This window comes from Aureimonas sp. ME7 (genome assembly GCF_903970965.1).
Taxonomy (GTDB): domain Bacteria; phylum Pseudomonadota; class Alphaproteobacteria; order Rhizobiales; family Rhizobiaceae; genus Aureimonas.
On record NZ_CAJCKW010000010.1, the window covers coordinates 1 to 57,671 of the forward strand.

Below are 57,671 nucleotides of genomic sequence, written 5' to 3' on the forward strand. Positions count from 1 at the left end.
CCCAAGCATGCTCAACGCATCACTCGAAAAACCTCGTCCGACACTCCAAGAGGCGCAAAACCGAGCCGAACCAGCCAACCCCGGAAGAAATCCCCCAGAACCAACCGTCAGCTCAACTTCCCGGCTGACGCTTCAGAACCTCAAGGCCCCGTCCCGTCCGCCCCGGCGCCACCGCCGTCGTCGATGAGCGGTGTATAGGGGGAACCACCGGGGAAGGTCAACAGGGTTTTTGAGAAAAAGTCGAAAAACTTGTCGGGCGCTTACCCTTGGGCCTCTAATGCGCTCAGCACCGCGTTCACGCAGCACCCCTTCCCTCTTCCCAGCCTTGCGTCGTCCCCTCAACGTAATCGGCATACGTCCCTGCCTCGATGGCAGCTCGAGCTCCAGCCATCAGGGTCTGGTAGTATGCGAGGTTGTTCCAAGTCAGCAGCATCGCACCAAGGGCCTCGTTCGATCGAACGAGATGATGCAGGTAGGCGCGTGAAAAGTCTCGCGATGCCGGACAGGACGAGGTGTCGTCGAGCGGGGACGCGTCTTCCGCATGACGCGCATTCTTCAAATTGATGCGCCCGTGCCGCGTGAAAGCCAGTCCATGACGTCCGGCTCGCGTCGGCATCACGCAGTCGAACATATCGATACCGCGCGCGATCGACTTCAGAATATCGTCCGGAGTGCCGACACCCATGAGATATCTCGGCTTCTCCGTGGGAAGGACCGGAACCGTTTCATCCAGGATCCGCAACATCACGTCCTGCGGTTCGCCGACCGCGAGGCCTCCAACGGCATATCCCTTCAGGTCCATGTCTCGGAGGCGCTCCGCCGAACGGACGCGCAACGCAGCATCGTCGCCGCCTTGGACGATACCGAACATGGCCTTGCCTGACTGGGTGCCGAACGCCACTGCGCAGCGTTCCGCCCAACGCAGCGACAGTTCCATAGCCCGCTCGATCTCCGGTCGCTCCGCCGGTAGGCGGATGCATTCGTCGAGCTGCATCTGGATATCGCTATCCAACAACCCCTGAATCTCGATCGAGCGTTCGGGACTCATCTCGTGGATGGATCCATCGATATGGGAGCGGAACGTGACGCCCTGTTCCGACATCTTTCGCAGACCCGACAGCGACATCACCTGAAACCCGCCGGAGTCGGTCAGGATGGGATATGGCCAACGTGCGAACTCGTGCAGGCCGCCCAACCGAGCCACGCGCTCGGCTCCCGGCCGCAGCATCAGGTGATAGGTGTTGCCGAGAATGATGTCGGACCCAAGGTCGCGCACCTGGTCGAGATACATCGCCTTGACCGTTCCCGCCGTGCCGACCGGCATGAAAGCGGGAGTACGGATGGCTCCGCGTCCGGTCATGACGGTTCCGCGGCGGGCCAAACCGTCCCGCGCGAGAATCTCGAAGCCGAACTCAGTCAAGAGACCCTCTCCAAAAGGCTGGAATCCCCGTAGGAATAGAACCGGTAGTTGCCGGCGATCGCGTGATCGTAGGCGGCTCGCATGCGATCGAGCCCACAGAAGGCGGAGACCAGCATGAAAAGCGTCGAACGCGGCAGATGGAAATTCGTCATCAGTGCATCGACCGCTCGGAACTCGAAGCCCGGGGTGATGAAGATGTCCGTCGGACCGGAGAAGGGTTCGATACGTCCGGTCGTCCAGGCGGCCGACTCGAGCAGTCTCAACGATGTCGTGCCGATCGCCACCACCCGTCGTCCGTCGTCGCGCGCGGCTTGCAATCGATTCGCGACCGCCTCGGAGATCATGCCGATCTCGCTATGCATCCGATGTTCGGCCGTGTCGTCCGCCTTGACCGGTAGAAAGGTGCCAGCGCCGACATGGAGGGTCAGGAACTCGCGCTCGATGCCTCGTCCATCTAACGCTTCGAAGAGTTGCGGCGTGAAGTGCAAGCCGGCGGTCGGAGCCGCTACGGCGCCCTCCGCCTGCGCGAAGATCGTCTGGTAGTCGCGGCTGTCGTCTTCGTCGATCTTGCGTTTGGACGCGATATAGGGCGGCAGAGGCACCTGCCCTACCTCAGCAATTCGCCGATCCAGTTCCGCGCCGGTAACCTCGAATTGGAGATCGACCTCGCTGCCGTCTTTGGCGACGACGATCGCGGCAAGCACGCTTCCATCTGCACTAGCGGCGGAGGAAGCGCGAAACTCCAACTTGTCCCCCTCCCTGATGCGGCGGCCCGGGCGCACGAAAGCCTTCCACTGGTCTTCCGCAGTGCGCATATGGAGGGTCGCCTGCACGGCGACGTCGGTCGTTGCGCCGTCCGACCCTGAGCGAAAGCGATGCCCGAACAACTGCGCGGGAATGACCTTCGTATCGTTGAAAACGAGGACATCTCCATCTCGCAGAAGCGAGCTCAGGTCGCCGACGTGCCGATCTCGCAGTTCGCCCGATGCGAGGACATGCAAGAGCTTGGCCGATTCACGCGGAAGAGCGGGCCGCAACGCGACCCGCTCTTCCGGAAGTTCGAAATCGAAGAGATCGACTTTCACGTCGACGCCGCTCAGAGATCGGCGGCAACGCGCATCGTCGTGATCGAATCGGGGTCGCGAACGGGCTCGCCGCGCTTGATCTTGTCGACCACGTCCATCCCTTCTGTCACCTCGCCCCAAACCGAATACTGCCGATCGAGCCAAGGGGCGCGTTCGAAGCAGATGAAGAATTGCGAGTTGGCACTGTTCGGGTTCGCCGTGCGGGCAGCCGAAACCGTTCCGCGCTTGTGCGGCTCGGCACTGAACTCCGCCTTCAGGTCCGGCTTGTCCGACCCGCCCGTGCCGGTGCCCGTCGGATCGCCGGTTTGCGCCATGAAGCCTTCGATCACGCGGTGGAAGACCACGCCGTCATAGAACTTGTCACGCGCGAGCTCCTTCACCCGTTCGACGTGACCGGGCGCGAGATCCGGGCGAAGCTTGATGACGACTTGGCCTTTCGTCGTTTCGAGCACCAGCGTGTTCTCGGGATCGTCGTAGGCCATCGTGTCTCTCCAAGTTGGAATACGGCGCGTGTTGCTTCGCGCCGCGTTTGTTTGACGGGTGCATGGCTGAAGGCCATGCGAGTTGCAAGGCGAATGTTACTGGCCCGAGCCGCCGACCTCGACCTTCAGCATCTTGTCGGGGTTTTCGACCGTACCATTGTTGGCTTCACTGCCCTTCTTGATCTTGTCGACCACATCCATGCCCTTGGTGACCTCGCCCACCACCGTGTACTGGCCGTTCAGGAAGTCTCCGTCCGCAAGCATGATGAAGAACTGCGAGTTCGCGGAGTTTGGATCCTGCGCGCGTGCCATTCCCACGACGCCCCGCTTGAACGGCGTATCGGTAAACTCGGCCGCAAGATCGGGCTTCTTGGACCCGCCCATGCCGGTTCCGGTGGGATCGCCGGTCTGCGCCATGAAGCCATCGATGACACGGTGGAAAACGACGCCGTTGTAGAAGCCTTCCTTCGCGAGCGCCTCAATCTGCGCCACATGCTTCGGAGCCAGATCGGGACGAAGCGCGATGTCGATCTCGCCCTTGTTGGTTTCGATCACGAGGGTGTTCTTGGCGTCGGCCGACTGGGCGAAGGCCGATGGGCTGGCTGCGAGTGTCGCTACGCCCAAGGCCAGACCAACTGCAGCAAGATACTTCATACAACGTTCTCCAATGGGCTCTCAGATAGGGGAAAGCTTGCGTTTGAAAGCGGCGGCGACAGGTTCGGGAACGAACTTCGAAACGTCTCCGCCCATCCGTGCGATCTGACGAACCAATGTGGCGGTAATGGGCCTCGTCGTGAGAGACGCCGGTATGAAGACGGTCGAGAGATGAGGGGCAAGACCCGCATTCATCGCCGACATCTGCATCTCGTAATCCAGGTCCGTACCGTCGCGAATGCCCCTGAACAAGGTTTGGGCACCGTGTCGATCCGCTTCTTGGACCACGAGATCGGAGAAGAAGGAGACCTCGATCGCCGCTTCCTTCGACTTTCTCCCGTCGAGCACAGTCTCGATGAGAAGAGACCGCTCGTGGGCTGAGAAAAGGGTCGTCTTGCCGGGATGGATGCCCACGGAAACGACCAGCTTATCGACAAGCTCTGACGCGCGCTCGATGACATGGAGATGGCCGAGCGTCAGCGGGTCGAAACTGCCGGCATAGAGACCGATCCTCACGGCTTCCGTGTTCCTTTACCATGAACGAGCCCGCCTCTCGGGCGACGCCCCCGCATTACCGTTTCGAAACGACGTATGCGCCAACTTGCCACGGCGAGTTTGACGTATCGCCACCATCCAAGGCGTTCACGGCGGGAACGATTCGTCAACCTTTGGCATTATGGCTGCAGGTAATGGAGACATACGATGTTGGTTTTCGCGCTCTCGCTGACGATGGTCGCATCTCTCGTAACGGCGACTGTGGTCGCCATGCATAACGAAGCCAGCAAACAGCGTGCCGTAGCCACCGTTCGCAAGCCCCGCTTCTTCGGCTGACCTCTAGGCGGCAGCTTCAAAAGCTGCCGCAAATGCCGAAAGATGACCTCTAGGCTGCAGGGTTCTCAGGGCTAAGACCATCGTCCGAGGCCTCTGCTTCGGCCGAACCCTGATCGGGAATGCGCTCCACCGAAACGATCTTCTCGTTCTCAGCGGTATTGAAGATCGTAACACCCTTCGTGGCGCGACCCGCAACGCGGATACCCTCCACCGGAACGCGGATCATCTGTCCGCGATCTGAAATCATCAGAACCTGATCGTCGGCTTCGACGGGAAAGCCGGCCACTAGGCGTCCGATATCCTGCAGTCGCGAGATGTCGGTCGCTCGTATGCCCTTCCCCCCCCGCCCACTCGTGCGGAAATCGTAGGAAGACGACCGTTTCCCGTAGCCGAATTCGCTCAACGTCAGAACGAACTCCTCGGCAGCGCTCAGGAATGCGTAGCGCTCCTGGCTGAGCGAGACTTCCTCCACAGCCTCTTCGTCCGTGCCCGTATCTGCGGAACCGCCTTCGCCTTCTACGGCCCGGCGCATCCGAAGATAGGCGGCTCGCTCTGCCGCAGTCGCATCGACATGGCGTAGGATCGACATCGAGATCAGCCGGTCACCCTCGCCCAAAGCCATACCGCGGACCCCGACGGAATTGCGGCCGGCGAAAACACGCACATCGGGAACGGGGAATCGAATGCATTGGCCGCTGGCGGCGGTCAGAAGCACGTCGTCGTCTTCACCGCAAACCGCGACAGCCAGGATCTCGTCGCCGAAATCGTCGAGCTTCATGGCGATCTTGCCGTTGCGATTGACCTGCGTGAAGTCCGATAGCTTGTTGCGGCGAACGGTGCCCTTTGTCGTCGCGAACATGACGTTCAACCGCTCGGCCGTGCCCTCGTCGTTCGGCAAGGGCAGAATCGAGGTGATCCGCTCGCCCTTATCGAGCGGTAGCATGTTGACCAGAGCCTTGCCGCGCGACTGTGGCGTGGCCAACGGCAGTCGCCAGACCTTCTCCTTGTAGACGATGCCGCGCGAAGAGAAGAACAGCACCGGCGTGTGGGTATTGGCCACGAACAGGCGCGTCACCGAGTCGTCATCGTCCTTCAAGGACATGCCGGACCGGCCCTTCCCGCCCCGTCGCTGGGCGCGGTAGGTCGCAAGCGGTACGCGCTTGATGTACCCGCCGTGGCTGACGGTGACGACCATGTCCTCACGGGGAATCAGGTCCTCGTCATCGAGATCGGCTGCGCCTTCCAGAAGCTCGGTCCGCCGAGGCGTCGCGAACTCTTCGCGGGCAGCCGCAAGCTCTTCCTTGATAATCTCGCGAACGCGAACGCGAGACGACAGAATTTCGAGGTAGTCGCGGATCTCGGCGCCGATCGCGTTCAACTCGTCCGCGATCTCGTCGCGGCCGAGCGCCGTCAGGCGCTGAAGTCGAAGATCGAGAATGGCACGCGCCTGCGTTTCGGAAAGCCGATAGGTTCCCTGTTCGCTGATGCGGTGGCGCGGATCGTCGATGAGGCGGATCAGCGGGGCGACGTCCTTCGCCTCCCACTCCCTTGCCATCAACTGCTCGCGCGCCGTCGCCGGATCGGGCGCGTGGCGGATCAGGCGGATGATCTCGTCGATATTGGCCACCGCGATCGCAAGCCCGACCAGGACGTGCGCCCGCTCCCGCGCCTTGCGCAGGAGGTACTTGGTCCGACGCTGAACGACCTCCTCGCGAAACGCGACGAAGGCCGTCAGCATGTCGAGTAGGTTCATCTGCTCCGGCTTGCCGCCGTTCAGGGCCACCATGTTGGCGCCGAAGGTCGTCTGGAGCGGGGTGAACCGATAAAGCTGGTTGAGGACGACGTCTGACGAAGCGTCGCGCTTGAGCTCGACCACGACCCGGTAGCCCTCGCGATCGCTTTCGTCGCGAATATCGGAGATGCCTTCGATGCGCTTCTCGCGCACGAGATCGGCCATCTTCTCGATCATCGTCGCCTTGTTCACCTGATACGGAATCTCGGTGATGACGATGGCTTCGCGATCGCCGCGCATGTCCTCGACATGCACCTTGCCCCGCATGAGGATCGACCCGCGCCCCGTGGAGTAGGCGCTCTGAATCCCGGCCCTGCCAAGCACGATCGCCCCGGTCGGAAAATCGGGCCCGGGGATGATTTCCATGAGGTCGGGGAGCTCAATCGCCGGATTGTCGATGAGAGCGACGCAGCCGTCGATCAGTTCTCCGAGATTGTGGGGCGGAATGTTCGTCGCCATGCCGACGGCGATGCCGCCCGAGCCATTGAGCAGCAGGTTCGGCACGCGTGCCGGCAGCACCACGGGCTCGAGCTCGCGCCCGTCGTAGTTCTCCTGAAAATCGACCGTTTCCTTGTCGATATCCGTCAGGATCGCTTCCGACACCTTCTCGAGCCGGCATTCGGTGTAGCGCATCGCCGCTGGCGGATCGCCGTCGATCGATCCGAAATTGCCCTGTCCGTCGATCAGCGGTGCCCGGAGCGAGAAGTCTTGCGCCATACGCACCAGCGCGTCGTAGATCGAGGCGTCGCCATGCGGATGGTACTTGCCCATCACCTCGCCGACGACGCCGGCCGACTTACGGAAGGACTTGTTCCAGACGAGCCCCATCTCGCTCATCGCGAAAAGGACGCGCCGATGCACCGGCTTCAACCCGTCCCTGACATCCGGCAACGCGCGGCTGACGATCACGCTCATCGCGTAATCGAGATAGGAGCGCTGCATCTCCTCGATGATGGAAACCGGTTCGATGCCCGTGGGGCGCTCGGGCGGCAGATCGGAGGTGATGTCGGACAAGGGAATTTCCTACGAGAAACGCGAACGTCTTATACGACAGCGCGAACCCGACTGGCAAATTTCGGACGTCGGAATTTCTTATATACGCCAGCGGCTTACGGTTTTTCTCCGAATCAGGTTCGCAATCGGCGTGAAGCTGCGCGGCTTGAGGCGATATCGGGCCTTCCCAATCGCGTGGTGGCGCCTCGCGTCATATCGGTTATGGAGGCTCAGGGTGACGAAGGGCCATGCGGGATGATCGAAATACTGCTGAACGGATTCGCGACGCTTTTCGTCATCATCGATCCGATCGGTCTCGCGCCGATCTTCCTCGGGCTGACGCCCGGAATGACGATGGCGCACCGTCGCCGCATCGCCCGGAACGGATGCCTGATCGCGTTCGGCATTCTCGCGGTTTTCAGCCTGACCGGGCTTCGCGTGATCGAGACGCTCGGCATATCGCTCGGGGCGTTCCGGATCGCCGGCGGCCTGTTCCTGTTCTGGATCGCGTTCGAATTGGTGTTCGAGAAGCGCAAGACCCGGAAGGAAAAGGACGCGCAAACCGCCATGAGCGAGCACGATGTCGGAGAGATCGCAGCCGTCCCGCTGGCAATCCCCCTCATGGCGGGGCCCGGCGCAATCTCCGCCGTGATCCTCCTATCGGGCGATCTCCCAGGCGTCGCCGGGCAGCTCAGCCTTCTTGCCGTCATTGCCGTCACGATCGGCGCGACATTCGCGATCCTGGCGCTGGCCGATCGCTTCGAGCGTCTCATCGGCCAGACCGGAAGGGCGGTCATCACGCGGCTGCTCGGCGTTCTCCTCGCCGCGCTGGCCGTCCAATTCGTCAGCGACGGGGTGAAGGCGGTTTTCCTTCTCCCCGCACCCTGACGATCCGCTCGTCAGAACGGAATTTCGTCGTCCATGTCGTCCGACGGACGCCCGCCACCGCCACCGCCGTAGTTTCCGCCGCCCGACCCGCCTCGGTCGCCGCCGCCACGACTATAACCGCCGCCGCCGCCCGAACGGCCGCCGGAACGCTCGCCACCGCCGCCGCCACTGCCTTCGAAGGAACCGCCGCCCTCACCCCGGCCGTCGAGCATCTGCAGCTCACCGCGGAACCGCTGCAGCACGATTTCCGTGGTGTAGCGCTTCTGGCCGGACTGATCGTCCCAGGAGCGGGTCTGCAACTGTCCCTCGACGTAGACCTTGGAGCCCTTCTTCAGGAACTGCTCGGCGACCTTCACGAGGCCTTCGTTGAAGATGACGACGCTATGCCATTCGGTGCGCTCCTTGCGCTCGCCCGAAGCCTTGTCGCGCCACGTTTCCGACGTCGCGATCCGAAGGTTGACCACGGCGTCACCTGAGTTGAGGCGTCGGATCTCGGGGTCGGCGCCGAGATTGCCCACCAGGATCACCTTGTTGACGCTGCCTGCCATCTCTGACCTCTCGTGATTCCATAATGCGAACTTAGCGGACCGTGGACGTCCGGACGTGCTACCTGAGGGCAATATCGTCAAGAATTCGGAAACACCCAAGGCACCGATTGCGAGCCATCCGACGAATGGCTAGAACAAATGCGGAACGATGTCGATACATGCCCCGTATCGTCGCCGCCCGCTTTGAAACTTCGACCGCCGCGCCGATATGGGTGGCAAGGTCAGCAAGAGCGAACGCCCGAACCCATGAAGAACGTCATCTCCATTCGCGGTGCGCGAGAGCACAACCTGAAGAACGTCGATCTCGACCTTCCCCGGGACAAGCTGATCGTGATGACGGGGCTGTCCGGTTCGGGCAAGTCGTCGCTCGCCTTCGATACGATCTACGCGGAAGGGCAAAGGCGCTACGTCGAAAGCCTTTCGGCCTATGCGCGCCAGTTCCTGGAGATGATGCAGAAGCCGGACGTCGACCAGATCGACGGGCTATCACCGGCCATCTCGATCGAACAGAAGACGACATCGAAGAACCCGCGCTCGACCGTCGGCACTGTCACCGAGATCTACGACTACCTGCGCCTGCTCTTCGCACGCGTCGGCGTTCCCTATTCTCCGGCGACGGGCCTGCCGATCGAGAGCCAGACGGTCAGCCAGATGGTGGACCGGATCATGGCGTTGGAGGAAGGCAGCCGCCTTTATCTCCTCGCGCCGATGATCCGTGGCCGGAAGGGCGAGTACAAGAAGGAACTGGCGGAACTCCAGAAGAAGGGCTTCCAGCGCGTTCGCATCGACGGGGAGTTCTATGACATCGCCGACGCACCGGCGCTCGACAAGAAGTTCAAGCACGATATCGACGTGGTGGTGGACCGCGTCGTGGTTCGCGGCGATATCCAGTCCCGCCTTGCCGATTCTCTCGAAACCGCCTTGCGCCTGGCCGAGGGCCTTGCCGTCGCCGAATTCGCTGATGGGACGGACGAGAATGGAAAGCCTCGGCAACTCCTCTTCTCCGAGAAGTTCGCCTGCCCCGTATCGGGCTTCACCATCCCGGAGATCGAGCCGCGACTGTTTTCGTTCAACAACCCGTTCGGCGCCTGCCCGCGCTGCGACGGCCTGGGCGCACAGCAGCAGATCGATCCGAAGCTCATCGTTCCCGACGAGAACCGGACGCTGAAGAACGGCGCGATCGCGCCATGGGCGAAGTCCACGTCTCCTTATTACGGGCAGACCCTCGAGGCGCTGGGCCGCGAATACGGCTTCAAGCAGACCGATCGATGGTCCGCCCTGCCGGAAAGTGCGCGTCAGGCGATCCTGAATGGCACCGGCAAGACCAAAATCGAGTTCAAGTACAACGACGGGCTCCGGTCCTACTCGACGACGAAGACGTTCGAAGGGATCGTGCCCAACCTCGAACGGCGATGGAAAGAAACCGATTCCGCCTGGTCGCGCGAGGAGATCGAGCGCTACATGTCGGCGATTCCCTGCCCCGCCTGCGCCGGCTATCGCCTGAAGCCCGAGGCTCTCGCGGTGAAGGTCAACAACCGACATGTCGGCGAGGTCACCGAGCTTTCGATCCGTCAGGCGGGAGAATGGTTCGAGACGCTTCCCGAACATCTGACGCAGAAGCAGAACGACATCGCGGTCCGAATTTTGAAGGAAATTCGCGAACGGCTCCGGTTCCTCAACGACGTCGGTTTGGAATATCTTACCCTGTCGCGATCCTCGGGAACGCTGTCCGGCGGTGAGAGCCAGCGCATTCGTCTGGCGTCGCAGATCGGCTCCGGGCTGACGGGGGTTCTCTACGTTCTGGACGAGCCGTCGATCGGCCTGCATCAGCGCGACAACGAGCGTCTGCTGGCGACGCTCAAGCACCTGCGCGATATCGGCAACACGGTGATCGTCGTCGAGCACGACGAGGACGCCATCATGATGGCGGATCATGTCGTCGATATCGGCCCGGCGGCCGGCATCCATGGCGGCCAGGTCATTTCGTCCGGCACACCGCAGGAGGTGATGGCCGATCCGAACTCGCTGACGGGCGCCTACCTGTCGGGGACGCGCGGCGTGCCCGTACCGGCAGTTCGCCGCAAGGCGCAAAAAGGTAAGGCGATCAAGGTCGTCAACGCGCGCGGCAACAACCTGAAGAACGTTTCTGCCGAAGTGCCGATGGGATTGTTCACCTGCGTGACCGGCGTATCGGGCGGCGGCAAGTCCACGTTCCTGATCGAGACGCTCTTCAAGGCCGCCGCACGGCGCATCGGCAACGCGCGCGACGTGCCGGCAGACCATGATCGCGTCGACGGTCTGGAGCTTCTCGACAAGGTCATCGACATTGACCAGTCGCCGATCGGCCGTACCCCGCGTTCGAACCCGGCGACCTATACCGGCGCGTTCACACCGATCCGCGACTGGTTCGCCGGGCTACCCGAGGCGAAAGCGCGGGGTTATCAGCCGGGCCGCTTCTCCTTCAACGTCAAGGGCGGTCGCTGCGAAGCCTGTCAGGGCGACGGCGTCCTGAAGATCGAGATGCACTTCCTGCCGGACGTGTATGTCACCTGCGATGTATGCCACGGGAAGCGATACAACCGCGAAACGCTGGAGGTGACGTTCAAGGAGAAGTCGATCGCCGACGTCCTCGACATGACCGTCGAGGAGGGTGTCGAGTTCTTCGCCGCCGTTCCCGCCGTTCGTGACAAGCTGATAACGCTGAAGGAGGTCGGGCTCGGCTATATCAAGGTCGGTCAGCAGGCCACGACGCTCTCGGGCGGCGAGGCGCAGCGCGTCAAGCTCGCCAAGGAACTAGCCCGCAAGGCGACCGGGCGCACGCTCTACATCCTCGACGAGCCGACGACCGGCCTTCATTTCCACGACGTGGCGAAGCTTCTCGAAGTGCTCCACGAACTCGTCGACCAAGGCAACACGGTGGTCGTCATCGAGCACAATCTCGAGGTGATCAAGACGGCGGACTGGGTGATCGACATCGGTCCGGAAGGCGGCGACGGTGGCGGACAGATCGTGGCCGTCGGAACGCCGGAAGCGATCGTCGAGGCTCCGCGGTCCCATACCGGGCGGTTCCTCAAGGAGCTTCTCGTACGTCGTCCGATCACCAAAGCCGAGGCGGCGGAGTAGCTTCAACGCGGGTGTCTATTGCGAATCCTTTCCGCCAGGGCCGCGTGCACCTGCGGAAGCATATTCGGCAGATCCTCCGATATCAGGCCGGGACCGAAGAACTCGGCTGCCCGGCCGTGCATCCATACGCCGATGCAGGCGGCCTCGAACGAGGGAACACCCTGAGCGATCTGCGCGGCGATGATACCTGCCAACACGTCGCCGGTTCCGGCCGTCGCCAGCCAAGGAGTGCCGGTCGCATTGACCGCGACTCGCCCGTCCGGTGCGGCGATCACCGAGTCCGCGCCCTTGAACACCACGACGGCCGAAGATCGCTCGGCCGCAGCGCGAGCCTTCGCGATCTTCGAAGAGCTTTCATCCTGGGCGATATCGGCGAACAGTCGCCGGAACTCACCCCCATGCGGCGTGAGGACGATCTGGGATGGGTGACTCCGGCATATCTCGAAGAGCTCGTCAGGCGCTCCTGCAAACGCCGTGATCGCGTCGGCGTCGATCACCACGCGTCGATCGCTACGGACGAGGTGGGTCACGTAAGACCTCGCGCTCTCCATGTTCGAGAAGCCCGGACCGATGACGAAGGCGTTCAAGCGCTCGTCCGCGGTCATCGCTTCCACATCCGCCATACGATCGCACCCCATCAGCATGATCGCCGTGGTCTGTGCGGCGAGCACATTCAGGTCGTCGGTTCTCCCAGCGATCGTCACCAGGCCTGCGCCCGCACGAAGCGCTCCCATCGCCGACAATCTTGCGGCCCCACTTTTCGCCGCCGGTCCTGAAAAGATGACGGCGTGGCCGCGATCGTACTTATGGCCTGACATTCCCGGCTGACGGAGTTCGTCGATCCAGAATTCCAGCTCGTTCGCGTAGGCGACGGGCGTAATGTCCTGAAAGGCTCCTGACGGCATGCCAAGTTCGGCGACGATCAGGTTCCCGCAGAGCGATCGTCCCGGCATCAGGAGATGCCCCGGCTTGCGACGGTCGAAGGTGACGGTCACGTCGGCGCGAACGGCCACGCCCCGAACCGCTCCCGACACGCTGTCGATCCCGCTCGGCAGATCGATCGATACGACGATGGCACTGGACTGGTTCGTGCGCCGAACCATTTCGCCGATCGGTCCTTCAAGGGGTCGGGACAAGCCGACCCCGAATAGACCATCGACGATGCCGTCGTAGCCTTCCGGCGCGAAGTCCTCGCAAGGGCGAACGGCAACCTCGATGCCCCCGTATTCCCGCATTCCCTTCGCCGCCTCTGGTCCATAGAGCGCAACGGCGTATTCATCGGCCAGGAGCCGAGCGGCGGCTTTCGCGTCTGCTCCGTTCAGTCCAGGTCCGATGAGGAATGCTATTCTCGATCCGTTGGGTACGCTCGACCGCACGGCGTCAGCCACTTGGCCACCTGCCTGCTCCACGAGCTCACTCAATAGTCCGCCCGCCTCGATGTAGCGACGATCGACTGTTCGAACGGCATCTGCATCGATCAGAGCCGTTTTCTGGTGTGAAGGATGCACCTTGCGCCTTCTTCGATCTGTTGCACATAAATAGCGCAGAAATTGCACAAAAATTCATCATACGACGCGGGTCGAATGCTGGCCACGGGGTTCCGCATCCGATACATAGATGTCCCGAAGCGGCCGGCTGGGAAGCTTGGAGCGGCGTTGATGCCGGTCCAGGCGGCCATGACGAGAATGCCGAGGTGCTTGGACCATGCGCATGAAGATGGGGGACGCACGTCGGTGAAGAAGGTCGAAGCGATCATCAAGCCTTTCAAGCTCGACGAGGTGAAGGAGGCTCTTCAGGAAGCCGGCCTTCAGGGCATCACCGTCATCGAGGCGAAAGGGTTCGGGCGCCAGAAGGGCCATACCGAGCTGTATCGCGGCGCCGAATACGTCGTCGACTTTCTCCCCAAGGTGAAGATCGAGATCGTGCTTTCCGACGAGGCTGTCGAGGCAGCGGTCGAGGCCATCCGCAAGGCTGCGCAGACCGGCCGGATTGGCGATGGAAAGATCTTCGTTTCCCCTGTCGAGGAAGCGGTGCGCATCCGCACCGGCGAAAGCGGCGTCGACGCCATCTGATATCGGCCTCGATCGAGGCCGTTCCACGAGTTCAGTCGTCCAAACAGGAAGGACACCCATGACTTCGGGCAACGATATTCTGAAGCAGATCAAGGACAACGACGTCAAGTTCGTCGACCTGCGCTTCACGGACCCCAAGGGCAAGCTTCAGCACGTCACGATGGACCAGACCATCGTCGATGAAGACATGTTCTCCGAAGGCACGATGTTCGACGGTTCGTCGATCGCCGGCTGGAAGGCCATCAACGAGTCGGACATGACGCTCATGCCCGACCCGGAGACGGCCCACATGGACCCGTTCTTCGCGCAGTCGACCATGGTCATCTACTGCGACATCCTCGATCCGGTTTCGGGCGAGGCCTATAACCGCGATCCGCGCGGCACCGCCAAGAAGGCCGAAGCCTATCTCAACCAGTCCGGTATCGGCGACACCGCCTATTTCGGGCCCGAGGCCGAGTTCTTCATCTTCGACGACGTCCGCTACAAGGCCGATCCGTACAACACGGGCTTCAAGCTCGACTCGACGGAACTGCCGTCCAACGACGATAGCGAGTACGAGACCGGTAACCTCGGCCATCGTCCCCGCGTCAAGGGCGGCTACTTCCCGGTTCCGCCGATCGACAGCTGCCAGGACATGCGCTCTGAGATGCTGACGGTGATGGCCGAGATGGGCGTTTCCGTCGAGAAGCATCACCACGAGGTGGCCGCGGCTCAGCACGAACTCGGCATCAAGTTCGACACGCTGGTCCGCAACGCCGACAAGATGCAGATCTACAAGTACGTGATCCATCAGGTCGCCAACGCCTACGGCAAGACGGCGACCTTCATGCCGAAGCCGATCTTCGGCGACAACGGCTCGGGCATGCACGTCCACCAGTCGATCTGGAAGGGCGGCAAGCCGACCTTCGCCGGCAACGAGTACGCGGGTCTGTCCGAGAACGCGCTGTTCTACATCGGCGGCATCATCAAGCATGCCAAGTCGCTGAACGCCTTCACCAACCCGTCCACCAACGCCTTCAAGCGCCTGGTTCCGGGCTACGAGGCGCCCGTGCTGCTCGCTTACTCGGCGCGCAACCGTTCGGCGTCCTGCCGCATTCCGTTCGGCCAGTCGCCAAAGGCCAAGCGCGTCGAGGTCCGCTTCCCGGATCCGACGGCGAACCCCTACCTCGCCTTCTCGGCCATGCTGATGGCCGGCCTCGACGGCATCAAGAACAAGATCCATCCGGGCGCCGCCATGGACAAGGATCTCTACGACCTGCCGCCGGAAGAGCTGAAGGAAATCCCGACGGTCTGCCGCTCGCTGCGCGAAGCGATGGAAAGCCTGGATGCCGACCGCGACTACCTGAAGGCCGGCGGCGTGTTCGACGACGATCAGATCGATGCCTTCATCGACCTGAAGATGGCCGAAGTGCTGCGTTTCGAAATGACCCCGCATCCGGTCGAATTCGACATGTACTACTCGGTCTGATCGACCGACGGCTGGAATAATCGGAGGCCTCCGCTTGCGGGGGCCTTCTTCGTTTCAACGCTTCACTTCGGCGATCCAGTTGAGCGCGTCTCGCCAATCGATCATTCGCACCGGCGTCCCGTGGTTTCCGTCGTCGAACCCGACGAAGCGAATGGGGTAGTTCGAATGCGTCTTGCGGACGCTTTCGAAAAAAGCCTTCTGACGTCCGAACGCATAGACTGGGTCGCGCGTCCCGTGAGCGAGAAGCAGAGGAACGGCGCGTTCGCTCCGGGCACGCCAGCCTTCGAACCGAGATATGTCGCTATCGGCGCCGAGCAATATCATCCCGTCGAGCAACGGCGCATGCACGTCTTTGCTTAAGTTCCAGCAGACCTGCCCGCCCATAGAAGCGCAAACGATCACCAAGCGTGCGGCCGGTTGCTTCGCTTTGAGGTCCGCTGCGAACTCGGCGATCCTGCGTGACTCGCTTTCGTCGAGGCGTCCACCATCCACGGTCAGATACTCCCCGCCCCCTCTCAGCAGTAGGTTCTTCAGCCGATTGAAGTTCCCGCCGAAGGACCAGTCGTTCATCCCGAGGCGGCGATCGCCGTTGCGGCCATGAACGAAAATCACGATGGTGGATGGCGACTGCGCAGAGCCGACACGGCTGTATCGCAACGGACCGGACGACGATGCGAAGACGCCGTCCTCGGTCGATAGCGACGGGGCAAGGTCTACGTAGTTTCGGCGAACCCTTCGTTCGGGGATCTCGTCTCGCTGGTCGATATCTCTGGCTTCGCTATAGGGCACGTCCAAAAGCCGACCGCCATCAAGGCTGGCCGTAGGCTGAGGATAGGCAAACAAGTCGTCCTTGAAGGGTGCGAACTCCGCTGCATTCACACAGACGCTTGCCATGCAGAACGCCGCAACCGCCGACCACAACCCACCTGTGCGCAACATGCTCAGCCCCATCGCCTCCTCCGTTTCCCCAGGACACTACACCGCCCACCGTCGCCGAAACCGTTGCGCCGGAGCGCCAGTTTGCCGATAACCGCCATAGCTTGGCGCGAGGCAATTGCGGCAGCCAACGAGAACGCTTGCAGAACATTTATCGAGGGGCTACCTCCGGCGCATGGACAGAACGCTCGTTGAACGCGGCACCGGTCGCAGGCAGGTGTCGGCATGAAGCAGGACCTTTTCGTCGGCGGCGCGCCTCGCGCCACCGCGCGTCGCCCGGTGGAAACACCTGCTCCCGAAGCGCCTGTCGCCACGTCGGCCGAGTACACTGCCGCCGATATCGAGGTCCTCGAGGGGCTCGAGCCCGTTCGCCGTCGCCCCGGCATGTATATCGGCGGCACGGACGAAAAGGCTCTCCATCATCTATTTGCCGAAGTGATCGACAACTCGATGGACGAGGCTGTGGCAGGCCACGCCAATTTCATCGAGGTCTCGCTCGACAAGGAAGGCTTCCTCTCCGTTACGGACAACGGTCGCGGCATCCCGATCGACGCCCATCCGAAGTACCGGGACAAGTCCGCGCTCGAGGTCATCATGACCACGCTGCATGCCGGCGGAAAGTTCGATTCCAAAGTCTACGAGACGTCCGGCGGTCTTCACGGCGTCGGCGTGTCGGTGGTGAATGCGCTATCGAGCGAACTCGAGGTCGAGGTCGCCCGCAATCGCAAACTCTATCGTCAGACCTATTCGCGCGGCATCGCGACGTCCGACCTGCAGGAAGTCGGCGAAGTCCAGAACCGCCGGGGAACACGCATCCGATTCAAGCCGGATACGACGATCTTCGGCGCCGGCGCCACGTTCGTCGCGGCGCGGCTCTTCGCGATGGCACGTTCGAAGGCCTATCTCTTCGGCGGCGTCGAGATTCGCTGGAACTGCGATCCCGAACTGCTGCCGGTCGACGGCAAGGTTCCGGCTCGCGCCAGTTTCCACTTCCCCGGTGGCCTGAAGGACTATCTCGACACGTCGCTGGGGGGCCAGCAGCGCATTACCAGCCAGATCTTCTCCGGCCGTACGGAAAAGGTATCCGGCCACGGCGCGGTGGAATGGGCCGTGTCCTGGACGCCCGAGGACGGTGTCGTGCGGTCCTACGTGAACACGATCCCGACGCCGGAGGGCGGCACCCACGAAACCGGGCTCCGTTCCGTTCTTCTGCGCGGACTGAAGGCGTTCGGCGAGATGACCGGCAACCGGAAGGCTGCCGGCATCACCGCCGACGACGTGATGGTCACGGCCTCCGCCATGCTGTCGATCTTCGTGCGCGAGCCGGAGTTCGTCGGGCAGACGAAGGACCGCCTCGCCACCGTCGAAGCTCAACGTCTCGTCGAGGCGGCGATCCGCGATTCGTTCGATATCTGGCTGGCATCCTCGCCGCAGGATGCGGCCAGGCTGATCGACTGGGTCGTCGAACGCGCCGACGAGCGTCTTCGCCGGAAGCAGGAAAAGGAAGTCAGTCGCAAGACGGCCACCCGCAAGCTCCGCCTTCCCGGCAAGCTGGCCGACTGCTCGCAGACGGGTGCCGCGGGTGCCGAACTCTTCATCGTGGAGGGCGATTCGGCCGGCGGGTCCGCCAAACAGGCGCGCGACCGCGCACGCCAGGCCATCCTGCCGCTTCGAGGTAAGATCCTGAACGTCGCATCGGCGGGTCGAGAGAAGCTCGGCGCCAACCAGCAGCTCGCCGACCTCACTCTGGCTCTCGGCTGCGGCACGCGCGGCAAGTACCGCGACGACGATCTGCGCTACGAACGCGTGATCATCATGACCGACGCGGACGTGGACGGCGCGCATATCGCCTCGCTTCTGATCACCTTCTTCTTTCAGGAGATGCCCGAGCTCATCCGGGGTCATCACCTGTTTCTGGCGGTTCCGCCCCTTTACAAGCTGACGCAGGGTGGCAAAACGATCTACGCCCGCGATGACGCCGACCGAGAACGCATCGTCGCCCGCGAATTCAAGGGTAAGGGAAAGGTCGAAGTGAGCCGCTTCAAGGGGCTGGGAGAGATGCTCCCGGCGCAGCTCAAGGAAACGACGATGGACCCGCGCAAGCGCACCCTTCTTCGCGTCGAGATTGACGCCTCGCCCGAAGCTGGTACTGCGGGAGCTGTCGATGCCCTGATGGGCAACAAGCCCGAAGCTCGCTTCCGGTTCATCCAGGATCGCGCAGCCTTCGTGGAAGATCTCGACCTTTGAGCGGGCGTTTGGCGTGAGGGATGCAGCGATGATCCGACGTTTATCGATACTGGCAGCTGCCACGGCTTTTTCTGCCAACGTCTCGGCGCAGGAGCCTCCCGCAACACCCGTGCCCGTCCCACAACAGCCAGCAGCGCAGTCCCCTGCCGCGCCTGGCGATCAGCCTTCGCCTTCGGCGCAGCCCAATGTCGCCGATCAGAATGCGGACGTGCTTTCGGCGATCGCCAATCTGTCCCCGATGATCGGCGACGTTCAGATTGTCGGCCCTTGGGCGGAAGGCGATCGGAACGGCGTTTGGCGCACGATCATGACCCAGTCCGTGGGCGAGACGAAGGGCAATCGCTTCTTCTATCAGCAGGTTGAGGAGCGGGATGGGAAAGCTGTGGTCGTCAACAGCACTGAGGTCACCGAGATCCAGACCGTGCAGGGTGCGATCGTCGGTTACCGAGCGGATGCTCCGGCGGAGGGTCAGGAAAGCAATCTGACGCTGTTCTTCGACATCGTCCCGTTGGATGGCGAGATTACTGAGACCTACGAACTCTTCGTTGCGCCCGGCCAGCCCTATAGATTCGGTCCCGCCTCGAACTGATGGGTGATGCCGATGCGAGGTTGACGCGCTCCACCCGCATGCCTGGTTCACAGTCTTCGAAGGTAGTAGAAAACCGGAATTCTTGGCAAATCAGCGACTTGACGTCTCGCGCATCGGTTGACATGTGCGGACGGGAAGCCTATCGCCGGAGGGCGACCAGAAGTTACTTCGGACGCTGTCCGACAGCAAGAGACCTTTCGATCTTATGCCATTTTCCGATCTCGGACTGAGCGACAAGGTTCTCGCAGCCGTCGAAGGTGCAGGCTACACCGAGCCGACGCCGATTCAGGCACAGGCCATTCCGCACGCCCTACAACGCCGTGACGTTCTTGGCATTGCGCAAACGGGAACCGGCAAGACAGCTTCTTTCGTTCTGCCGATGCTGACCCTCCTGGAGCAAGGTCGCGCCAGGGCCCGCATGCCGCGCACGCTGATCATCGAGCCGACGCGCGAACTCGCCGCGCAAGTCGAGGAATCTTTCGTCAAATACGGTGTCAACCAGCGCCTCAACGTCGCGCTTCTCATCGGCGGCGTCTCGTTCGAAGAGCAGAACAAGAAGCTCGAGCGCGGCGTCGATGTTCTGATCGCGACGCCCGGTCGTCTTCTCGATCATTTCGAGCGCGGCCGCCTTCTGATGACCGGCGTCGAGATCCTGGTGATCGACGAAGCCGATCGTATGCTCGACATGGGGTTCATTCCGGACATCGAGCGCATCTGCAAGATGATCCCGTTCACGCGGCAGACTCTTTTCTTCTCGGCCACGATGCCGCCGGAGATCACGCGACTTGCCGACCAATTTCTGCAGAACCCGGTTCGCGTCGAAGTCGCCAAGGCGTCGTCCACCGCCCAGACGGTAGAGCAGCGGCTCGTCGCGACGTCGAAGGAAGACTACGAGAAGCGCGACACACTGCGTCGGGTCATCCGCGCACAGGGCGACGATCTGACCAACGCGATCATCTTCTGCAACCGCAAGCGCGACGTTTCGCTGCTGTTCCGCTCGCTGGAAAAGCACGGATTCTCGGTCGGCGCCCTCCATGGCGACATGGATCAGCGCGCGCGGACGATGACGCTGCAGGCGTTCCGCGACAACAAGATTACCCTTCTCGTCGCCTCCGACGTCGCGGCGCGAGGTCTCGACATCCCGATGGTGAGCCACGTCTTCAATTTCGACGTCCCCATCCATGCGGAGGACTATGTCCACCGCATCGGGCGAACGGGCCGCGCGGGTCGGTCGGGCAAGGCGTTTACGCTCGTGTCCAAGGCGGACAAGAAATATCTCGACGCCATCGAAACGATGACGACCCAGCAGATCGAATGGCTGGACGGTGACTTGTCCTCGCTGCCCCAATTGGCAAACTCCGATGAGGAGACCGACGGCAAGAAAGGTCGCCGCGAGCGCACGCCTCGTCGTTCATCCTCGGCGAAGGGCGGCCGTTCAAGCAGCAAGGAACGCCGAGAAAGCGTCGTAGAAGCGTCGGTGGAAAGCCCGGTCGATGTCGAGGAAGCGGCATCGAGCCTTCTCGACGCCATTCCGGCAACGGCGCCCGCGGAGCGCGCTCGCCCACGCGCCGAAACTGGGCGCCGAAACGAGAGCGGCAGGAGCGCCGGCGGTCGCGGTTCGCATCAGCGCTCCGGCTCGTCTCACGACGAATCGTCCCCAGTGGGCTTCGGCGAAGACGTCCCGGCCTTCATGTTGATCCAGACCAGCGTCGCCTGATCTGGATCGCCGCGTGCCTGTCAGGCGGTTGCCATTCCGCTGGCAGGCCGGAGTTCGACAGACTCACCACAGCCGCAGGCCGATGTCTGGTTCGGGTTCTTGAACACGAACCCGGAGCGAAGCGTCGTTTCCTCGTAGTCCATCTGCGTGCCAAGCAGGAAAAGGACCGCCTCGGGCGCGACGAACACACGCGCGCCCTCGTGCTCGGTCATATCCTCGCCGACCTTCGTGTCCCGCGCGATCTCGATCGTGTATTCCATGCCCGCGCAGCCGCCCTTCTTGACGCCGACCCGGATGCCGACCGCGTCTTCGCCTTGCGCGGCCATCACCGATCGCACGCGCTCGGCGGCGGCATCGGTCATCGTGACAACGGAAAAACGGCCCATACCGCGACTCCTCAAAGTGTGCTGCCCCATAGATGGCTGTCGGGCCGAGTAATCGCAACCGGCGAGGCTGAGATCGCGCCCATCCACCGCACGTCTTCACGCTCCAGGAGATGTCGTCAGAACCAGCCGACGGCGACCTGAGCCTCTTCGCTCATCCGGTCCGGCGTCCACGGCGGATCGAACACGAGTTCGACCTTGACGAGTTGGACGCCACCAACCGAACCCACGGCATTCTCGACCCAACCCGGCATCTCGCCGGCAACTGGGCAGCCAGGCGCCGTCAGCGTCATCTCGATATCGACATTGCGGTCGTCGTCGATGTCGATCTTGTAGATCAAACCCAGCTCGTAAATGTCGGCCGGGATTTCGGGATCGTAGACCGTCTTCAACGCAGCCACGATATCGTCGGTCAACCGCGCTAGTTCTTCCGCCGGAATGGAGGATGCTGCGGTATCGCCGGCCGTTTCCAGGTTGGACTGGACACGATCCGCCTCGGTCGATGGGGCGTCGGAAACGTCGATCTTGTGGGGATGGGTGATATCGTCGGTCATGACGTGTGTCCTCAAGCGAAGAACCGTCGCGCCTTTTCCAGCGCGTCGGCCAGGCGATCCACTTCCGCCAGCGTGTTGTACATACCGAACGAGGCCCGGCAAGTCGAAGTCGCGCCGAACCGCTTCAACAGAGGCTGGGCGCAGTGGGTGCCGGCGCGAACAGCGACGCCCTCCCGGTCGATGACCATGGAAACGTCATGCGCGTGGATCCCCTCCAGATCGAAGGAAACGATCGCGCCCTTGCCGGGAGCATTTCCATAGATCCGCAGACCCGGAATGGACTCCAGTCGCTCGTGCGCATAATCCCGAAGCGTCTCTTCGTGCTCCGCGATCCTTCCCCGTCCCACGGAGTTCATATAGTCGAGCGCAGCCGCAAGCCCGATCGCCTGCGCGATCGGCGGCGTTCCCGCCTCGAAGCGATGCGGCGGCGCATTATAGGTCACAGCTTCCTCGCTGACCTCTACGATCATCTCGCCACCGCCGTTGAACGGCCGCATGCGATCGAGCATTTCGAACTTGCCGTAGAGGACGCCAATTCCCGTCGGGCCATAGACCTTATGACCGGTCAGGACATAGAAGTCGCAGCCGATATCCTGGACGTCGACCGGCAGATGCACAGCGCCCTGGCTGCCGTCGACGAGGACGGGAATGCCGCGAGAGTGAGCCAGCGCGGTCACCTCCTTGGCAGGCGTCACCGTGCCCAGAACGTTGGACATATGGGTGAACGCAACAAGCTTCGTGCGGGGCGAAAGCGCACGCTCGAAGTCGGCCAGCGTAATGGAACCGTCGTCCGCAACCGGCACGAAGACCAGCTTGGCGCCCTGCCGTTCGCGGATGAAATGCCAGGGCACGATATTGGAGTGATGCTCCATGACGGTCAGGACGATCTCGTCGCCCTCCCCGATCTCCGGCATGCCGTAGCCGTAGGCGACGAGGTTGATCGCTTCCGTCGCCGAACGCGTGAATACGATCTCGTCCCGGCTGGCCGCGTTCAGAAACACCCGTACGGTCTCGCGCGCGGCCTCGAAGTCCTCCGTCGCCTTGTTGGAAAGGAAGTGGAGGCCGCGATGAACGTTGGCATAGTTCTCGGCATAGGCGGATCGGATCGCGTCGAGAACGCGTTCCGGCTTCTGCGCAGAGGCGCCGTTGTCGAGATAGACCAGCGGGTTGCCGTGAACCGTTCGCGACAGGATCGGGAAATCCCGACGGATCGCGTCCACATCGTAGGCCTTCGTGGCGAGCGTTTCAGTCGTCATGGCTTCAACTCCAATCGGCGTCGATCACGGACATGGACGCCCTACCGTTCGGCGGTGCGTTTGAGAACGCAGGCGCCTTAGCGGGTGCGGCCGAGCCACTCGTCGATGCGCGCTTCGAGCGCCTCGACGGCGGCTTCGTGTTCGAGATCCTCCACGACCTCGTCGAGGAACGCTTTGATCAGCAGCGCCCGTGCGGGCGCTTCCGGGATACCGCGGCTCATCAGATAGAAGAGATGGTCGGCATTGATCTCGCCGGCCGTCGCGCCGTGCCCGCACTGCACGTCGTCAGCGAAGATCTCGAGCTCTGGCTTGGCCGAAAAGTCCCCGTCGTCGGACAGAAGAAGGGTATTGCAAGCCAGCCGCGCATCCGTCTTCTGCGCACCCTTGGCCACGCGGATCATGCCCTGAAACACGCCGTGTCCGCCGAACACCACGTTACGGAAGATTTCCGTCGAGGTCGTATGCGCCACGTTGTGGTTCAGCGTCGTCGTCACGTCGATGTGCTGGCCGTCCTGGAGAAGATTCACGCCACGAATCTGAATGTCGGCTCCTTCGCCGACCGTCTCAGCATGAACCTCCTGGCGCACCACCGCGCCGCCTCCGTTGAAGACGAAGAGTTTCAACCGGGAATCGGCACCTAGCGTGACATTGAGCTGACCGAGATGCGTTTCGTCGGCACCCTTCTCCTGAAGAATGACCCAGAGGACCTCCGAGCCGTCGCCGATCTCCAACCGATGCACGGACGACGAAACATCGCCGAACGCGCCGGCGGGGGCCCGCTCGACCAGCGTCGCCCGCGCGCCGCCTTGAACGACGACGTCCGAAGCCGCATGACTCCCGCCACCAGCGGGCGCGGGGCGCAACTCCACGGCGGTCTCCGGTCCGATACCGGCGGAGATCTCGATGCGGGAGGTAGAGGCGCCGAGCGCGACGTTCAGCGTCCGCACCGTGTCGAACGAGCGGTCGAGGTGATTGACCACTTGGTCATAGGGAGCGCTTTGGGCGGAATGACGCACCGAAACCCCCGGCGCCACGTCGTTCTCCGCCAGCACTCGTCCCAGCTCGACGACGACGCTGTTCGGAAGGAAAGGCGTGAGGTAATTCTGTTCCCCCTTTGGGGCGGCACCGCCATGAGCTTCCGACTGGCGCCCCAGCAGGAGCCGCAGGTCGGTATAGTGCCACGCCTCGACCCGCCGGCTAGGCAACCCCTCGTCCGCCAGGACCTGAAGCGCGCTGCGCTGCGCTTCCGTCGGCGCCAGCGCCTCGCCACGCCCGATCAAGGCCAACTCGGCCTTGGTGCGGACAGGACCTCGAGCCTCCGCCATCACGCCGCCTCGCCGATGATCTGGGCGTAGCCTTCGTTTTCGAGTTGCAGCGCCAGCGTCTTGTCGCCCGACTTGATGATGCGCCCCTTGTAAAGAACGTGGACGCGATCGGGCACGATGTAGTCGAGAAGCCGCTGGTAATGGGTGATCACCAGAAACGACCGTTCGGGCGAGCGCAGAGCGTTCACCCCGTCGGCCACGATCTTCAAGGCGTCGATGTCGAGGCCGGAATCCGTCTCGTCCATGACGCAGAGCTTCGGCTCCAAGAGCGCCATCTGAAGAATTTCGGCGCGCTTCTTCTCGCCGCCGGAAAAGCCGACGTTGAGCGGACGCTTGAGCATGTCCGCATCGATCTTCAGTTCGGCGGCGGATGCCTTGACGCGTCGCAGGAAGTCCGGCGTCGTCAGCTCGCCCTCGCCGCGCGCTTTGCGCTGCGAGTTCACGGCCGTCTTCAGAAACGTCATCGTGGCGACGCCCGGGATCTCCAAAGGATACTGGAAGGCCAGGAAGACGCCGGATGCCGCGCGCTCCGCCGCGTCCATCTCCAGGATGGATTCGCCGTTGTAGAGGATGTCCCCTTCGGTGACCTCGTAGTCCTCTCGACCCGCGATGATGTAGGATAGCGTGGACTTGCCGGAACCGTTCGGCCCCATGATGGCGGCCACTTCGCCGTCCTCCACCGTCAGGTCTAGCCCGCGCAGGATTTCCGTATCGGTGTCGGCGACACGTGCGTGGAGGTTGCGGATTTCCAGCATATCGTTCTGAGCTTTCGTCGTTCTACGGTCTACGTGCCGAATAGGGGTTCGCGGGTCAGCGACCCATGATAAATCGAAGGATGGACAGCGTCAGGCTGACGAGTTCCCTAGCGAGAACAAACCATTCGCCCCAGTCGAGCACCCGGTCGAGAAACCGACGCCGAGGCGGGGCCCGTTCGCCCCCGGCGTCGGGAAGACCCCCGGCACCGGTTCTCGATGGCTTGTCTCGGCGAGAACTCAGCCGACGCTGCCTTCCAGGCTGATGCCGATCAGTTTCTGTGCCTCGACGGCGAACTCCATCGGCAACTGCTGGATGACATCCTTGACGAAGCCGTTCACGATGAGCGCCACGGCCTCTTCCTCGGGAATGCCGCGCTGCATGCAATAGAACAGCTGGTCTTCCGAAATCTTGGACGTCGTCGCCTCGTGCTCGAACTGCGCCGAGGAGTTCTTCGCCTCAATGTAGGGGACGGTATGCGCCCCGCACTCCTCGCCGATCAGCAGCGAGTCGCACTGGGTAAAGTTGCGCGCGTTGGCCGCCTTGCGCTGCGCCGTCACCTGGCCACGATAGGTATTGTTCGAGTTTCCCGCCGAAATGCCCTTCGAAATGATCCGGCTCGACGTGTTCTTGCCGATATGGATCATCTTGGTGCCAGAATCGATCTGCTGGCGACCGTTGGAAACCGCGATCGAATAGAACTCGCCGCGCGAATTGTCTCCGCGAAGGATGCAGGACGGGTACTTCCAGGTGATGGCCGAGCCGGTTTCCACCTGGGTCCAGGAAATGCGCGAGTTGGCGCCGCGGCAATCACCGCGCTTGGTCACGAAATTGTAGATGCCGCCCTTCCCGTCCTTGTCTCCGGGGTACCAGTTCTGCACCGTCGAATACTTGATCTCCGCATCGTCCAGCGCGACCAGCTCGACCACGGCGGCATGAAGCTGGTTCTCGTCGCGCTGCGGCGCGGTGCAGCCTTCGAGATACGAGACGTAGGAACCCTTGTCGGCGATGATCAGCGTGCGCTCGAACTGGCCCGTGTTGCGCTCGTTGATGCGGAAATAGGTCGAAAGCTCCATCGGGCAGCGGACTCCCGGCGGGATGTAGACGAAGGAGCCGTCGGTAAACACGGCCGAATTCATCGTGGCGAAGAAGTTGTCCGACATCGGAACCACCGAGCCGAGATACTTCTGCACCAGTTCGGGATGCTCGCGGATGGCCTCGGAGATCGGCATGAAGATCACGCCGGCCTTCGACAGCTCCTTCTTGAAGGTCGTGGCGACGGACACGGAATCGAACACCGCATCGACCGCCACCCGGCCGCCATAGCTGCCTTCGGACCCCGGCACCCCGGAGTCGTCGTCGCGGCCGAACTCGGACGGCTCGTCGGGCTTGCGGACACCCGCCAGAATCTCCTGCTCCTTGAGCGGGATGCCGAGCTTCTCGTAGGTGCGAAGGATTTCGGGGTCCACTTCGTCCAGCGAAGCGGGGCCGGACATCGACTTCGGCGCGGCGTAGTAATGAATGTCCTGGAAGTCGATCGCTGGATAATCCAGGCGCGCCCAGGAGGGGCTCTCCATGGACTGCCAACGCTCGAACGCCTGCAGCCGCCAGTCCAGCATCCATTGCGGCTCGTTCTTCTTCGCGGAGATCAAGCGGATGGTGTCTTCGGTCAACCCTTTCGGGGCGACGTCCATCTCGATCAGCGTTTCGAAACCGTACTTGTATTGGTCGACATCGATCATGCGAACCTGATCGATCGTCTCCTGGACTGCTGGCATCGTTCTTCTCCACACTCGCCGGATTCAAAGTCCGGTGGTTGGCTTGCAAAGAGCCCTATAGCGGCTGTTTACAACGGTTCAAATGGGTGTCGCCGGATAAAAGTTGAAGACGGCGAACCAGATTTATCGCAAGCGCTTCAAGCGACTTTCCGAGGCGGGTCGGCTGGTATTGTACGGGCGGCATAGGCAGCGAATGCGGACAGGAAGCGATCGATCTCCAGTTCCGTCGTTCGGTGATCGAAGCTGACACGAACCGCACCTTTTGCCGCATCGATCGATGCACCGGCGGCCTGCATGGCCCGCAACACGTGGCTGCTTTCCACCTTGCCGGATGAGCACGCCGAACCGGATGACACGGCAAAGCCCGCAAGATCCATCGCGATCTGTACCGTCTCGCCGCGTAAGGCGGGATGATGAAAGGCGAGCGTCTGCGGCAAACGCGCTGCGCCCTCGCCGACGATCGACAAACCCGGAAGGACAGCGGTCAGGCGGCTTTCGATCCGCTCACGGTGATGTAGGAGCTTCGCCCCATCCATGGCACGATCCCTCGCCATGTGCGACGCCGCTCCGAACCCGGCGATCAACGGCAACGCCTCGGTGCCCGCACGCTGCCTCTTCTCCTGCGCTCCCCCGGTCAGGAGAGGCGCCGGCCGCAATCCTTCGTTCCGAAGCACGAAGGCGCCGATCCCCTTCGGCCCTCCCATCTTGTGTGCGGACACGATGGCCGCATCCGCACTCAGGGTCGCCATGTCGATCGGCATCCGGCCTGCCAGCTGAACGCAGTCGCAGACGAAAAGGCTTCCCGACGCCCTGACACACGCACCAATCTCCTCGACCGGCTGCAGGACTCCCGTTTCACTGTTGGCCGAGCAAAGCGCAACCAGCCCCGGCTCTCCCGCCTCCAGCCATTGATTCAGCGCACCAAGCGATACGACGCCATCCGCTGAAACCGGCAGTCGCGTCACCTCGTCGGTTTCGAACCGGCCACCTTGCAGAAGGCAGGGATGATCGGTTTCAAGCACGGCCAGCCGCGAGAGACGAAGCGGCTGTCCACCCCTTTGCCAGTGCGGTGTCAGGCAGGTCGCAGCTGCTTCCGTGGCTCCGCTCGTGAACACCACGCCATGGGCATGTGCGCCGACCAGCGATGCGACGGCCGCTCGCGCTTCATCCAGAACACTCCTCGCCACGCGGCCTTCCGAATGCACGGAGGACGGATTGCCCGGGAATTCGAGCGCACGCAGAACCGCATCTCTCGCCTCGTTGATCAAAGGCGAGCTTGCGTTGTGATCGAGATAGATCCTGCTTTCCTGCACAAGCGTCCTACGGTTTTCCAGTTTGCCCGATGGGAGATCGCTATGAAGGCGCCGACGTCGAAAATGTTTGTAATTCAAGCGACCGACAGACTACATAGCGCCCCAAAAGGACCCGTGTAGTTTTGAATCGTTCTAAGTCATAGAACCTACGAGGCTGCCCTTCCTCCGTCAAGCTGCCCGGCCCTCCCGGGCGCGGTTCTCCCGAGGTTTGCAGAATGCCCGAAGTCATCTTCAATGGACCCTCCGGCCGCCTGGAAGGGCGATATCAGGCGGCGAAGGAAAAGAACGCGCCGATCGCGATCGTTCTGCATCCTCATCCCCGCTTCGGCGGCACGATGAACAATCAGATCGTCTACAAGCTGTTCTACATGTTCGTCGAGCGCGGCTTTACGACGCTGCGCTTCAACTTCCGCGGCATCGGGCGCAGCCAGGGCGAGTTCGACCATGGTGCGGGCGAACTTTCGGACGCCGCCGCCGCGCTCGACTGGATCCAGGCGCTGCACCCCGACTCCAAGCATTGCTGGGTCGCGGGCTATTCGTTCGGCTCGTGGATCGGCATGCAGCTTCTCATGCGTCGGCCGGAGATCGAGGGTTTCATGTCGATCGCGCCGCAGCCCAATTCCTACGACTTCTCCTTCCTCGCGCCCTGCCCGTCGTCCGGCCTGATCATCCACGGCGACAAGGATCGCGTGGCGCCGCCCAAGGATGTCCAGGGCCTGGTGGACAAGTTGAAGACCCAGAAAGGCATCCTGATCACGCAGAAGACGATGGCCGGCGCCAACCACTTCTTCTCGGAACAGACCGACGAGCTTCTGGGCGAGTGCGCCGAGTATCTCGATCGCCGTCTGGCCGGCGAGCTTTCCGACGCCCGCCCCAAGCGCCTCAAGTAAGGCGGCCACGGCCGCACCCTTTCGACCTGGACCAATTCCATGAGCCGTTTCAAATCCGACTTCCTGCGCGTCCTGGACGAGCGCGGGTTCATTCATCAGGTTTCGGACCCGGAAGGGCTCGACGCGCTGGCTGCGAAGGGTCGCATCACCGGCTATGTCGGCTATGACGCGACGGCGACCTCGATCCACATCGGCAACCTGATCTCGGTGACGATGCTGTATTGGCTTCAGGAAACCGGTCATCAGGCCATCAGCTTGATGGGCGGCGGAACGTCGATGGTCGGCGATCCGTCCTTCCGCGACTCGCAGCGCGGCATGCTGACGCCCGAGCAGATCCAGACCAATATCGACGGCATCCAGCGCGTCTTCGGCAACATCCTGCGTTACGATGGGCCGAACGCTGCGATCATGGTCAACAATGCCGATTGGCTGCTGAAACTGAACTACGTCGAGTTTCTGCGCGATGTCGGTCGGCACTTCTCGGTCAACCGGATGCTGTCGTTCGATTCGGTGAAGCTGCGGCTCGATCGCGAGCAGTCCCTGAGCTTTCTCGAATTCAACTACATGATCATGCAGGGCTACGACTTCACCGAGCTCAACCGCCGCCATGGCACTGTCCTGCAGATGGGCGGATCCGACCAGTGGGGCAACATCATCAACGGCGTGGACCTGTCGCACCGCATGGGCGGCCCTCAGCTCTACGCTCTGACGACGCCGCTCCTGACGAAGTCGAGCGGCGAGAAGATGGGCAAGTCGGCGTCCGGCGCCGTTTGGCTCAATGCCGATCTCTTCAGCCCCTACGACTTCTGGCAGTACTGGCGAAACACGGAGGACGCCGACGTCGGCCGCTTCCTGAAAATCTTCACGCGCCTTCCGCTCGACGAGATCGCGCGCCTTGCGTCGCTCGGCGGCTCGGAGATCAACGAAGCGAAGAAGATTCTCGCAACCGAGACCACCGCCATCGTCCACGGCCGGGACGCCGCCGAGAAGGCGGCGGAAACCGCCCGCACCACGTTCGAAGAAGGCGCCCTTGCGCAGGACCTGCCGACCATTCGCCTATCGGTATCCGACGTCGAGAACGGCATCGGCATTCTATCGTTGGTGGTGAAGGCCGGTCTGGCGTCGTCCAACGGCGAGGCCCGTCGCCATGTGGCCGGCGGCGCCGTGCGGCTCGACGATCAGGCCGTTTCCGACGAGCGCTTCAAACTCGATCCCGCGGCCATGACCGACGGCGTCGCCAAGCTTTCGCTCGGCAAGAAGCGACACGTTCTTTTGAAACTTGCGGACTGATCCGCGAAGTGACGAGCCCGCCAAGTGCGGCCTCGCGCATCAATCGAAGGCGAAGATCTGACGAAAGATGCCCGGCGCGATCGCGGAGATCGGGTTGACCACGAGCGTCGGCGAGGAGAACGCCCCGCTGACGCGGTAGGTCAGGCCGATCAGTCCGCCCTCGTTTCCGTTCCCGAGGATTTGGCCGACGAGAGGGATCGCGCCGAAGACCCGGTTGATCCCGTAGGCCGGCATGAACGATCCGGAGATGTCGATCTGCCCGGACGGATCGTAGATCGTTCCCGCGAAACTCGATCCGAACACCGGCCCCCGGATGATCCCGTCCGCAACGCGCAGACGCCCGTTGTCATACGCCACCTTCGCTGAAGAATGGTCGAAGAAGGCACGCTCGGTCCGAAGGTCCTTGCCTACCGCCTGCGAGAGGCTCTTGGATTGCGGCGTCGGCGAGGAACCCACAATACGCGACAGTCGAGGCTCGTTCACGAGGGTGAAATTGGCGACCTTGATCTCACCGGCGTAGCCGCGCTGGCCGGTGCCCAGGAGCGTGAGGCCGCCCTGCCCGCCCTCCATATGATCATAGAGGCCGGCAAAACCCAGGAAGCCGCCGACATCGTCCGAAGCGATACGGATTCGCCGCTGGTCGTCACGCGGCGACAGGTCGCCGCTGACCCCGACACCGCCAATGGTCCCCGACATGGCAAGGGCCGCCAACTGGCCGTCCGACGCCGCATAGTTCAAGGAAAAGCCACCCACCGACTTTCCGTTGAAGCCATCGAGACGATCGACGTCCGCGATCACATCGAACGTACCGCCTCCGACGCGCCCCTTCTTTTCCCGACCGAGTCCGGACTTGATTTCCGCCAGAATGGGACGTGCGTCGAACCGCTCGCCCTCGACCTTCACGCCGAACCCGCTCTTGTGCCTCTCGACCGCCACGCGAACGGAGTCGTTCGGATTGAGTGCGACATGGGACAGGTCGGCTTTTCGCAGGCCCCCTTCGTCGAGCACGATGCTGCCGTCCGCCGAAAAACCGTCTCCCTTGATCCGCATGTCCCTGAGCGTGGTGATCGATCCGTCTCGGGTCAGATCGAACGCTATCTTCGCGGGAACGCCGGCTCCCTTCTTCCAAGCGACAGCCGGAAGGTCGAGCGCCGTCCGTGTCAGATCGATCTCCGCGTCGAGACCTTCTCCCCCGTCCACGATCCGGGCATCGATCGGCCCGTCGACCACGCCTTTCAGCGCAGGAAGCAGTTCGACGGCCTTCTTCGACGATACCTTGAGGCCGACTTCGACGCTGCGGGAGCCGACGGGCTTTTCCCCGAACGGGAGGGCGAAGTCCAACGAGGCCGGCAGATCGTCCATCGTTCCGTCGACGGACCCGCTGGCTTGGCCGGGGATCACGCGGAAATTCCCTTTCAACGCCGCGAAGCGCCGTCCCTGAATAGCCTGACCGGGGTCCACCCCGTCGAGCTTGGCGTCCACCGACCAGTTCGCGACCTGTTCCGACTTCGGGATATCGTCGCCGAAACGGAGCACGGCCGAAACGTCGGCGGCTGCTCGACCCTTGAACGGATCGATCTGAAGAGGAACCGTCCTGAACGCATGGATCGGCTCGCGATCCGCGACGTGAAGGAGCTCGGCGACATCTCCTGCGGCGTGAAGCGTCAGATCGACCTGAAGATCGCGTGGCCCGCCGTTCGGCGGTCGCTCCAGAACGACCTGCGCCGGTTGGAGCGTGACGCTCCCGAACCCTTCGGCCTTTGCGCCCTCGACATCGATCACGGTCCGTCCGCCGCGCGTCTGCACCGTTCCGGCGGCCTCCACCAGCGGTGGAACGTCGCCGACCGGCATGACCCGTGCGCCTTGGATCGCGACATCGACCCGCAGTTCCGTTTCGCTCGGGTTGCCGCCGGGCTTGAACGCCGGCCCCATCCGATCGCGTGCGATGTCGATGCCGATCGTGCCGTTCGGAACCAGACCCTCGTTCTCGATATGCTCCAGCACCCAGCGTCTCGCTTTGCCCGATATCATGAACGGCCAGAACGCTCGAACCGACGCCACCGAGAGATTGGCAGCCGATACGTACAGGGTCGTGCGGGCGTCCGGTGCCGATCCGTCGTACCCCCCCGTCGCCTGCAACGTGCCGTCGCCGGCGGCGAGCAACGAGCGGCTGAGGATCACGCGTCGGCTAGCAGCATCGAACTCTCCTTCCAACGAGAGCTTTGCCGTTTGCGGCGAAACTCCGGGATCCTCCAGCCCAACCCGCGAGCGGATCGCATCCGACCCGATTTGGAAACGGAACCGCTCGGGAAGCGTGGTGTCGCCCACATCGATCTGGTCGGCACGGCCGCGCAACTCCATTTCGACGTCCCGAAACCGCAACGGGCTTGGCTCGACGACGAATCCGGTATCGCCCTCTCGGAAACTAAGATTGAGTTGGATGTCCTCGATCTCGGTCCGGTTGAGACCCAGTTGCAGATCGCCCTTGCCGATATGCATGGAGGCGGATGCCGTCGCCGTGTCGGCTTCGGCGTCTCGGGTGAGATCGAGTTCGAACGACGCTTCTGAATTGCTGCCGAACGGCCGCTCGTCCTTGACGTCGGCTTTGTCGGCAGGGGGCAGGAAATCCTCGAGCGCGATGCGCCCCGACCGCGCGGTGAATTGCTGAAGCCGCTCCGTCTCGGGGTCGAACCGTGCCGTCCCGGAAAGCACGACCGGCAGTTCGCCGGCCCTCAGCTGGGAGGTGAGGCGTAAGGTCCCGTCGATCGCGCGGTGAAGTTCGGCATGGCGCAGCTCGACCGTATGGCTTGGCCCACCCGAAACCTTCACGCCCTCAACGACGATATTGTCGAGGCTCAACGTGTCGAAATGAAAATCGCGAAGCGTCTTCAGTTGACGCTCCAAAGTAGAGATCGCCCGGTCCGCCGTGCGCGTCATCAGCGATCCCGGCGCAGGCGCAGGACGCTTTTCCCCCACATCTGTTTGGTGGCCTGCGAATGCCTCCAGATCGACACGTGCACCGTCGATCTCCAATCGGCCGAACTCGAGCGAGCCCGAAACCAACGGCATCAAACGGAGGGCGACGGAAACGCGATCGACACGCGACTCGTTGTCCGGCGCGTCCTTGCGGCGCAGGACGACGTCGCGCCAGTTCAAGGCGAGCGTGCCGTCCGGCCGAAATTCGAAATGCTGCTGCGCGAGCGTCGCCTCGTATCTCGGCCCTAGCAGGCGTCCCAGTGCCGACGTGGTTTGCGCCTGGACAAAGCGTTCGCCGCTTTCCGTTCCGAACAGGAACGCGAACGCGCCGACGGCCAAGACCACGACGACTAGGATCAGGATACCGATCGCAGCAACAAAGCGCGCGAGATATTTCATCCGGACAGTGCGCTCCTACCCATCGTGTCGGGCGAACCGAGCACACATCCCCGTACAAAAACCAACAGAGCGTCGGTTATGGATGACCCCCATCCCGACGACATCATGATAGACAACAAGCGCGGTTCGGCACGAGGATTCGGCGCCGGCATTCAACGACCCGGCCCTTGCTCGACGCTGTGCATGTATCGCGGCAATTGGCCGAAAGGAGGGCTCGATGGCAAGTCTGGCGACAGGGCAGAAGTTTCCGATCTTCGATCTACCGGCGGATAGCGGCGAGAACGTCTCGTCCGAGAGCCTCGCCGGCCAACCCTACGTGATCTTCTTCTATCCCAAGGACGACACGTCCGGATGCACGCTCGAGGCTTTGGACTTCACCGCACTCGCGCCCGACTTCGTCAAGGCGGGCGTGAGGGTGTTCGGCGTTTCGCCGGACGGGATCGACAAGCACTGTCGCTTCCGCGACAAGCATTCGCTGGCCGTTCCCCTTCTTTCGGATCCCGAATTGGCCCTCTTGGAGCCGGCAGGTGTCTGGGTCCAAAAGAGCATGTACGGCAAGACCTACATGGGTGTGGAACGCACCACCGTCCTCGTCGACAAGGCTGGTGCCGTTCGTCGTGTCTGGCCGAAGGTAAAGGTGCAAGAGCACGCGAGCGAGGTGCTTGAGGAAGCGCGTCGTCTTGCCGGAACGTCGGCGTGACCGAACGAGGGCCGGACGCCGCAACCTTGCGAGGCCTGGCCATCGACGCGCTGGCCTCCGCCAATCTCGAGGAGAAATGCCGGCTGACGCGCCTTGCCGGCGAGCGCTGGTTCGCGCGCACGCTCAGCCTGTCCGCACCGTCCGATCCATCCCTGCCGTCGCGCCCTGGCCGCCCCCGCGAACCGGCACTCGTCAGCCCGCGCCATGTGCCGCGTCGATCGGTCCATACCCTGGAAGGGCGGATCGCGATGATCCACGCGCTCGCCCATATCGAGCTGAACGCGATCGACTTGGCTCTCGATATCGTCGCGCGCTTCTGCGGGCAGCCGGTTCCACGCTCCTTCTTCGACGGCTGGATGCTGGTGGCGACCGACGAGGCGCGGCACTTCGGTCTTCTGTCGGATCGGCTGGAAAAGCTAGGATCGCGCTACGGCGCCCTACCGGCCCACGACGGCCTTTGGCAGGCTGTGGAAGCAACCGCGCATGATCTTGCGGCACGGCTTGCGATCGTTCCCCTCATTCTGGAAGCGCGAGGGCTGGACGTGACACCGTCGCTGCTCGGCAAGCTCACGGAGGTCGGCGATGCTGAAACGGCAGCGATCCTCGATATCATCTACAACGACGAGAAGCGCCATGTCGCTGTCGGCGCGAAGTGGTTCCGCTTCCTCTGCGCGCGGCAGCGGATCGACCCCGCACGGCGCTTCCAGGAGCTCGTCCGCGAATGCTTTCGCGGCGAGGTCAAGGCGCCCTTCAACGACCGCGCCCGCGCGGAAGCCGGGCTGACGCCGACCTTCTACCGCTCCCTCTCATCCCTTTCCCACTAGCGCCGCGAATATCAACTCGGCTTTAACCTTAATGAACTCTAATTTCTCCAGCTTGCCGCGTTGGGCAAGCCCGGAGCCGGGTCATGAGTTCGAAGTCTGGCAACTCGCTTTTCGACGCACGCGCGAAATCCCACACGATCGTCATCGCGCGCGGAGACCGCGTCCGTCATTGGACGCTACCGTCCTGGGGCCTCGGAGTCCTTGCCGGCGGCGCAACGCTGTCCGTTGCCGCGGGCGTTGCGGCCATCGGTCTCTTGCTGTCGAGCGACCGCGTCATCCAGTTGATGCTGGATCGCGAAGTGCGAACGACGAACGTCTACGAAGATCGCATCAACGGACTGCGACAGGAACTTGATCGCGTCACCACGCGCCAGTTGGTGGACCGGGAAGAGATCGGTCGTCAGGTCGGCAACCTCCTTTCCCAGCAGCAGCGCATCGTCGGGCAGTTCGAGCGCCTCGGACCGTTGATGGAGCAAGCTGCGGATCATGGTCTGATCGACACGTCCAAACCCGACCCCACGGATACGGGCGTTCTTTCGACGAGTGGCGCCGCCGACCCGCTTCTCGGTCTTCGCAGCCAGATCGAGGACGTGTCGCGAACGGACCTCACCGACATCGCGCATCTTCGCAGCGAGCTTCTGCCGTCGATCCGCAAGACGGTCGGCTTGGTGGAGGAGCAGCAAAGAGCGAGCGTGTCGAACCTCTCCCAGCAGGTCGCCGACAAGGTGGACCGAATGACCGATGCGCTCAAACCGCTCGGCAAGGTGGCCGCGTCGACGGAGGGAATGGGTGGACCGTTCGTGGCCGCTTCGATCGACGACACGTTCGACACCCAGGTTCGCCAACTGGAACAACGGTTGGCGATCCTGGAAAGCTTGAAGAACTCCGCCGACCAGCTTCCCCTCGGAGATCCGCAGCCGAAGGGAACGGTGATCTCGTCTGGGTTCGGCGTACGGTCCGACCCGTTCCTGGAACGCGCCGCACTTCACACCGGCATCGATTTTGCCGGCCTTCAGGGTACGTCCGTCCGCGCGACGGGCGCCGGACGCGTGGTATCGGCGGGGGATATGGGAGGGTACGGCCAAGCGGTGGAAATCGACCACGGCAACGGCGTGTCGACCCGCTTTGCCCATCTATCGCGTATCGACGCGCATGTCGGCGACCATGTGAAGGCCGGGACGATCGTCGGAGCGATCGGATCGACTGGGCGCAGCACGGGGCCGCATCTGCACTACGAGGTGAGGATCCGGGACGAGCCGGTGGACCCCCAGCGCTACATCCGCGCCGGTCGCCGCTGGGCGGCCCTCTGACGGAGAGGCCGCTTCCCGAGCGTTCGATACGCCCGGAAAGCGGCAAGTCGCCGGTCAGTCGACGTCGGAAACCTCGACTTCGCCGCCGAACACGCGTTGCGCGAGCGCGGCCTCGATGAACTCGTCGATTTCCCCGTCGAGAACGTCCTGTGGCGTCGTGTTCTCGACGCCCGTGCGCAGATCCTTCACCATCTGATACGGCTGAAGGACATAGGATCGGATCTGGTGACCCCAGCCGATATCCGTTTTGGAAGCGGCCTGAGCATTGGCCTTTTCCTCGCGCTTCTTCAGCTCTTCCTCGTAAAGGCGCGCGCGCAGCATGTTCCAGGCGGTCGCCCGGTTCTTGTGCTGGGACCGCTCGGCTTGGCACTGGACGACGATGCCGCTGGCCAGATGCGTGATGCGCACGGCCGAGTCCGTCGTGTTGACGTGCTGACCGCCTGCCCCCGACGCTCGATACGTATCGATGCGAACGTCGCTTTCACTGACGTCGACCTGAATCGAATCGTCCACCACCGGATAGACCCAGATGGAAGCGAAGGACGTATGCCGCCGAGCCTGACTGTCGTAGGGCGAAATGCGCACGAGGCGGTGAACGCCCGACTCGACCTTCATCTTGCCGTAGGCGTTGTGACCCTTGAGAAGGATCGTCGCGGACTTGATGCCCGCTTCTTCGCCGTCCTGCTCTTCCAGCACCTCGACCTTCATGCCCGAGCGCTGGCCCCAGCGCATGTACATGCGCAGAAGCATGGAGGCCCAATCCTGGCTTTCCGTGCCGCCAGCACCCGAATGCACTTCGAGATAGGTGTCGTTCGAATCTGCCTCGCCTGAAAGAAGCGTTTCGATCTGGCGCTCGCCGACGTCTTTCTGGAGCGCGCGAATGCCCGCTTCGGCTTCCGCCACGATGTCGGCATCGCCCTCCTCCTCGCCCATGGCGATGAGTTCGATATTGTCGCCGAGCGCCCGTTCGAGATTGCGGATTCCGTTAATGGCGGTATCGAGCCGTTGGCGTTCCTTCATCAGGCGCTGCGCTTCCTGCGCATCGTTCCAGATGGAAGGGTCCTCGGCGGCGGCGTTCAGGCGATCGAGTTCGCGGACCGATTGATCCCAGTCAAAGATGCCTCCTCAGCAGGCTTACGGCCTGCTTGATTTCGTCGACGATCGATTCGATTTCGGCACGCATGCCGGCATTTCCTTTACAAACGCGGATGGGGAGCGCGGACCATAGGTGCGGCTCCCCATCGTGTAAAGCGAACCCGTAGATCAGCGTTTTCTAGAAGAGCCCGCCGGCGCCCGAGGCGATCGCGCTCGCCGCTTCCGGCGAGATCGCCTGCTGCGCCGGAGCGCTGGCATAGCTGCCGCCGATGACCTCGTACTGGTCCGAAGGACCCGTACCGGGCTTGAACGCCTCGACGATCGATCCCGGTGCGTCGGGGCTGGCCGCCATCCCGTTGGAACGGTTGACGGCAATCTGCGTCATCCCGTCCGGAATGCGGAAATCCACAACGGGCTTCCCGGCCAGCGCCTGCTTCATGAACTCCATGAACACGGGCGCCGCGAAGCCGCCGCCGGTCCCGCCATGTCCGAGCGGCTGGGGGTTGTCGTAGCCGAGGTAGATGCCGGTCACGAGATTGGGCGTGAACCCGACGAACCATGCATCCTTTTCATCGTTGGTGGTGCCGGTCTTGCCGGCCACCGGTACGCCGAGTTCGCGAACGGCCGTCGCCGTGCCGCGCTGGACGACACCCTCCATCATGGAGGTGATCTGGTAGGCGGTCATCGGGTCGAGAACCTGCTGGCGCTCGTCCACCAGTTCGGGTTCGGCGTTATTGCTCCAGTCGGACGCGTTGCAGGTGTCGCACTTGCGGTTGTCGTGCCGATAGACGGTGCGCCCGTAGCGATCCTGAATGCGGTCGATGAGCGAAGGTTCGATCGAACGACCGCCATTGGCGATGACCGAATAGGCCGAGACCATGCGCAGAACGGTCGTCTCGCCCGAACCCAACGCCATGGGCAGATACGGCGCCATCTTGTCGTAGATGCCGAAGCGCTCGGCATACTCGGCCACGAGCTTCATTCCCATGTCGTCGGCCAGACGAACGGTCATCAGGTTGCGGCTCTTCTCGATGCCGAGGCGAAGCGTCGAAGGACCCGCCACCTCGCCGCCGTAGTTCTTCGGCTCCCAGAAACCGCCCCGCCCGTCGGGGATCGATACGGGCGCGTCCAAAATCACGGACGCAGGCGTATAGCCGTTGTCGAGGGCCGCAGCGTAGACGAAAGGCTTGAAGGACGAGCCGGGCTGGCGATAGGCCTGCGTCGCGCGGTTGAATTCGGACTGCGAGTAGGAGAAGCCGCCGGCCAGCGCCAGGACACGGCCCGTATGAGGATCCATGGCCACCAGGGCGCCCTGCACCTTCGGCGGCTGACGCAGAATGAACCCGTCTCCCTTAGCCTCGACATAGATGACGTCGCCGCGCGACAAGAACTGGTCGACCGAGCGAACGCTTCCGCGCTTACCCTCGCGATCCTGCCGCAACGCCCACTTCATGTCGTTCAAGGAAAGCGTCGCGACATCGCGGTCCGCACCGCGCCGACCGGACATGTCGCGCGTCGGCTGCAGGCCGATGCTGGCCGAGTTGTTGTCGGCGGATAGAACCACGGCAAGCCGCCATTCCGGCACGTCGGCGAATGGCTCGATCTTGTTAAGCGCCGGGCCCCAATCGCCCGCAACCTCGATCGTCTCAACCGGTCCGCGATAGCCGCGCGTCTGGTCGTAGCGTACGAGGGCATGCTGCAGCGAGGTGCGGGCTTCCTCCTGCATCTGCGGGTCGAGGGTACTGCGAACGGAAAGACCGCCCTCGTAGAGCGCGTTGACGCCGTACCGCGCGATGATCTGCCGGCGCACTTCCTCTGTGAAGTATTCGGCGGAAGCGAGATAGGTCCCGCTCGGGCGCGGGTTCACGCCGAGCGGCTTGGCGATGGCCGCCGTCGCTTCCTCCTGCGTGATCACGCCGTTTTCGGCCATCCGCTGGATCACCCAGTTGCGGCGTCCGATCGCCTCACCCGGATCACGGAAGGGGTTGTAGTTCTCAGGGGCTTTGGGAAGCGCGGCGAGATAGGCGGCCTCCTGAATTTCCAGCTCGCTGACTGACTTGTCGAAATAAGCCAGCGAAGCGGCCGCGACGCCGTAGGAGCCCATGCCGAGGTAGATCTCGTTGAGATACAGTTCGAGGATGCGGTCCTTCGAATAGGCCTGCTCGATGCGCAGCGAGAGGATCGCCTCCTTCACCTTGCGCTCCATCGAGCGCTCGTTCGTGAGAAGGAAGTTCTTGGCGACCTGCTGGGTGATCGTCGAGCCACCCTGAAGCGAGCCCCCTCGGACATAGACGAGAGCGGCGCGAGCGATGCCCTCAAGATCGATGCCCGAATGCTCGTAGAAGTTCTTGTCCTCGGCCGAAAGGAAGGCGTCCTTCACCCGCTGCGGAATGGCCTGGATCGGCAGATAAAGGCGACGCTGCTTGGCGTATTCCGCCATCAGCGCGCCGTCCGCCGCGTGGAAGCGCGTGGTCACCGGCGGCTCGTAGCGTTCCAGAACCTGATAATCCGGCAGGTCCTGGCTCATGCTTGCGACATACCAAGCCACGCCGCCGGCCACGATCAGGGCGAACACCGTTCCAATTCCGAACAGGTAGCCAAGAAGTCTGATCATCGTATCCTCGTTGGCTGCTGCTTGGGCCGGTCGCTCGGCCGAGTGGCGGGCGGGAACGCCACCGCCCGGCCATGCCCGCTGCGAAACGTTAACGCAATGCGAATGGAGGGAAAATGCGGCGGGCGCATGGTTTGCAGCGCTGCCCTCCGACACTGTTGCGCCGGCGCATCACCGGTCGGAGCCAAGTGCCATGGTGCCCGCGCGAGCGGAGAAATCGCCGATGGAGCGGGCCAGAATGGTCGCCAGTTTGCCCTGCCAGTCGCTCGAGGTCAGCAGTTTCTCGTCGTCGGCGTTGGACAGATACCCCATCTCCAGGAGAATGGAGGGTACGTCCGGTGCGCGGAGCACGCGAAACCCGGCCGAGCGCTTCGGGTTGTTGATCAACCGGACCTCGCCGCGCTGCAAATCGGCGACCAACCGAACGGCGAAATGCTCCGACAGTCCTTCGGTCTCGCGCCGCACGAGATCCACCAGGATATCGTGGATTTCCGGGGCGTCCTGGTCCCATTCCGGCCCCGCGAACCGGTCGGCGGAATTTTCCACATCTGCGAGTTCGCGGGCCAGACTGTCGGACGCCTTGTCGGACAGGGTGTATACGGTCGCGCCGCGCAACTCGCTGTAGCGGATCGAATCGGCGTGAAGCGAGATCATCAGATTGGCGCCCGCCCGGCGCGCGATCGCCGCGCGCTCGTTGAGCGGGATGAAGACATCGTCCTCGCGCGTCATGACGACATCCACGTTTTCATACGGTTTCAGCGCATGCCGCAGCGCCTTGGCAAAAGCGAGGTTGACGGTCTTTTCCTCGGCCCCGTTCTGCCCCGTCGCCCCCTTGTCGATGCCGCCATGGCCGGGATCCAGAACCACCACGAAGCGATGAGGAGCGGTCGCACTCCTCCTTTCAGCCTGTTTGGATGGCGCCGCGACGCTCGGGCCGACGAAATCCTTCCGCGTGCCCGCGTGAAGGCGAAGCGAGATTCGCGCTCCCGCTTCCGTCCGCTCCGTCTTCAGTTCGGGACGGACGGGACCCGGAAGCGTGAGAACCAGCCGATATCGATCGTTGGCGATCAATCCATGCCGGATTCCGGACACGAGTTTGCTTCTCTTGATGTCAGGCAGCTTGGCCGCCGCGAGCGTTTCGGGAAAATCGAGAGCGACCCGGTAGGGCGCTTCCAACAGAATCAGTTGCGGAACCGCAGTCCCGATCAGATCGAGATCGAGACCGAAACCGTCCGGCACGGCGACGGTCTCGATCTTCGCGACAATCGATAGATCGCTCTGTTCCGCATGAGCCGGGAACGGGAAGAGAAGAGCGACGCAAACGACGGAAACCAGGAAACGCAGGAGATTTCGGGCAGCGAGCATGGCGAGCGGGCGACCTTGGTGACTTCAGGAGGGGATCATGGTCGATCAAGATGGCGGCAAGCAGACCTCCTGCCGCTTCGTTGAGCCCTCCCCTTGTTTGCGGAGCTAACGCGCCTTACAAGCATAAGTGAGGCTCCTGCGTCATTCGCGTGGATGCGTCGCCGACGGTCGCACCGCAGAACGGATGCATCGTTAATGGGCGTACACGCGACCACACGCCGGTTTCTCGTACAGATTTGCGCCGATCGGGCCGCTTGCGTCCATCGGTTCCTATGCGGGTCATGCCGGGGAAGGCGTCGTCCTTTTCCAAAACCCGCGATTTCGTCGGCTGCTTCGCGGCCATCATATGTTGCAGGTCGTTCGCGCGTGTCATCGGCATACGGAGTTCTCATGACGCCTTCGCTCGGTTCGGTCGAACCGGGCGTTTGTTCGTCGAGGACATCCGCCCTACGCCGCGAGCCGACCGTGTCGGCCCTCCCCATCCCGGAATCCATGTCGGTTTCAAGGACCGCATCCTCCCGGCGTCGGCAGGGCCCGGAGTTGAGATCACATGGCAAACAAGATGCTGATCGACGCCGCCCACCCGGAAGAAACCCGGGTCGTCGTCGTCAAGGGTAACCGGATCGAGGAATTCGATTTCGAGTCGGAGCACAAGAAGCAGCTCAAGGGCAATATCTATCTGGCCAAGGTGACGCGGGTCGAACCCTCGTTGCAGGCCGCCTTCGTCGAATACGGCGGCAATCGCCACGGCTTCCTCGCCTTCAGCGAAATCCACCCCGACTATTACCAGATTCCCGCGGCCGACCGGAAAGCTCTGATCGAGGAAGAGCTCGCGCGCGCAGAGGAGGACGAAGACCACGACGAGGGTAAGCCAGCGAAGCCCGCCCGCTCGCGCAGCCGTCGCTCACGCTCGAGCGAAGCGCAGGCAGCGGACGCCGCCGACGACAGCGTGTCCGAATCGCTCGAGGCCGTCGCTGCGGAAGCCGACGCCTCGTCGGACGAGAAGGTGACGGAGCCGGAAGACGGTTCCGCCGATCCCGCCGAGAACGGGGCGGACGAAGCTCCTGTCGGGGACAGAGCCGACGAAGGCGTCGCAGTTGCTGCCGATGAGGAAGCAGTCTCGACGGCGGAGAACGAAGAAGTCGCAGTCGAGGAAAAGCCGCGCCGTCGGCGGAGCAGCTCGCGCCGCTCGCGCGAGGCCGAGGAAGAAACGCCGGTCGAGGAGGTCGAGGAAGTCGACGACCTCGGCAGCGAGGACGCGATGGAAGAGGTGCCGGTTCGCAACCGCGCACCGCGCAAGCAGTACAAGATCCAGGAAGTCATCAAGCGTCGCCAGATCCTGCTCGTGCAGGTCGTCAAGGAAGAGCGCGGCAACAAGGGCGCGGCCCTCACCACCTATCTGTCGCTGGCCGGCCGCTACTCCGTCCTGATGCCGAACACCGCCCGTGGCGGCGGCATCTCGCGCAAGATCACCAACGCGGCGGATCGCAAGCGCCTGAAGGAGGTCGCGCGCGATCTCGAAGTGCCCAAGGGCATGGGCATCATCCTGCGCACGGCCGGTGCCAACCGCACCAAGGCCGAGGTGAAGCGCGACTACGAGTATCTGATGCGCCTCTGGGAAACCGTGCGCACGCTCACTCTCCAGTCCAGCGCCCCTGCCCTCGTCTACGAGGAAGGCAGCCTGATCAAGCGTTCGATCCGCGATCTCTACAACAAGGACATCGACCAGATCCTCGTGGCCGGCGACGCCGGCTACCGCGAGGCGAAGGATTTCATGCGCATGCTGATGCCGAGCCAGGCAAAGGTGGTGCAGCCCTATCGCGAACTCGTCCCGATCTTTACCCGCCAGGGCATTGAAGCGCAGCTCGACAAGATGCTGCAGCCCCACGTGACGCTGAAGTCCGGCGGCTACATCATCATCAACCAGACCGAAGCGCTGGTGGCGATCGACGTGAACTCCGGTCGTTCGACGCGCGAGCATTCGGTCGAGGACACCGCTTATCAGACCAACCTCGAAGCGGCCGAAGAGGTCGCCCGCCAGCTCCGCCTGCGCGATCTCGCCGGCCTCGTCGTCGTCGATTTCATCGACATGGAGGAGAAGCGGAACAACCGGAACGTCGAGAAGCGCCTGAAAGATTGCCTGAAGGACGATCGCGCCCGAATCCAGATCGGCCGCATCTCGCATTTCGGCCTTCTGGAAATGAGCCGCCAGCGCATCCGCGCCAGCGTTCTCGAATCCACGATGCAGGTCTGCCCGGTGTGCAGCGGCAATGGTTTCATCCGCTCGGCCTCGTCGCTCGCGCTGCATCTCCTGCGCTCGATCGAGGAGCACCTTCAGAAGCACGGTACGCACGACCTGATCGTCAAGGTTCCGACCGCGACGGCGCTCTACGTCCTCAACGAAAAGCGCGCGACGATCGACGAGCTCGAGCGTCATTACGGTCTGCGCATCGTTCTGGAAGCGGTGGAGGGCTTCGGCCATCAGCACATCGCGATCGAGCACGGCGCGGAAGCGCTGAAGCGAGTCAAGCCGGAACAGATCGCGACGGCCCCTGCCGTTTCGCCCGATCTCATCGAGATCGAGGAAGCCATCATCGAATCCGATGACGAGGAGGCGGAGGCAGCTGAGGCGACGACGCCCGCCCCCAACGGCGAAGACGAGCGCCGCGACGGTTCGCGCCGCCGCCGTCGTCGTCGCCGCGGTGGCCGCCGTTCGGACGAGAAGGACGGTTCGGCCGAGGACGAGAACGGGAATGGCGATGATGCCGTTTCCACCGCCGGTGACGACGAAGCCGCCGCCGAGGCAACGGCGGAAGCGCCTGCCGGCGAGGACGACAGCGAGGGTCGCGATCGCAAGCGTCGCCGTCGCGGTCGTCGTGGCGGCCGTCGCAGCCGTGACGACGACGCTGTGACGGAAGCATCCGATGCGGGCGCGGACGAAGCGCCCGACGCTGTCGCGGAGCCTTCGGAGGTCGAGGCCGCCCAGGTGGACGGCAATGCCGAGCCGCTTGGCGAAACCGGAACGGAAGTCGAAACGGCGGCGGAACCGGAAGCCGTGGACGAGCCTGTCGCCGAAGAAACGGTGCCGGCGGATGCTGAGATTGCGGATCGCGACGAAGTGACGAGCGAGCACGAGATCACCGCCGCCAACGACCAGCCGCCCGCGCCGCCCGCCAGCCCCCGCCTGTCCACCAACGGGCAGGAAAGCGCCGAGGAGGACACGCGTCCCAAGAAGCGCGGCTGGTGGTCGAAACGTTCGGCCGAGTAACAAGCTGGGAAAGAGCGGCCCAACGGCCGCTCCTTTCATTTTGGGAATGGGTCAGACCAGGAGCGTGCGGAGCCGCGCCACGGCGCGTTCGATCTCGGCCGGGTCGCCTGCATAGGACAGGCGCACCGTCCGCTCGCCGCGCTGCGGATCGAAGTCGATGCCCGGGGTCAACGCAACGAGCGCCTTCTCCAACGCCACCTCGGCAAACTCGGACGAGTGCTCGAACCCATTGGGAATGGTGGCGTAGGCATAGAAGGCCCCATCGATCGGCGCGATGTCGAGGAAGCCGAACTGCGGCAACGCGGTCATCAGCGTTTCGCGGCTTCGAGCATAGTCGAGCTTCGTCCGCTCCAGAACCTCCCGCGCGTCGAACACGGCCTCTGCACCGATCTGGCTGAGTTCGGGCGCCGAGATGTAGAGGCTCTGCCCGATACGCTCGGCAGCGCGCGTGAGCGGCTTCGGCAGCACCAGCCAGCCGATCCGCCAGCCGGTCATGCAATAGTACTTGGAAAAGGAGTTCACGACGATCGCCCGATCGGTGAACTTCAGAGCCGAGACGGTCGGCGCACCGTACGCCAGCCCATGATAGATCTCGTCGGAAACGAACACGATCCCGGCCGCGTCCGTAAACTCCACCAGCTTGCGCAGTTCGTCCGGCGGCGTGATCGTACCGGTCGGGTTGGCCGGGCTGGCGATGAGCACGCCGCGGATTGGCGCCTCGCGATGGGCATTCTCCAGTGCCTCGGCCGTCAGGATATATCGATCGTCCGGTCCCACCGGGATCTCAACGGGTACGAGCCCCAGTGCCAGAAGGATGTTGCGATAGGCGGGATAGCCCGGCGAGGCGATCGCGACACGGTCTCCGACATCGAAAGCGGCTAGGAATGCGAGGTTGAAGCCGGCCGAGGAGCCGGTGGTGATCATGATCCGGTCGGGGGACACATCGACCCCCTCGCTCTCCGCGTAGTGTCGCGCGATACGCCGACGAAGGCCTTGGCGGCCGAGCGCGTCCGTATATCCGATGCGGCCGCGCGCCAGAAACGCGCGAACGGCGTCGGATACGATCTCGGGGACCGGGGCGGAGGGTTGGCCGACGGCCAGCGAAATGACATCGTGCCCTTCCGCGACGAGGCGGTTGGCGGCGGCCATGATGTCCATGGCGCGAAACGGATCGATCTGCGAGCGCCGCGAGGCCTTGATGGGCGGAAGAGTGGACATGAAAGCCTCATAAACGCCGGAATGCAATGCGCTTGACACCCGCCGGGATGGTGTCGAGCGAGCCTGCGTTCTAGAAGCGTGGAAGCGAGCCTGGGAAGACGTGGGATGGATTTTTTGATCGGGAGCATCGTCAAACGGGTCGGTATCGCCGTCCTGTCTCTCGCCATCGCGGCTCCGGTCGCATCGGCGCAGACGGCCCGTCGCCCATCCCTACCGATCGTGCGCGACGCGGAAATCGAAGCGCTGATCAAGGACTACTCGCAACCGATCCTGCGGGCGGCCGGGCTTTCGCCCAGCCGCGTCGAGATCGTCCTCGTCAACGATCTCGCCTTCAACGCGTTCGTGGCGGGGCGCCGCATCTTCATCAACACCGGCACCATCCTCGATTCCGAAACGCCGAACGAGACGATCGGCGTTCTCGCGCACGAGGTCGGCCACTTGGCCGGCGGCCATCAGGAGCGGCTGCGCGAGCAGATCGAGCGGGCCAAGACGATCGCCGTGGTGGCGGGACTCTTGGGCGCGGGCGCGGCGGTGGCGGGTGCGGCGGGCGGCAACAGCTCGCTGGCGGGCGTCGGCGGCGGCTTGATGACGAGCGGCGGCAGCATCGCGCAACGCAGCCTCTTCGCCTATCAGCGGACGGAGGAAACCACCGCCGACCGCTCCGCGCTCACATACCTTCTGAAGACCCAGCAATCCCCCAAGGGTCTCCTGGACAGCTTCTCCGGCCTGATGCGCAAGAACATGTTGTCCGGCATTTCGTCGGATCGCTACGTGTCCTCCCACCCCGCGCCGCAGGAACGCATCGGCTTCCTCCAGACGGCCGCGAAGGAAAGCCCCTACTTCGATAAGAAGGACCCGCCCGAGCTTCAGCTTCGCCACGATCTGGCTCGCGCGAAGATCGCCGCCTACAACGGAGGCGCCGCGCAGGTGCGCCGCTCCTTCGGCCGCGACATCACCAGCCTGCCCGCTCGCTACGGCGACGCGATCGCGACGCATCTCGCCGGCTCGCCCAAGGCGGCGCTGACCAAGATCGATGCGCTGATCGCGTCCTCACCGAAGACGCCATGGTTTCACGAGGTGCGCGGAGAGATCCTGATGGCGGGCGGCAAGGCGGACGAAGCGGCTGCCGCGTTCCGCACCGCCGCCAAGCTCGATCCGTCCGATTCCGGCATTCTGGAAGCCGCAGTCGGTCAGGCCCTGGTGACCGGCGGTCAGCCGGAGCGGATGAAGGAAGCCATTTCGCAGATCCGGAAAGGTCTGGAGTCCGATCCCGCCAACTCCACCGCCTACCAGTTCCTCGCCATGGCCTACGGCAAGGTCGGCGACGTCGGCTCGGCCGAGCTGGCGACGGCGGAAGGCTACTGGGAAGGCGGCAATTTCCGCCAGGCGAAGATCTTCGCCGCGCGGGCACAGCAGAAATTCCGGCCGAACTCACCGCAGTGGCGGCAGGCGCAGGATATCATCATTACGAAAGTGAACCGCAAATGAGCGCGCGCAGCCTCCTTCGCTCGTTGACCATCGGCGCTCTCCTCCTGACCGCTTCCCACGCCTCCGCCTTCGATCAGGCGCAGACGGACGAAATCGAGGGAATCGTCCGGAACTACCTTCTGGAACATCCGGAGGTGCTCCTGGAATCGATACAGGCGCTCGACGCGAAGCGCGCGGCGGAAGCGAAGGTCGGGCAGCGCGACACCATCCTCGGATTGAAGTCACGGCTCGAAGCCTCGCCGGAAGGAACGGTCGTCGGCAACCCGAAGGGCGACGTCACCCTCGTCGAGTTCTTCGACTACAATTGCGGCTACTGCCGCCGCGCCGCGAGCGACGTGAAGGTGCTCGTCGACAGCGATCCGAACCTTCGCGTCGTGTTGAAGGAGATCCCGGTGCTCGGCCCCCCCTCGGAAGCCGCGACGCGCGTCAGCCTCGCGTTTCGCGAAGTCGCGCCGGAGAAGTACGGCGCGTTCCAGAAGGCCCTCCTTGCCTCGCGTTCGCAGGCGGACGAAACCCGCGCGCTCGAAGTCGCCAAGGATTTCGGCGTCGACGAAGCCACCTTGCGCCCGAAGATCGGCGGCTCGGGCGTTGCGGCCGCGCTGAGCGAGAGCGCGGAACTCGCCACCGCCTTAGATATCAACGGAACGCCGAGCTACGTGATCGGCGATGAGGTCGTGCCCGGCGCAGTCGGCGCCGACGCGCTTGCACAGAAAATCGCCAACGTTCGCGCCTGCGGATCCGCCACCTGCCCGCCCGCCGGCAATTGACATGTTTGCCCTTCGCGCTTTTCCCCCGCTGCGCAAGGGTCTATAGGGCTGCGCAAGGAATGCACCGGCGACAGCTCCGGTCCGTTCACGATTCGCCGGGGCGCCAGATCGCCCATACGCCGCGTCCGAGCGCCAGCGCGCCACGGCCGCCATGGATTGTTCGACCGACGTGTCCGAGGCCAAGCCTTATGGATTGCGGCTTCGGTGAGCTCGAAGGAATGTTATGGAAAAGGACTCCACTGTGGATCGATCGCTCGTCCGCGAACTCGCCGACATCCTGAACGATACCGATCTGACCGAGATCGAGGTGGAACAGGGCGAGCTTCGCATTCGCGTCTCCCGGAAGAAGGAGTTCGTCGCCGCGCCCACCTACGCCCATATGCCGGCTCCGCTGCCAGCACCTATGGCGCCCGCGCCTCAGGCCGCAGTTCCCGCCGCTCCGGCCGCGTCCTCCGGTCCGGAAGTGGGCTCGGTCCCCTCGCCCATGGTCGGCACGGTCTATCTCGCCTCAGCCCCCGGTGCGAAGCCCTTCGTCGAGATCGGCCAGAGCGTCAGCGAAGGCGAGACGCTGCTGATCATCGAGGCGATGAAAACGATGAACCAGATCCCGGCGCCGCGCTCCGGCACGATCAAGCGGATCTGCGTCGACAACGGACAGCCGGTGGAATACGGCGAAGCATTGGTCGTGATCGGCTGAGGCCGACATCCCACGCGAACGTTCGGGTCAGGCGGTCAATGGAAGGGCATTCATGTTCAACAAGGTTCTGATCGCCAATCGCGGCGAGATCGCGCTGCGTGTGCTGCGGGCGTGCAAGGAACTCGGCATCGGGACGGTGGCGGTTCACTCGACTGCCGACAACGCGGCGATGCACGTCCGGCTGGCCGACGAGAGCGTCTGCATCGGCCCGCCGCCGGCGCGCGACAGCTACCTGAACATCCCCCAGATCCTGGCGGCGTGCGAGATTTCCGGCGCGGATGCCGTGCATCCCGGCTACGGCTTCCTATCAGAAAACGCCCGTTTCGCCGATATCCTCGAAGCCCACAACATCACCTTCATCGGCCCGACGGCCGAGCATATTCGGGTGATGGGAGACAAGATCGAAGCCAAGCGCACGGCGAAGGCGTTGGGCATTCCGGTCGTTCCCGGCTCGGCGGGTGCCGTGACGGACGATGCCGAGGCGATGCGCGTGGCGACGGACATCGGCTTTCCGGTGCTGGTCAAGGCGTCGGCGGGCGGCGGCGGACGCGGCATGAAGGTCGCGCATACGCCGGCCGACCTGTCGCTGGCGCTTTCCACCGCGCGCGCGGAAGCCGGCGCCGCGTTCGGCGACGATGCGGTTTATCTCGAAAAGTACCTCGGCAAGCCGCGTCACATCGAGGTTCAGGTGTTCGGCGACGGGATGGGCAACGCCATTCATCTCGGCGAGCGCGACTGCTCTCTCCAGCGCCGCCACCAGAAGGTCTGGGAGGAGGCCCGTTCTCCGGCTCTCGACGAAGAGCAGCGGACCCGCATCGGCGAAATCTGCGCCAACGCGATGGCCAAGCTGAAATATCGCGGCGCCGGCACCATCGAGTTCCTGTACGAGAACGGCGAGTTCTATTTCATCGAGATGAACACTCGTCTTCAGGTCGAGCACCCCGTGACGGAAGCGATCACCGGGCTCGATCTCGTTCACGAGCAGTTGCGCGTCGCCGCCGGCCTCGGCCTTTCCGTCACCCAGGACGAGGTGAAGTTCCTCGGCCACGCGATCGAGTGCCGGATTAACGCCGAGGACCCACGCACCTTCGCGCCTTCGCCCGGGCAGATCAGCTACTATCACGCGCCCGGCGGCCTCGGCATCCGTATCGATTCCGGCGTTTACCAGGGCTATACGATTCCACCGTTCTACGATTCGTTGATCGGCAAGCTGATCGTCCATGGGCGCACGCGCAACGAATGCCTGATGCGCCTGCGCCGAGCGCTGGATGAGATTATCGTAGACGGCGTGAAGACGACGCTCCCCTTGTTCCAGGATCTCGTCGACAACGCGGACATCCAGGCAGGGAACTACGACATCCACTGGCTGGAACAGTATCTCGCGGCTGCGGCCAAGGCTGCCTGATCCGGCGATGGCGACATCCGGCGGCGGCGAGGTCCTCATCACGCCGGAACTGCTTCTGCGGGCCTACGCCGCCGGCATCTTCCCGATGTCGGAGGATGCCGACGATCCGTCGATTCACTGGGTGGACCCGACCCATCGCGGCATCCTGCCGCTCGACGGGTTCCACGTGCCGAAGAGCCTGCGAAAGCGGATCCGGCAAAACGCGTTCGACATCCGCTTCGATACCGCTTTCCTAGTAGTCGTGGACGGTTGCGCAGAGCCGGCACCCGGTCGCGACAACACCTGGATCAACCGCCGTATCCGCGACCTCTATGCCGGGCTCTTTCGAATGGGCCACGCGCACTCGGTGGAGGCTTGGGCGGATGGGCAGTTGGTCGGCGGCCTCTACGGGGTCAGCCTCGGCTCGGCCTTCTTCGGCGAAAGCATGTTCTCGCGGCGCACGGACGCCTCCAAGGTCGCCCTCGTCTTCTTGTGGGACAAGCTACGTCGCAGCGGCTTCACGCTTCTCGACACGCAGTTCATCACCTCGCATCTGGAGCGCTTCGGCGCAATCGAGGTGGAGCGGGCGGAGTATCGCGATCGCCTGAGCGCGGCGCTCGAACGCCACGCAAACTTTCACTGCGCGGGCGGAACACCCGAGTCCGTCTTGCAGTCCTTGAGCCAGACGTCATAGACCGGGTGCTCGACGGCGTTCAGCCCTGGCGAGTCCGCGAACATCCAGCCGGTGAAGATACGACGGATCTCGCGATCCAGCGTGATCTCGTCGACTTCGATGAAACCGTCGGTCTTGGGAGATTCGTCCTGACTGCGTGTGAAGCAGGCGCGCGGCGTCACCTGCAGCGCGCCGAACTGCACCGTCTCGTCGATACGAACCTCGAACGTCGTGATCCGGCCGGTGATCTTATCGAGACCAGAGAAGACGGCCTCGGGATTCTCGATGCGCGCGGCAGACGCCGACACCGTCGCAAGAAGCAGCGATGTGGCAGCGAAAACCAGGGTTCGGCGAAACGCGAACTGAGGCATGGGACGACGCGAAGCGGTCAGGGCGTCCACGCGTCGTAGTCGCCCGAGACGCGCGGGCGCTCGGCGGTGTTGAGAAGCGACCCCTTCGGCCGATAGGCGAAGCGCGTCCCCGTCTGGTTCGGGACGTGCGGCTTCTGCCAGTCGCGCGGCTTGTAGTTCTCGTCCACCGGCGGCGTGTCGACGCGGTGGTGCATCCAGCCGTGCCAGCCCGGCCCGATCTCGGAGGCCTCGGCCATACCCTTGTAGATGACCCACCGGCGCTTGCCATCGGCGGACTGGTAGTAGACGTTGCCGCGCTCGTCCTCGCCGACGCGCTGGCCGAAGCGCCACGTATGGAAACGCGTTCCGATCGTCTGACCGTTCCACCAGGTGAAGATCTGAAGCAGCCAGTCTTTCATGTGCCATGTCCATTCCGGGCCATGCGGCCCTTATGCTGCCGTCACCGGCAAAAGTCCAGCGATCCGAGGGCTTCAGGTAGGGCTCAGAACCGTCGGTCAAAGCTGTCGTTCGAAGACGGTCGCCGGAATGCCGAGCTCGCTATCCGCCCTGCCCGTTCTGACGAACCCGTGGCGCTCGTAGAAGGCGATCGCACGAACGTTGGCACCCTCGACTTCGATCCGCATGCGCTTTGCCTCGGGGAAGCAGTCGAGCATTTCGGAGAGAAGATCGGCGCCCACCCCGCACCCCTGAACGGTCGGGCGGACGTAGAGCTGGTGGAGCACGACGAGCGTTCGATCGGCGGCGGCCATTTTGGCATAGGCCATGCCGCCGAGTTCGGCGCCGCTGTCGGCGACCAGAAACTCGGCGTTCGGCTGCGACAGACGAGAGGCCAGAACTTCTACGGAGTGCCAAGCGTCAGTGATCTCGCGAACGCGCTCGGCACCGTAGATCCCATCATACGTATCGTGCCACGTCTCACGAAGGAGAGCTGAAACCGCCGGCACATCGGCCTTGCCGGCGGTTCGAACGAAGAAGCGGCTCATTCGATGCCGAGCTTTGCCTTCACGAGATCGTTCACCGCCTGGGGATTGGCCTTGCCGCCTGTTGCCCGCATCACCTGGCCGACGAACCAACCGGCCAGCGTCGGCTTGGCTTTCGCCTGCTCGACCTTCTCCGGATTGGCGGCAATGACTTCGTCCACCGCCTTCTCGATCGCGCCCGTATCCGTCACCTGACGCAGGCCCCGGCTTTCCACGAGCTCGCGCGGATCGCCGCCCTCGTTCCAGACGATCTCGAACAGGTCCTTCGCGATCTTGCCCGAGATCGTTCCCTCACGAATGAGATCGAGAACCGCGCCGAGCTGATCGGCCGAAACCGGCGTTTCCTCGATTCCCTTACCGCTTTTGTTAAGCGCGCCGAGGAGATCGTTGATCACCCAGTTGGCGGCCTGCTTGGCGTCCCGCCCCTTGGCGACCTGCTCGAAGAAATCGGCGATCGCCTTTTCCGAGACGAGGATCGATGCGTCGTAGGCTGAAAGCCCGGCATCGGTGATCAGGCGCTGGCGCTTGTCGTCCGGCAGTTCGGGCAGATCGGCGCGCAATCCTTCCACGAACGCGTCGTCGAACTCCAATGGAAGGAGATCGGGATCGGGGAAGTAGCGGTAGTCGTGCGCGTCTTCCTTGGAGCGCATGGCCCGCGTTTCGCCCTTGCCCGGATCGAACAGGCGCGTTTCCTGGTCGATCGAACCGCCGTCCTCCAGGATCGCGATCTGGCGACGGGCTTCGGATTCGATGGCCTGTCCGACGAAGCGGATCGAGTTGACGTTCTTGATCTCACAACGCGTGCCGAAGGCACCGCCCGGACGGCGAACGGACACGTTGACGTCGGCGCGCATCGAGCCCTCGTCCATGTTGCCGTCGCAGGTGCCGAGATAACGCAGGATGGTGCGCAGCTTGGTGAGGTAGGCGCGCGCCTCGTCAGCCGAGCGCATGTCCGGCTTCGAGACGATCTCCATCAGGGCGACGCCGGAGCGGTTCAGATCGACGTAGGACATGGTCGCATGCTGGTCGTGTAGCGACTTGCCGGCGTCCTGCTCCAGATGCAGGCGCTCGATGCCGATCTCGATCTCGTCGAACTGGCCCTTCGAATCCGGACCGACCGAGACGATCACCGTTCCCTCGCCGACGATCGGCTGCTGAAATTGCGAAATCTGATAGCCCTGCGGCAGGTCGGGATAGAAATAGTTCTTTCGGTCGAAGACCGAGCGGTTGTTGATCTGCGCCTTCAACCCGAGCCCGGTACGGACGGCCTGACGAACGCATTCGACGTTGATGACCGGCAGCATGCCCGGCATCGCGGCATCCACCAGCGAGACGTTGTCGTTGGGTGCGGAGCCGAACTGGGTCGAGGCGCCGGAAAAGAGCTTGGACTCGGACAGGACCTGCGCATGGACTTCCATGCCGATCACGATCTCCCAATCGCCGGAAATGCCGGGGATGAACTTCTTGGGATCGGGGGTGCGGACATCGACGATGGTCATCGGACGAACTCGTGAAGTGCGTTGAGCGATCTGCGCGACATGTGGGAGGCGATGGGCGCCGTCACCACCAGCGATCGGGCTGGAAGCGACCGGCCGCTTGCTCGATCACGGACGCGGAGGCGAAGAGGGTTTCCTCGTCGAACGGACGGCCGATCAGTTGAAGCCCGAGCGGCGTTCCCTCGGCCGAGAGGCCGGCAGGCACCGAGATTCCCGGCAGGCCGGCGAGGTTGACGGTGATCGTGAACACGTCGTTCAGATACATCGCGACGGGATCGGCCGCGAGGTTCTCGTCGCCGATGGCGAAGGCGGCCGACGGCGTCGTCGGCGTCAGGATCGCGTCGACGCCGTCGGCGAAGACGGTCTCGAAATCGCGCTTGATCAGCGTGCGGACCTTCTGCGCCTTCAGATAGTAGGCGTCGTAATACCCGGCCGAAAGCACATAGGTGCCGACCATGATGCGACGCTTCACCTCGCGCCCGAACCCGGCGGCGCGGGTGTTCTCGTACATCTCCGCGATGTCTTTGCCGGGCACGCGAAGGCCGTAGCGCACGCCGTCGTAGCGTGCGAGGTTCGATGAAGCTTCCGCCGGAGCCACGATGTAGTAGGCCGGCAGAGCGTATTTCGTGTGCGGCAGGGAGACGTCGACGATCTCGGCGCCTGCGTCCTTCAGATAAGCGATCCCCTTCTGCCAAAGCGCGTCGATCTCGGCGGAGAGGCCCTCGACGCGGTATTCGCGCGGAATGCCGATCCTGAGGCCACGAACCGAACGACCGACGGCCGCCTCGTAGTCCGGAACGGGACGGTCAACCGAGGTCGTGTCCTTGTCGTCCACCGAAGCCATCGACTTCAGAAGGATGGCCGCGTCGCGAACGTCGCGCGCGATCGGCCCGGCCTGATCGAGCGACGAGGCATAGGCGACGATACCCCAGCGCGAGCAGCGGCCGTAGGTCGGCTTGATGCCGACCGTGCCCGTGAGGCCAGCCGGCTGCCGGATCGAGCCGCCGGTATCGGTCGCCGTGGCGCCGGCGCAGATGCGCGCGGCCACCGCCGCTGCCGAACCGCCGGAGGAGCCACCCGGCACCAGCGCGACGTCCGAGCCCGACCGCCGCCACGGATTGACCACAGGTCCGTCATGACTCGTCTCGTTGGACGAACCCATGGCGAATTCGTCCATGTTCAGCTTGCCGAGCATGACGGCGCCGTCCGCCCAGAGATTGGCGGTGACGGTGGATTCGTAGCGAGGCTCGAACTTGTCGAGGATATGCGAGGAGGCCTGCGTGTGCACGCTCCTAGTCGCGAACAGGTCCTTGACGCCGAGCGGGATGCCCTCGAGCGGCCCGGCCGCGCCGCTCGCCAGCTTCTCGTCGGAGGCCGCCGCCATCTCGCGCGCCCGCTCGGGCGTCACCGCCACATAGGCGTTGAGAGCACCATTCGCGGCGTCGATCGCACCGAGATACGCATCGGTCAGCTCGGCGGCGGTGAACGTCTTCGCCTTCAGCGCATCGCGCGCTTCCGCAATCGTGTATCGGGTCAGGTCGGTCATCGGCTCGGCTTCTTTGAAACTGAGAAAGGCGAAAGCGTGGAAGACGTTACGTCAGCGGCTTCGCGTAGAATATCGAGTATGGATTGTCTGGGTAATCGGCAAAAGCGCCGGTTTGCTCGAAGCCGGCGGCTTCGTACAGCCTTCGTGCCGAGCGATAATGGACGCCCGTTTCCAGCAAGAGCCGTCGCGAGCCCTCGAGGCGAGCCTGCGCTTCCACCGTATCGAGCAGACGCGCTCCCAGACGCGCTCCCCGCGCCTCGGGGCGGACGAACATCCGCTTGAGCTCGGCGGCGCCATCCGGGTGGCGCAGCAAAGCGCAGCAGCCGACCGCTCGGTCATTCGTCCGGGCGATCCAGACCGTCGTGTCCGGCCCGTCCATCTCCTCCGCTGTCAGGCAGAAGTTGAAGTCCTGCGGGGTCTCCGGCTCCATCTCGCGGATCGCGACGTCGAGTTCGGCGATGAGGTCGGCGAGATCGGGATGAAGCGCGCTTACGCGCGAGATCACGATATCAGCCGTCATTCCACGACCTTCGGCACGAGGAAGAAGTGGTCGTCGGTCGCGGGCGCGTTAGCGACGATGTCGTCCGCCTTGTGGCCATCGGTGACGGCGTCGTCGCGCTTCTTCATCTCGATCGGAATGACGGACGTCATCGGCTCGACGCCCGAAACGTCCACCTCGCCGAGCTGTTCGAAGAAGCCGAGGATGGCGTTCAGCTCGCCCTGCATCGTCTGAACCTCGTCCTCGGTGACCGCAAGGCGGGCAAGACGAGCGACGCGACGGACAGTGGCGGTATCGACAGACATGCGTTTTCCCGAAAGCTTTGCTTTGGGACAAGGCTATATCGACGGCGTTGCGCCGAGGCAACGCCGTCGAGCGGGCGTGCCCGATCTCAGATCTCGAAGGCTTCGCCGATCTTCGGCACGAGGACGCGAGACGCCTCGCCTTCCATCGCCTCGATGAACTTGTTCGGATTAGCGTCTAGAATCGGCAATGTGCCCCAATGGAGCGGCACGATGGTCTGGAAGTTGAAGTAGCGCCGGCAGGCGAGCGCCGCGACCGCCGCGCCCATGGTCAGCCGGTCCCCGCACGGCACGAGGCCGATCTTGGGCTGGTGAAGCTCCTCGATCAGCGCCATGTCGCCGAAGATGTCGGTGTCGCCCATGTGGTAGACGCTGCCGCCGTCGTCGAAATGGATGACGATGCCGTTCGGCATGCCGAGATAGGTGACGGTGCCGTCTTCCTCGACGCTGCCCGACGAGTGGAAGGCCTGCGTCAGCGTGACGGAAAAGTCGTCGAACTTGATCGTGCCGCCGGTGTTGGCGGGCTCGATCGAAGCGACGCCCTTCTTGCCCAGCCACTGCACCAGTTCGAACGTGCCGACGACCTTGGCCCCGTTCCGCTGAGCGATATCCACCGTGTCGCCGACATGGTCGAAATGGCCGTGCGTCAGAAGAATATGCGTGGTGCCTTTCGTAGCCTCCGCCACGTCGCCGTGGAAATGCGGGTTGCCCGTCAGAAACGGATCGATGAGGATGACGGATCGTCCCGTGTCGATCCGGAAGGCCGAATGGCCGAAGTAGGTCATTTTCATGCTGATGGTTCTCCGCGCATGGCCTGGGCTGCTATGGCGGAGAAGCTAGGGCCGAGAACCGCACATCAAGGAGACGACATGCCGCTTGCCGAACTTGCCGACCTGTCCGGGCGCAAAACGGGAGGTAGCATCCTCGTGGGTCTCGATCTCGGAACAAAGACGATCGGGGTCGCGATGTCGGATCTTGGATGGCGCTTCGCCACGCCGCGCACGGTCATCCGCCGGACGAAGTTTCAAGCCGACGCCGCCGAACTGAAATCCGTTCTGGACGAGGCGAAGTGCGATGCCATCGTCATGGGTCTGCCGCTTAACATGGACGGAAGCGAGGGCCCCCGCGCGCAATCGACCAAGGCATTCGTCCGCAACTACATGCGGCTCGACGAACGACCGATCGCGTTCTGGGACGAGCGGCTTTCCACGGTCGCGGCCGAGCGCGGAATGATCGAGATGGACATGTCGCGGCGCAAGCGGGCCGAGCGTATCGACGCCGCCGCAGCGGCCTTCATCCTTCAGGGAGCGTTGGA

50 protein-coding genes (2 of these 50 only partly in view) are annotated in these 57,671 nt (G+C 63.4%); 20 read left to right on the forward strand and 30 right to left on the reverse strand.

The features are described 5' to 3' along the window. Positions 1-295 precede the first annotated feature (295 nt). The 5 genes from tgt to coaD form a co-directional block, all read right to left on the reverse strand. On the reverse strand, positions 296-1,420 hold the full coding sequence (gene tgt / locus H7A85_RS16085; RefSeq protein WP_182086984.1) for a tRNA guanosine(34) transglycosylase Tgt: 1,125 nt from the start codon (positions 1,418-1,420) through the stop codon (positions 296-298). Next, positions 1,417-2,505, reverse strand: a complete 1,089-nt coding sequence (queA, locus tag H7A85_RS16090; protein WP_182086985.1) for a tRNA preQ1(34) S-adenosylmethionine ribosyltransferase-isomerase QueA — start codon at positions 2,503-2,505, stop codon at positions 1,417-1,419. The genes tgt and queA overlap by 4 nt, the downstream gene beginning before the upstream one ends. Positions 2,506-2,516: 11 nt before the next feature. Continuing rightward, positions 2,517-2,987 carry a peptidylprolyl isomerase gene (locus H7A85_RS16095; RefSeq protein ID WP_182086986.1) on the reverse strand — a complete coding sequence of 157 codons (471 nt, stop codon included), beginning with the start codon at positions 2,985-2,987 and terminating at the stop codon, positions 2,517-2,519. A gap of 96 nt (positions 2,988-3,083) precedes the next feature. Continuing rightward, the gene (locus tag H7A85_RS16100) at positions 3,084-3,641 is read right to left on the reverse strand and encodes a peptidylprolyl isomerase (RefSeq protein ID WP_182086987.1); all 558 of its coding nucleotides are present in this window, start codon (positions 3,639-3,641) and stop codon (positions 3,084-3,086) included. Positions 3,642-3,662: 21 nt separating this feature from the next. Further along, complete coding sequence (gene coaD / locus H7A85_RS16105) at positions 3,663-4,157, reverse strand: pantetheine-phosphate adenylyltransferase (protein WP_182086988.1); 495 nt, start codon at positions 4,155-4,157, stop codon at positions 3,663-3,665. A 186-nt stretch (positions 4,158-4,343) separates the two neighbouring features. On the opposite strand from coaD, the gene H7A85_RS21010 reads away from it, so the two are divergent. After that, positions 4,344-4,472, forward strand: coding sequence for a hypothetical protein (locus tag H7A85_RS21010; RefSeq protein ID WP_280514929.1), 129 nt, complete (start codon positions 4,344-4,346; stop codon positions 4,470-4,472). A gap of 49 nt (positions 4,473-4,521) precedes the next feature. On the opposite strand, the gene gyrA is transcribed toward H7A85_RS21010, so the two are convergent. Next, entirely contained in the window at positions 4,522-7,257 is a 2,736-nt protein-coding gene (gene gyrA / locus H7A85_RS16110; protein WP_280514930.1) for a DNA gyrase subunit A, read from the reverse strand. A gap of 255 nt (positions 7,258-7,512) precedes the next feature. Here gyrA and H7A85_RS16115 point away from each other — a divergent pair, with 255 nt between their 5' ends. After that, complete coding sequence (locus H7A85_RS16115) at positions 7,513-8,145, forward strand: MarC family protein (protein ID WP_182086989.1); 633 nt, start codon at positions 7,513-7,515, stop codon at positions 8,143-8,145. A gap of 11 nt (positions 8,146-8,156) precedes the next feature. On the opposite strand, the gene ssb is transcribed toward H7A85_RS16115, so the two are convergent. After that, complete coding sequence (gene ssb / locus H7A85_RS16120) at positions 8,157-8,693, reverse strand: single-stranded DNA-binding protein (protein ID WP_182086990.1); 537 nt, start codon at positions 8,691-8,693, stop codon at positions 8,157-8,159. A 246-nt stretch (positions 8,694-8,939) separates the two neighbouring features. Between ssb and uvrA the strand changes: the two genes are divergently transcribed. After that, positions 8,940-11,816: an excinuclease ABC subunit UvrA gene (gene uvrA / locus H7A85_RS16125; protein WP_182086991.1), complete on the forward strand. Its 2,877-nt coding sequence runs from the start codon at positions 8,940-8,942 to the stop codon at positions 11,814-11,816. A 2-nt stretch (positions 11,817-11,818) separates the two neighbouring features. Here the strand turns inward: uvrA and H7A85_RS16130 are convergent, their stop codons facing one another. Further along, the gene (locus H7A85_RS16130) at positions 11,819-13,372 is read right to left on the reverse strand and encodes an NAD(P)H-hydrate dehydratase (RefSeq protein ID WP_244631237.1); all 1,554 of its coding nucleotides are present in this window, start codon (positions 13,370-13,372) and stop codon (positions 11,819-11,821) included. A gap of 177 nt (positions 13,373-13,549) precedes the next feature. Here H7A85_RS16130 and H7A85_RS16135 point away from each other — a divergent pair, with 177 nt between their 5' ends. Further along, positions 13,550-13,888, forward strand: a complete 339-nt coding sequence (locus tag H7A85_RS16135) for a P-II family nitrogen regulator (RefSeq protein ID WP_182086992.1) — start codon at positions 13,550-13,552, stop codon at positions 13,886-13,888. Positions 13,889-13,946: 58 nt separating this feature from the next. Further along, positions 13,947-15,356: a type I glutamate--ammonia ligase gene (glnA, locus tag H7A85_RS16140; RefSeq protein WP_182086993.1), complete on the forward strand. Its 1,410-nt coding sequence runs from the start codon at positions 13,947-13,949 to the stop codon at positions 15,354-15,356. A gap of 54 nt (positions 15,357-15,410) precedes the next feature. Here glnA and H7A85_RS16145 read toward each other — a convergent pair whose 3' ends face one another. After that, positions 15,411-16,295, reverse strand: a complete 885-nt coding sequence (locus H7A85_RS16145) for an alpha/beta fold hydrolase (RefSeq protein ID WP_182086994.1) — start codon at positions 16,293-16,295, stop codon at positions 15,411-15,413. Positions 16,296-16,517: 222 nt separating this feature from the next. On the opposite strand from H7A85_RS16145, the gene parE reads away from it, so the two are divergent. The 3 genes from parE to H7A85_RS16160 all read left to right on the forward strand — a co-directional run bounded on the left by parE (position 16,518) and on the right by H7A85_RS16160 (position 20,845). After that, positions 16,518-18,539 (forward strand): DNA topoisomerase IV subunit B, encoded by a 2,022-nt coding sequence (parE, locus tag H7A85_RS16150; protein ID WP_182086995.1) that lies wholly within the window; start codon positions 16,518-16,520, stop codon positions 18,537-18,539. Positions 18,540-18,552: 13 nt separating this feature from the next. Next, positions 18,553-19,128, forward strand: coding sequence for a hypothetical protein (locus tag H7A85_RS16155; protein ID WP_182086996.1), 576 nt, complete (start codon positions 18,553-18,555; stop codon positions 19,126-19,128). Between the two features lie 205 nt (positions 19,129-19,333). Further along, positions 19,334-20,845 (forward strand): DEAD/DEAH box helicase, encoded by a 1,512-nt coding sequence (locus H7A85_RS16160; RefSeq protein ID WP_182086997.1) that lies wholly within the window; start codon positions 19,334-19,336, stop codon positions 20,843-20,845. 20 nt (positions 20,846-20,865) lie between these two features. Here H7A85_RS16160 and sufA read toward each other — a convergent pair whose 3' ends face one another. From sufA to H7A85_RS16195, 7 genes are all read right to left on the reverse strand, one after another. After that, positions 20,866-21,231 carry a Fe-S cluster assembly scaffold SufA gene (gene sufA, locus H7A85_RS16165; protein ID WP_182086998.1) on the reverse strand — a complete coding sequence of 122 codons (366 nt, stop codon included), beginning with the start codon at positions 21,229-21,231 and terminating at the stop codon, positions 20,866-20,868. A gap of 116 nt (positions 21,232-21,347) precedes the next feature. Next, the gene (locus tag H7A85_RS16170) at positions 21,348-21,782 is read right to left on the reverse strand and encodes an SUF system Fe-S cluster assembly protein (RefSeq protein WP_182086999.1); all 435 of its coding nucleotides are present in this window, start codon (positions 21,780-21,782) and stop codon (positions 21,348-21,350) included. Between the two features lie 11 nt (positions 21,783-21,793). Then, positions 21,794-23,038 (reverse strand): cysteine desulfurase, encoded by a 1,245-nt coding sequence (locus H7A85_RS16175; RefSeq protein ID WP_182087000.1) that lies wholly within the window; start codon positions 23,036-23,038, stop codon positions 21,794-21,796. A gap of 77 nt (positions 23,039-23,115) precedes the next feature. Continuing rightward, entirely contained in the window at positions 23,116-24,363 is a 1,248-nt protein-coding gene (gene sufD, locus H7A85_RS16180; RefSeq protein WP_182087001.1) for a Fe-S cluster assembly protein SufD, read from the reverse strand. Further along, positions 24,363-25,118 carry a Fe-S cluster assembly ATPase SufC gene (sufC, locus tag H7A85_RS16185; RefSeq protein WP_182087002.1) on the reverse strand — a complete coding sequence of 252 codons (756 nt, stop codon included), beginning with the start codon at positions 25,116-25,118 and terminating at the stop codon, positions 24,363-24,365. Before sufC ends, sufD begins: the two co-directional genes overlap by 1 nt. 237 nt (positions 25,119-25,355) lie before the next feature. Further along, entirely contained in the window at positions 25,356-26,894 is a 1,539-nt protein-coding gene (gene sufB, locus H7A85_RS16190; RefSeq protein ID WP_182087003.1) for a Fe-S cluster assembly protein SufB, read from the reverse strand. Between the two features lie 137 nt (positions 26,895-27,031). Next, entirely contained in the window at positions 27,032-28,207 is a 1,176-nt protein-coding gene (locus tag H7A85_RS16195) for a cysteine desulfurase family protein (protein ID WP_182087004.1), read from the reverse strand. Between the two features lie 215 nt (positions 28,208-28,422). Between H7A85_RS16195 and H7A85_RS16200 the strand changes: the two genes are divergently transcribed. After that, the gene (locus tag H7A85_RS16200) at positions 28,423-29,097 is read left to right on the forward strand and encodes an alpha/beta hydrolase (RefSeq protein ID WP_182087005.1); all 675 of its coding nucleotides are present in this window, start codon (positions 28,423-28,425) and stop codon (positions 29,095-29,097) included. A gap of 39 nt (positions 29,098-29,136) precedes the next feature. Then, complete coding sequence (gene tyrS / locus H7A85_RS16205; RefSeq protein WP_182087006.1) at positions 29,137-30,387, forward strand: tyrosine--tRNA ligase; 1,251 nt, start codon at positions 29,137-29,139, stop codon at positions 30,385-30,387. Between the two features lie 39 nt (positions 30,388-30,426). On the opposite strand, the gene H7A85_RS16210 is transcribed toward tyrS, so the two are convergent. Beyond that, positions 30,427-33,762 carry an AsmA-like C-terminal region-containing protein gene (locus H7A85_RS16210; RefSeq protein WP_182087007.1) on the reverse strand — a complete coding sequence of 1,112 codons (3,336 nt, stop codon included), beginning with the start codon at positions 33,760-33,762 and terminating at the stop codon, positions 30,427-30,429. 217 nt (positions 33,763-33,979) lie between these two features. Between H7A85_RS16210 and H7A85_RS16215 the strand changes: the two genes are divergently transcribed. The 3 genes from H7A85_RS16215 (at position 33,980) to H7A85_RS21015 (ending at position 36,596) form a co-directional block, all read left to right on the forward strand. Next, on the forward strand, positions 33,980-34,462 hold the full coding sequence (locus H7A85_RS16215) for a peroxiredoxin (RefSeq protein WP_182087008.1): 483 nt from the start codon (positions 33,980-33,982) through the stop codon (positions 34,460-34,462). Next, positions 34,459-35,286 (forward strand): ferritin-like domain-containing protein, encoded by an 828-nt coding sequence (locus H7A85_RS16220; protein ID WP_182087009.1) that lies wholly within the window; start codon positions 34,459-34,461, stop codon positions 35,284-35,286. The genes H7A85_RS16215 and H7A85_RS16220 overlap by 4 nt, the downstream gene beginning before the upstream one ends. An 83-nt stretch (positions 35,287-35,369) precedes the next feature. Further along, positions 35,370-36,596, forward strand: coding sequence for a M23 family metallopeptidase (locus tag H7A85_RS21015; protein ID WP_182087010.1), 1,227 nt, complete (start codon positions 35,370-35,372; stop codon positions 36,594-36,596). Positions 36,597-36,650: 54 nt separating this feature from the next. On the opposite strand, the gene prfB is transcribed toward H7A85_RS21015, so the two are convergent. The 3 genes from prfB to H7A85_RS16240 form a co-directional block, all read right to left on the reverse strand. Then, a protein-coding gene (gene prfB, locus H7A85_RS16230; RefSeq protein WP_182087011.1) for a peptide chain release factor 2 occupies positions 36,651-37,779 on the reverse strand; the annotation gives its coding sequence in 2 pieces (ribosomal slippage) (positions 36,651-37,709 and positions 37,711-37,779; 1,128 coding nt in all). Between the two features lie 90 nt (positions 37,780-37,869). Further along, a complete protein-coding gene (locus tag H7A85_RS16235; RefSeq protein ID WP_182087012.1) occupies positions 37,870-40,305 on the reverse strand; it encodes a penicillin-binding protein 1A in 2,436 nt (811 codons plus the stop codon). A gap of 168 nt (positions 40,306-40,473) precedes the next feature. Beyond that, positions 40,474-41,667 carry an N-acetylmuramoyl-L-alanine amidase gene (locus H7A85_RS16240; RefSeq protein ID WP_182087013.1) on the reverse strand — a complete coding sequence of 398 codons (1,194 nt, stop codon included), beginning with the start codon at positions 41,665-41,667 and terminating at the stop codon, positions 40,474-40,476. 550 nt (positions 41,668-42,217) lie between these two features. Here H7A85_RS16240 and H7A85_RS16245 point away from each other — a divergent pair. After that, complete coding sequence (locus H7A85_RS16245) at positions 42,218-44,935, forward strand: ribonuclease E/G (protein ID WP_182087014.1); 2,718 nt, start codon at positions 42,218-42,220, stop codon at positions 44,933-44,935. A gap of 51 nt (positions 44,936-44,986) precedes the next feature. On the opposite strand, the gene H7A85_RS16250 is transcribed toward H7A85_RS16245, so the two are convergent. Beyond that, positions 44,987-46,153 carry an aminotransferase class I/II-fold pyridoxal phosphate-dependent enzyme gene (locus tag H7A85_RS16250; protein ID WP_182087015.1) on the reverse strand — a complete coding sequence of 389 codons (1,167 nt, stop codon included), beginning with the start codon at positions 46,151-46,153 and terminating at the stop codon, positions 44,987-44,989. 105 nt (positions 46,154-46,258) lie between these two features. Here H7A85_RS16250 and H7A85_RS16255 point away from each other — a divergent pair, with 105 nt between their 5' ends. The 5 genes from H7A85_RS16255 to aat all read left to right on the forward strand — a co-directional run bounded on the left by H7A85_RS16255 (position 46,259) and on the right by aat (position 51,183). Continuing rightward, on the forward strand, positions 46,259-47,641 hold the full coding sequence (locus tag H7A85_RS16255) for a M48 family metalloprotease (protein ID WP_182087016.1): 1,383 nt from the start codon (positions 46,259-46,261) through the stop codon (positions 47,639-47,641). Continuing rightward, a complete protein-coding gene (locus H7A85_RS16260) occupies positions 47,638-48,408 on the forward strand; it encodes a DsbA family protein (protein WP_182087017.1) in 771 nt (256 codons plus the stop codon). Before H7A85_RS16255 ends, H7A85_RS16260 begins: the two co-directional genes overlap by 4 nt. A 223-nt stretch (positions 48,409-48,631) precedes the next feature. Continuing rightward, the gene (gene accB / locus H7A85_RS16265) at positions 48,632-49,105 is read left to right on the forward strand and encodes an acetyl-CoA carboxylase biotin carboxyl carrier protein (RefSeq protein WP_182087018.1); all 474 of its coding nucleotides are present in this window, start codon (positions 48,632-48,634) and stop codon (positions 49,103-49,105) included. A 52-nt stretch (positions 49,106-49,157) separates the two neighbouring features. Beyond that, positions 49,158-50,510, forward strand: a complete 1,353-nt coding sequence (gene accC, locus H7A85_RS16270; RefSeq protein WP_182087019.1) for an acetyl-CoA carboxylase biotin carboxylase subunit — start codon at positions 49,158-49,160, stop codon at positions 50,508-50,510. 7 nt (positions 50,511-50,517) lie between these two features. Then, the gene (gene aat / locus H7A85_RS16275; RefSeq protein ID WP_182087020.1) at positions 50,518-51,183 is read left to right on the forward strand and encodes a leucyl/phenylalanyl-tRNA--protein transferase; all 666 of its coding nucleotides are present in this window, start codon (positions 50,518-50,520) and stop codon (positions 51,181-51,183) included. On the opposite strand, the gene H7A85_RS16280 is transcribed toward aat, so the two are convergent. From H7A85_RS16280 to H7A85_RS16315, 8 genes are all read right to left on the reverse strand, one after another. Then, on the reverse strand, positions 51,126-51,533 hold the full coding sequence (locus H7A85_RS16280) for a DUF2155 domain-containing protein (RefSeq protein ID WP_182087070.1): 408 nt from the start codon (positions 51,531-51,533) through the stop codon (positions 51,126-51,128). The two genes, aat and H7A85_RS16280, sit on opposite strands and share 58 nt — an antisense overlap. 17 nt (positions 51,534-51,550) lie before the next feature. Beyond that, complete coding sequence (locus H7A85_RS16285) at positions 51,551-51,931, reverse strand: NADH:ubiquinone oxidoreductase subunit NDUFA12 (protein ID WP_182087021.1); 381 nt, start codon at positions 51,929-51,931, stop codon at positions 51,551-51,553. 96 nt (positions 51,932-52,027) lie between these two features. After that, a complete protein-coding gene (locus H7A85_RS16290) occupies positions 52,028-52,516 on the reverse strand; it encodes a GNAT family N-acetyltransferase (RefSeq protein ID WP_182087022.1) in 489 nt (162 codons plus the stop codon). Next, the gene (gene gatB, locus H7A85_RS16295) at positions 52,513-54,012 is read right to left on the reverse strand and encodes an Asp-tRNA(Asn)/Glu-tRNA(Gln) amidotransferase subunit GatB (RefSeq protein ID WP_182087023.1); all 1,500 of its coding nucleotides are present in this window, start codon (positions 54,010-54,012) and stop codon (positions 52,513-52,515) included. The genes H7A85_RS16290 and gatB overlap by 4 nt, the downstream gene beginning before the upstream one ends. Positions 54,013-54,073: 61 nt before the next feature. Further along, positions 54,074-55,555 (reverse strand): Asp-tRNA(Asn)/Glu-tRNA(Gln) amidotransferase subunit GatA, encoded by a 1,482-nt coding sequence (gatA, locus tag H7A85_RS16300; RefSeq protein WP_182087024.1) that lies wholly within the window; start codon positions 55,553-55,555, stop codon positions 54,074-54,076. A 46-nt stretch (positions 55,556-55,601) separates the two neighbouring features. Next, on the reverse strand, positions 55,602-56,075 hold the full coding sequence (locus H7A85_RS16305; protein WP_182087025.1) for a GNAT family N-acetyltransferase: 474 nt from the start codon (positions 56,073-56,075) through the stop codon (positions 55,602-55,604). Continuing rightward, positions 56,072-56,359 (reverse strand): Asp-tRNA(Asn)/Glu-tRNA(Gln) amidotransferase subunit GatC, encoded by a 288-nt coding sequence (gene gatC, locus H7A85_RS16310; protein ID WP_182087026.1) that lies wholly within the window; start codon positions 56,357-56,359, stop codon positions 56,072-56,074. Before gatC ends, H7A85_RS16305 begins: the two co-directional genes overlap by 4 nt. Before the next feature lie 86 nt (positions 56,360-56,445). Next, on the reverse strand, positions 56,446-57,147 hold the full coding sequence (locus H7A85_RS16315) for a metal-dependent hydrolase (protein WP_182087027.1): 702 nt from the start codon (positions 57,145-57,147) through the stop codon (positions 56,446-56,448). A 78-nt stretch (positions 57,148-57,225) separates the two neighbouring features. Between H7A85_RS16315 and ruvX the strand changes: the two genes are divergently transcribed. Continuing rightward, positions 57,226-57,671: the 5' portion of a Holliday junction resolvase RuvX gene (ruvX, locus tag H7A85_RS16320; RefSeq protein ID WP_182087028.1), read on the forward strand. 34 nt of this gene lie beyond the right edge of the window; the window shows 446 of its 480 coding nt (coding positions 1-446); the start codon lies at positions 57,226-57,228; its stop codon lies off the right edge, out of view. Further along, a protein-coding gene (locus H7A85_RS16325) for a DUF6105 family protein (protein ID WP_182087029.1) crosses the window boundary here: on the reverse strand, positions 57,657-57,671 show its 3' portion. The gene runs 303 nt beyond the window's last position; only the last 15 of its 318 coding nucleotides appear in the window; its start codon lies off the right edge, out of view; it ends in the stop codon at positions 57,657-57,659. The two genes, ruvX and H7A85_RS16325, sit on opposite strands and share 49 nt — an antisense overlap.

Bases quoted from the DNA above. Each gene is read 5' to 3' on its own strand.
- tyrS (WP_182087006.1), top strand. From the start codon at position 29,137: ATGAGCCGTTTCAAATCCGACTTCCTGCGCGTCCTGGACGAGCGCGGG.
- H7A85_RS16170 (WP_182086999.1), bottom strand. From the start codon at position 21,782: ATGACCGACGATATCACCCATCCCCACAAGATCGACGTTTCCGACGCC.
- H7A85_RS16145 (WP_182086994.1), bottom strand. From the start codon at position 16,295: ATGTTGCGCACAGGTGGGTTGTGGTCGGCGGTTGCGGCGTTCTGCATG.
- sufA (WP_182086998.1), bottom strand. From the start codon at position 21,231: ATGGGCCGTTTTTCCGTTGTCACGATGACCGATGCCGCCGCCGAGCGC.
- aat (WP_182087020.1), top strand. From the start codon at position 50,518: ATGGCGACATCCGGCGGCGGCGAGGTCCTCATCACGCCGGAACTGCTT.
- H7A85_RS16115 (WP_182086989.1), top strand. From the start codon at position 7,513: ATGATCGAAATACTGCTGAACGGATTCGCGACGCTTTTCGTCATCATC.
- H7A85_RS16305 (WP_182087025.1), bottom strand. From the start codon at position 56,075: ATGACGGCTGATATCGTGATCTCGCGCGTAAGCGCGCTTCATCCCGAT.
- H7A85_RS21010 (WP_280514929.1), top strand. From the start codon at position 4,344: ATGTTGGTTTTCGCGCTCTCGCTGACGATGGTCGCATCTCTCGTAACG.
- gatA (WP_182087024.1), bottom strand. From the start codon at position 55,555: ATGACCGACCTGACCCGATACACGATTGCGGAAGCGCGCGATGCGCTG.
- H7A85_RS16095 (WP_182086986.1), bottom strand. From the start codon at position 2,987: ATGGCCTACGACGATCCCGAGAACACGCTGGTGCTCGAAACGACGAAA.
- uvrA (WP_182086991.1), top strand. From the start codon at position 8,940: ATGAAGAACGTCATCTCCATTCGCGGTGCGCGAGAGCACAACCTGAAG.
- H7A85_RS16100 (WP_182086987.1), bottom strand. From the start codon at position 3,641: ATGAAGTATCTTGCTGCAGTTGGTCTGGCCTTGGGCGTAGCGACACTC.
- H7A85_RS16240 (WP_182087013.1), bottom strand. From the start codon at position 41,667: ATGCTCGCTGCCCGAAATCTCCTGCGTTTCCTGGTTTCCGTCGTTTGC.
- parE (WP_182086995.1), top strand. From the start codon at position 16,518: ATGAAGCAGGACCTTTTCGTCGGCGGCGCGCCTCGCGCCACCGCGCGT.
- H7A85_RS16255 (WP_182087016.1), top strand. From the start codon at position 46,259: ATGGATTTTTTGATCGGGAGCATCGTCAAACGGGTCGGTATCGCCGTC.
- gatC (WP_182087026.1), bottom strand. From the start codon at position 56,359: ATGTCTGTCGATACCGCCACTGTCCGTCGCGTCGCTCGTCTTGCCCGC.
- H7A85_RS16210 (WP_182087007.1), bottom strand. From the start codon at position 33,762: ATGAAATATCTCGCGCGCTTTGTTGCTGCGATCGGTATCCTGATCCTA.
- H7A85_RS16285 (WP_182087021.1), bottom strand. From the start codon at position 51,931: ATGAAAGACTGGCTGCTTCAGATCTTCACCTGGTGGAACGGTCAGACG.
- H7A85_RS16280 (WP_182087070.1), bottom strand. From the start codon at position 51,533: ATGCCTCAGTTCGCGTTTCGCCGAACCCTGGTTTTCGCTGCCACATCG.
- sufD (WP_182087001.1), bottom strand. From the start codon at position 24,363: ATGGCGGAGGCTCGAGGTCCTGTCCGCACCAAGGCCGAGTTGGCCTTG.
- H7A85_RS16290 (WP_182087022.1), bottom strand. From the start codon at position 52,516: ATGAGCCGCTTCTTCGTTCGAACCGCCGGCAAGGCCGATGTGCCGGCG.
- accB (WP_182087018.1), top strand. From the start codon at position 48,632: ATGGAAAAGGACTCCACTGTGGATCGATCGCTCGTCCGCGAACTCGCC.
- H7A85_RS16235 (WP_182087012.1), bottom strand. From the start codon at position 40,305: ATGATCAGACTTCTTGGCTACCTGTTCGGAATTGGAACGGTGTTCGCC.
- H7A85_RS16315 (WP_182087027.1), bottom strand. From the start codon at position 57,147: ATGAAAATGACCTACTTCGGCCATTCGGCCTTCCGGATCGACACGGGA.
- H7A85_RS16200 (WP_182087005.1), top strand. From the start codon at position 28,423: ATGCCCGAAGTCATCTTCAATGGACCCTCCGGCCGCCTGGAAGGGCGA.
- sufB (WP_182087003.1), bottom strand. From the start codon at position 26,894: ATGCCAGCAGTCCAGGAGACGATCGATCAGGTTCGCATGATCGATGTC.
- H7A85_RS16175 (WP_182087000.1), bottom strand. From the start codon at position 23,038: ATGACGACTGAAACGCTCGCCACGAAGGCCTACGATGTGGACGCGATC.
- H7A85_RS16260 (WP_182087017.1), top strand. From the start codon at position 47,638: ATGAGCGCGCGCAGCCTCCTTCGCTCGTTGACCATCGGCGCTCTCCTC.
- gatB (WP_182087023.1), bottom strand. From the start codon at position 54,012: ATGACCATCGTCGATGTCCGCACCCCCGATCCCAAGAAGTTCATCCCC.
- H7A85_RS16245 (WP_182087014.1), top strand. From the start codon at position 42,218: ATGGCAAACAAGATGCTGATCGACGCCGCCCACCCGGAAGAAACCCGG.
- accC (WP_182087019.1), top strand. From the start codon at position 49,158: ATGTTCAACAAGGTTCTGATCGCCAATCGCGGCGAGATCGCGCTGCGT.
- H7A85_RS16160 (WP_182086997.1), top strand. From the start codon at position 19,334: ATGCCATTTTCCGATCTCGGACTGAGCGACAAGGTTCTCGCAGCCGTC.
- H7A85_RS16250 (WP_182087015.1), bottom strand. From the start codon at position 46,153: ATGTCCACTCTTCCGCCCATCAAGGCCTCGCGGCGCTCGCAGATCGAT.
- sufC (WP_182087002.1), bottom strand. From the start codon at position 25,118: ATGCTGGAAATCCGCAACCTCCACGCACGTGTCGCCGACACCGATACG.
- H7A85_RS21015 (WP_182087010.1), top strand. From the start codon at position 35,370: ATGAGTTCGAAGTCTGGCAACTCGCTTTTCGACGCACGCGCGAAATCC.
- ssb (WP_182086990.1), bottom strand. From the start codon at position 8,693: ATGGCAGGCAGCGTCAACAAGGTGATCCTGGTGGGCAATCTCGGCGCC.
- glnA (WP_182086993.1), top strand. From the start codon at position 13,947: ATGACTTCGGGCAACGATATTCTGAAGCAGATCAAGGACAACGACGTC.
- H7A85_RS16215 (WP_182087008.1), top strand. From the start codon at position 33,980: ATGGCAAGTCTGGCGACAGGGCAGAAGTTTCCGATCTTCGATCTACCG.